This window comes from Fervidobacterium sp. 2310opik-2 (assembly GCF_011057735.1).
GTDB classification, from domain to species: Bacteria; Thermotogota; Thermotogae; order Thermotogales; family Fervidobacteriaceae; genus Fervidobacterium; species Fervidobacterium nodosum.
On sequence record NZ_LNGG01000026.1, the window covers coordinates 57672 to 115342 of the forward strand.

Below are 57671 nucleotides of genomic sequence, written 5' to 3' on the forward strand. Positions count from 1 at the left end.
CCCAAGCATCCTCACTAGCCAAAAAATTAAAAGAAAGTTATCCACATATACTCATAGAACTCTCCGGAGGAGTCAATCCAGAAAAAATCGAAGAATACATCTGTGAACACATAGATATTATATCCATAGGAAAACTAACCACAGAGATAAAATACATAGACTTCAGTATGGAAATTGTGAAATGATATTTTGATTAAATCTATAGAAAACACCCCCATATTATTTTAGGGGGTGTTTATTTTTATTGTTAATTTTCAATCTTTTTCATCATATATCCTTTTTTCTCCTGTTATTTTCTGAATGGGTGCGATATCTTGTGTAACTTCTAAAGTCCCAAGATATTTTCCATTTTCATCTCTAACCGCGAAATATTGTATAAAAACGTATTTTTCACCAAGTTTAATCCAAAAATCGGCTTTATCTCTCTTTCCTGATTTAAAATCGGAAAGAATCTTGTTTACTATTTCTATACTTTTTTCCGGATGACAATTCTGAACTTTCCTTCCGATTACAGCCCTACTTCTAACAAATATCCTATCTTTTGTCTCACTGAAGTACTTCACTTCGTCATTCTCATCCACAAATGTTATATCAACCGGCAAAGTGTTTAATATCGCAACAAGTTGTTTCTTGGTCAATACACCGCTTGGAAATTCAATTTTATCACTCGGTGATTTTTCAAGATATTTTTTTATCATAGAATTGATTTTATCGATTGTTATATCTTCCTCATTAACGCTAACACGTTCCTTTGGATATTCTTCTGGCTTATAACAACAATATCCAATTTTATCAAATTCTTCTCTAATCATTTTCCACTCCTCGTCTGTTATTATTTCAAGAGCAGAAGGAAATAAAACAGAGTGTTCTTTGTATATGTGGTTTAATATTAGATCTACCATTCCTGTACTAATCTTCCACAACTTTTCTTTTAGTTCTTCAAAATTTGATGTCCTTTTTTCATTCATTTCTTTAAGTTCCTTCCTCAAATTCCTAAAAATATCATGCTCTTTCCACATAACCATAGGTGGCTTTTCAACACCATGCTTTTCAATAACCGAAAATAAAACATTTTCTTCCTTTTGAAAATAATACTCAAAATTTTCGAATTCATCGATAAACCCTTGAATCTTCACAATTAACGGCATAACTTCCGCAAAACCACCTTTTTGATTTATTTGTTCAACTAGCTTTTTAAATTCAACAACTTTTTCTTGTATATGCTCATGCTCTTTAACTAGTATATATATTGGATGCCATTTTGGGACATCAAGACTTGGTCCACTTACTTTATCTTTAAGAACATCGATGTGAATATTGCAAACTTTTCTCACTTCATCAACACTTATTCCTTCTTCTCTCATAAGCTCTTGTTCAACAATTGCTATTTCAAGAGGTGAAAATTCAGCAAGAACTTGTTGAATTTCCTTTTTTAGTTTTTCACTATCTTCTGTTTTCGTTCTCTTAATCAGATTTTTTAAATATTCCCTTTTGTTGAATACTTCACTCATATCAACACCTCCAAATTTAATTATTCTTGACTAATTAAATTTTACCATTGATTAACTCTGTATAAGTGTAACATAGGTTACGGTTTTCAGAATCAAATCTAGAAATTCTTGGCCACATAGTAAAACAATTTTTTGTTTTATTCAATGCTTTGTACTCTTAGCCTTCTTTCCATTCAATTGAGAATTGAAATAAAAAAATCTGTTGGAATTACCAACAGACTTTTTATTTCTTATTTCTATCAATCTTTAAACATCCATACCTTTATACAACCGTTTGGTTATTTGCACTGCCTCATAGTGGTTTACAATAGTCTCATAATAATTGAGCTTATACTCCAGTGGATTATGAATTTTGTAATTTTCTTCATTCTTCAATTCAGGAATATACTTTTTGATATACTCACAATTTGGGTCGAATTTTTCCGATTGTATCATGGGATTAAATATCCTAAGGGGTTTTGGGTCTGGGCCAACGGAAGCACTCCATTGCCAATTGCCAACGTTTAAAACCTCATCGTAATCAAGTAAGTACTCTCTGAAGAACTTCTCGCCAATACGCCAATCAATAAGTAAATCTTTCACTAAAAAATTAGCCACGATTAGCCTGACCCTGTTATGCATCCAATTTTCCTGTTTAAGTTGCCTAATTCCAGCATCGACAATTGGATATCCCGTCTGAGCGTTAATAAATTTCTCAAATAGCTTTTCGTCGTATCTCCATCTCACATTTCTTCTTTTTTCCAAAAATTCCAACTTATTAAACTCACTAAAATTATACTTTATATGATACCAAAACTCGCGCCATGCTAATTGCCTAACAAATTCTGGACTAACTTTACTTGCGATATTGTGTATCTTTCTTATCGATAAAACCCCAAAACGTATGTAAGGCGATAACCTAGAACTCATATCGAGCCCTGGAAAATCCCTTTGTTCTTGATACTTAGCAAAATCATAACTGCGCAACCTCTCAAATCCATAATCGTAAGTAAATACCTCATTCTTCTGATTTAGCTCTGGGAACTTAACCAGAATAGTATCTATTGTGTCCAAATCAAGGGCCACAACCTTTCTTTTTAATTCTTCGATATTTATCTCATATTCCTGACTCTCCACATACCCAAGCCACTTTTTGTAAAACGGGGTGAATACCTTGGTGTACGGTATCTTTCTAAAATCGGCAAGATAGTTATCGAACACAGCATGAAATTTCACATTATACTTCTGGCAAACTTTTTCAATATTCCTATCTCGCTCCTCACCTTGCCAAGAAAATGATTGCGCTGTATAAAGCGCATCTGGTTTATAATTTGAGAACAAAAATTCTAATATCTCATCATCTTCTCCATGAAAAACATACAAATTTATCTTCTTAGAAATATTCTTCAAAACATCGACAACAAAACCAACTTTCTGGTTGTAAGCGTTGAATTCTTTAAGGATGGTCTTATTGAATACAAAAATCGGAATGATTTTAGATGAATTTTTTAGCGCTTCAAATAATGCTTTGTTGTCATCTAACCTAAGGTCTCTTTTAAAAAGATACACAGAAAGCATATAATCACCCCACAAGGCAATTTTAGACAATTATTATTTTTAATTATACCCTATGCAAATCAAAAAAATTAAAAATAAAATTTGACAATCAAAATTAGATTTGGTATAATATAGTACAGAATATCACTTTAAACAAATGGAGGGAAAAATATGTTAGAATTAGGACAAAAAGCACCAAATTTTGAATTGGTTGACCATGAATTGAAACCTGTTAAATTATCAGAATTAAAAGGAAAAGTGGTTCTTGCGTTTTATCCGGGTGCATTCACAAGTGTATGTGAGAAAGAGCTTTGTACATTCAGAGATATGATGGCAAAATTCAACAACCTTAACGCAACGGTATTCGGAATAAGCATTGATACACCATTTGCGAACAAAGCATTCGCTGAAAAGAACAAATTAAACTTCAGATTGCTATCTGATTTTGGTGGAAACGTCGCAAAACAATACGGTGGTGTACATGAGAACTTCATCAATATTCCAAATTACACAGTGGCAAAAAGAGCTGTTTTCGTTCTTGACGATGGTGTGGTAATATATAAATGGGTAACGGACAATCCAGCAGTTGAACCACCTTACGAAGAAATACAAAAAGTTTTAGGTTAAGTTTTTAAAAAAGGAGGGAAAGAGACATGATAAGCGAAAGAGTACTTAAGGCATTAAACGAACAAGTTGGTAAAGAGATTTTCTCTTCATATCTGTATCTCTCAATGGCAACTTACTTTGACTCAATAGACCTCTTAGGTTTTGGCAAATGGATGAAAGTACAAGCCAGAGAAGAACTTGGTCATGCAATGAAGATATACGAATTTATATACGAACGTGGTGGAAGAGTTGAACTCCCAGCGATTGAAAAACCGCAATCGAATTGGGAAAGCCCACTTAAAGCATTTGAAGCAGCTTACAATCACGAAAGATTTATAACTGAAAGCATAAACAAAATCTATTCTCTTGCAAAAGAAGAAAACGATTACGCGACCCAAGAATTTTTGAATTGGTTTGTGAAAGAACAAGTTGAAGAAGAAGCTCAAACAGAACTTATACTTAAGAAACTCCAAAAATTACAAGATTCTCCTACTGCGCTTTACATGCTCGATAAAGAAGCTGGCTCAAGAGAATAATTTTAAAACACTTACAAAAAGCAAGAGCACGTTACGTGCTCTTGCTTTTGTTTTATACAATTTACACAATCTCTTTAAATCCATTCCCAAAAACCATGGGCGCTTCATTTACAACAAAGAACGCTTCCTTATCTATCTCCCTTATTTTAGCAACCAATTCATGTAGCTCTCTTCTTTTCAACGTCACGAAAAGAACTTTTCGCGGTTTTTGAGTATACCCACCTGTAGCATCGAATATAGTGACTCCTCTGTTAAGTCCATTTAATACGAATTCTTTAATCTCTTCGTATTTTTCCGAAACTATCCAAACATTTATAGACAACTCCAAACCCTTCAAAACAAAATCAATAGTTGTTCCATTCACGATAATTGCCAATATAGAATACATCCCAGTATTTATATCGTATGCGAAACCCGCGGACATACCTATGGAAAAATCAAGTACCAATATTCCAAGCCCCATTGGAAACCCAAAGAATTTGTTCATTATTTTCGCGAGTATATCTGTACCTCCAGTTGATGCATTTTGAGAAAAAGTCAAAGCCATCCCTATAGCTGTCAAAATATCGCCAAAAAACACTGCGATAATCATATCACCATTGTACTTGTAAATTGGGATTATTCTGTCGAAAAAATCGATGAAAAAGTTGAACATAAAGGTACAATAAATTGTCTTGAAGCTAAAATCGAAACCAACCAAAATAAACGCAATTAAAAATAACACTATATTTATCACATACATCCAAACACCAACCGATAGATGAATGAATCTATTTAAGACTATAGCCAACCCAGATGCCCCACCAGCTGCGATATTGTTTGGAATTAGAAAAATCACAACACCCAAAGCCGTTATCAACACACCAATTGTGGAAACAAAATACTCTTTTACAAGGCGAATGCGCTTTTCACTTCCCATGGAAATTTCACCACCCTAACACCGTATTCTCTCATCTTCTCCTCTTTGTACTTAATTTTCCCGTGCTCACCCTCGACTATCGCACCGGCATGCCCCATTCTTTTACCTTCCGGCGCATGTCTTCCCGCAAAAAAGCTCACAATATTACTTGGCTTAAACCCCATCTTAATCGCCTCAGCAACACCTATAATCTCATCTTCTCCACCAATTTCACCAATTAAAACAACCTTTTCAAAACCAAGTTTCGCGACTTCTTTAAAAGCCTCTGAGACATTCAAACCAATAACTGGATCTCCACCAAGTCCTATCCCTATAGAAACTCCATAACTTTCACCTATATACTTCGCAATCTCGTACATCAACGTCCCACTTCTCGAAATAATGGCTACCTCACCTTCTTTAAAATACTTTTCAGGCATAATACCAAGTTTTACTTTCTCTTTTGGATATATAACCCCAGGACAATTAGGACCAACCAGCGTCAGATTATTTTTCTTAACGATATCAACCATCTTTAAAGTATCATGGATAGGTACATGCTCTGTTATTACGACAAACTTCTTCACACCATTATTGAAAGCATCCAAAAATGCTTCCATTACATACGGAGCAGGCACAAAGAATATCGCCGTATCGACATTAAAACCTTTACTAACATAATCGGACAGTGTATTATAAACAGGCACATTGTGTACTTCCTTAATTTCATCATTTTTACTCACACCACAGACAACATTGGTACCGTATTCTATCATCTTCTTTGTATGGTAACTTCCATATCTACCAGTTATGCCATAAACGCAGACTTTTTCATTAGAAAAGAACATCTTTCATCAACTCCTTTTTCTTTGCCTCTTCATTTTGAATTAACATTATCAATTCGTTCATATCACTAACAGCGGTCATACCAATACTGCTAAGTAATTTTTTTGCCTCTTCTTCCTTATTCCCAGAAATCCTTAAAAACAGTTCGACATCCGGATGTCTTTCTTTAAACAAAACTATCGCCTCGGCGACTTGCAAGCAATCTGTTATGCCACCAAAAATATTAAGCACTATCTTTTTAGAAATTCTTGAAACCTTTTTCAGTGCTTCAAAAACATTCTCACGGGTCGCGCCACCACCAACGTCGTAAAAATTGGCAGGTTCAAAACCAAATTCTTTTAACATATCTATCGTTGCCATAACAATTCCTGCGCCACAACCTATAACCCCATACGAACCTCCAAGTAAAACCATCTCATTCTCTCTTCCATCCATTCGCTCTATCGCCCAATTTTGCCTAAACAAGGCATTATCATCAACGTGCATTACTGTATCAAGCATCACATATCCATTCTCGGTAACTCCGACAGGATTTATTTCTAAAAGTGTTAAATCAAGTTTTTTAAAGATATCCAACAACATTTCTGCAGTCTTCCTAAATTCAGCTGGCAAATCGCCAATTGAATACGTTTTCAAAACCTTATCTGGAAACATTCTTGACACTTCCTCTATATCAACACCACCAAACTCAGAATAAATCATCAATATATTTCTATTCGTCCTATCGATCGTAATACCAAAGTACAACTCTTTGTCGTGTTTCACAAATTCTTCAATCAATACTCCTTCCGGCATTTCACCTTTTATCTCTTTATTCACAAGCTCTCGCAACGCTCTCATACTTTCTTCCAAGTTCTTTGCGATGATTACCCCTCCAGCTTTCATCCTTCCTCCAACAAGAACCTGAGATTTCAAAACCTGTGGAAAGCCGAGCTCCAAAATCTTTTGAGTGAGTTCCTTCGAATCGATATCCTCTTCTTTGACAAATAAGCTCCTTGGTACATAAAAACCATGTTCGCTCAAAAGTCTTTTCCCCACATACTCTTGAATCTTCATAGAAATCCCCTCCTCACAACTTTTCTAGGATTTTCAAGAATTTTAAAACAGAAAATTTCCCAAAAATCTATGGTTTTTGGGAATGCCATCCTACGAAGGCAGGTCTCCCGACTTGTGGCTCATCCTACTCTGCTCGCCTTCCCAGCTAAAAAAGCCAGTGGCCAGTTGAGCATTTCGTCCCCACTCACGGTGGCCCGACCGTCCCGGATTCTCACCGGAGTTCCCTATTAAGCCTTTCGGCACCTTCGCAGTTTGGAATATTAACTTTTTCACAACTTTATTCTAAATCATTCACAAGATAATGTCTAGTCGAATAACGCCTTTGAAATCATTTTTTCTTACCAAATAAGGATTTTTAAATTATCCTATCTTTCTAATGCTTTTGTATGGACAACTTTCCAAATTCAAATTTGTAAATAACCTATTCAAAAATACTATCTAAATCCTCGATTTTTAAATCTTCAATGCTCTTATCCTCTGAGTACTTTATCTGAGCAAGCTTCACTTTATTTGAACCATCTAATATATACCTTGCCAAAGCTTTATCTATGGGCGAAAGATTTTCTTCAAAAATTTTATCTTTCTCCACCCAAACGAGTTCTCCTTCATCACTTTGGATAAATTTGTCACTATTCAATTCTGCCACGAATATAAAAAGTACCCAATTGTAATGCTCCGGTCCTTCTTCAGATGTTACCATTTTCAACCTAAGATTGTTGAGTTCAAGTCCTGTTTCTTCTCTAAATTCCCTTCTAATTGCTTCTTCTATCCCTTCTCCATCTTCAACCTTTCCACCAGGTGGAACAAGAAATCCAGAAAAAGGCTCTCTTGTTCTATTAATAAATAAAATCTTCCCATCGTATTGCGCATAGCATATAACTGCTAACCGTTGCTTTGGGCTCTTGATAAGCTTTTGGGCTATCTCCGTGTATTTCACATTATCCAACTCCAATCCTAGTGTATATTTTATATATTTTTACCACTCCAACAACAATTAAATTATACCAAAAACTCTAAGCAAATTCTCAGGAAAGCATAAGGATTTTCTCAGCTTGGATGAATATAATTGGGATGTAAATATGAGAAATGAGAAACAAGCAACAAAAAAACCACACCTTGCTCTTAGGAGGCGATAGTATGAAAAAGGTAAACAAGTTAACTCTCACACTGATTCTTGGAATTTTAACAGCTGGTATTATGTTACTCTTCTCTTCAACAACTTTAAGCGCAGCACAAACAACAAGACTGATTTCTTACACTCCAACAAGTACACTTACTCAAGATGATATTAAAAGTCTTCAAATGATGATTCAAGAAGAAAAACTTGCAAGAGACGTATACAAAACACTCTATGAAATTTACAAACTCCCCATATTCAACAACATAACACGCTCTGAACAAAACCACATGGATGCAGTTAAAGCTTTACTTGACAAGTACGATATAGAAAACCCACTTAAGACAGATGAAATAGGAAAGTTTGCGTACCCAGAGTTCGAAAGTCTATACAATCAATTAGTTTCAGAAGGTAAAAAATCATTAACCGATGCTCTCAGCGTTGGAGTGAAAATTGAAAAGCTTGATATCAAAGATTTAGAAGAAGCCATTTCCAAAACAAGCAATGAAGATATAAAGGTAGTTTACGGCTATCTGAAAAATGGGTCAGAAAATCACTTAAGAGCATTTTCAAAATAAGTATAAAGTAAAAAATTTAAGCAAATTCTAAGTTTTCAATAAGTACTTTTTAAGGTTAAATGGATATACTTAGATTGTCCTTCGTAAAGAGGGAAAAAAGAAAAAGAAAAAAACAAAAAACTACAGGGAAGGCAAAAGGAGGTTGGAAGTATGAAGAAGATATTAGTGGTATTAACGGCAGGAGTTCTTTTGGTTGGTAGCATATTCGCATTCGGTCCAGCAACGGCAAATCATGGTTACTGCTATGGAGTGACAACTCAGTCTCAAGCACAAGCTCAGACACAGGTTCAAACTCAACTTCAAACACAGCAAGTTACCGCAACAAGACTTTACAGAAATCTTCCCGCAGATGCAACTTTAAGCGCAACACAAGAATTCAAAGGTACAATCAAAGAAGTATCATGGGACGTACAAAACGGATTTGTTCTCAAAATACAAGTTGGAAATGATGTATACGATGTCCACGCAGGTCCGATATTCAGAGCAGTCTCACTTAAAGCAGGGCAATCGATTGAAATTAGCGGGCGATTAGTAACAACAAGCACATCAAAATACATAGTTGCGGAAAAAGTTGTAATAGATGGAAAAGAAGTAAACGTTGACGACGTAATGCCAGAAAGATGCAACAGACAAGCAGCACAAAAAACATCTCAAAGAATGCCAAACAGAGGTCCAAGGATATAACCGTAAAGACAGAGGTAAATACAGAAAATGCGTACCGAAAGGTACGCATTTTCTTTTATTATAAGTACTATAAATATCGTGGTATAATTTAAGGAAATAAAGGAGGTGGGATAAATGAGGTATATAAAACTTGGTGGCGAGATAGAAGTCCCAATTATCGGTTTAGGTTGCATGAGGATTTGGGATAAACCCATTGAAGATGTTGTAAAGCTAATAAACACATCTTTAGAACTTGGAATAAATTTCTTCGACCACGCTGATATTTACGGTGGCGGAAAATCAGAAGAGGTATTCGCAAAGGCTTTGGAACACGTAAAAATACCAAGAGAGAAAATCATCATACAAACTAAATGTGGAATTCGAAGTGGATTTTACGATTTTTCAAAAGAACACATAATATCTTCCGTTGAGAAAAGTTTAAAGCGTTTAAACACCGATTATATCGACATCCTCCTTCTCCACCGCCCGGACACATTGATGGAGCCAGAAGAAGTTGGCGAAGCATTCACATATCTTCACAGCAGAGGAATGGTTAGATACTTCGGTGTGAGTAACTTTAACCCAATGCAAATCGAATTGCTAAGTACTGGAATTAATTACAAAATATTAACCAATCAACTCCAGCTTAGCTTAACAAATACTGGGATGATAGATTTCGGTATATTCACAAACACTAAATTCCCCCAATCAATCAACAGAGATGGAAGTGTATTGGAATATTCAAGGATAAAAGGCATAACAATTCAAGCTTGGTCGCCATTCCAATGGGGTGATGAACAAGGAAATATAAGGGGTGTATTCTTAGACGACCCGAAATTTGCTAAACTCAACGATGAAATAAATAAACTTTCCCAGAAATACAACGTCTCCAAAGAAGCAATAGCTATCGCTTGGATATTAAGACACCCCGCAAAAATCCAAGCAATTGTGGGAACAACAAACCCTGAAAGACTAAAACGAATAGCCCAAGCAACGGAAGTATGGCTCACAAGAGAAGAATGGTATGGCTTGTATATCGCAGCTGGCAATATGATACCATAGCTAATCAAAACTCTCAAAACTCTATACCCTTGCGTGCCATTACGCCTTTTTGGTAATAATGCTTTATTTCTTTCATCTCCGTAACCAAATCGGCGATGTCTATGAACTCTTGAGGAGCATATCTTCCAGTGAGTATTATCTCCATATCTCGCTCTTTTGGAACTTTGCTAATCACATCAATAACATCTTTTGCGGTAAATAAATTATAGTACACTGCAACATTAACTTCATCGAGGATGACAATATCGTACGCTCCATCCTCGATGACTTTTTTTATTTTATTCAAGCCATTTCTTGCAAGCTCGATATCTTCCTGTGTTGGCTTGTTTTTGATAAAACAATTCCTCCCGTACTGTTCTATCACCAAATTTGGAAGATAATTAACAGCATCAAGTTCGCTGTATTTCATACCCTTTATAAACTGCCCTATGTAAACCTTCTTTCCAGCGCATATAGCCCTTAAAGCTAATCCAAACGCTGCTGTTGTTTTTCCTTTTCCATTTCCAGTGTAAACGTGTATATATCCCATCTTTTAATCCTCCCAAATCATATATCCAAAACCAGATAAGCATTTTTCTCTGTTACATGCTTCCCAACTATTTTGAAATTTATCGGTTCTTTAAATATCGGACCATCGTACACAAACGTATGGTACTCCCCATTTTCACCGGATAAATCTACACCAAGTTTTTCAATACGCCTGATGGTTTCACGATTGTGTAAATCCAGTCCTAGCAAATCTTCTAAACCATTTTTGACTGCCACGATAATAGCTTTAAAACCAAAGTTTAAAAATTCCTCCAAGAGCTTTTCTCTTTTTTCCAACCATAATGGTTCCAAAACCTTAACGTTATACGTACCGCATACTTTCTCAACCCAATCTCTATGTTCCTGTAAATCAATATCACCAAATATTCCTATCCCGCCTTTTGCGTACTCTTTTAAAAACTTCAAAAACTCACTTTCGTAACTCTCCCACGAAGCGCACCTAATTACTGATTTCGCCCCTATACTCTCAGCTTGAGCTTTAATAAGTGATTTGGGCAAGCCGTGCGCGCGAGTTCTTTCACAATTTTCATCGAACATAGTAAATAAGATATCGACTTTCTCAACTTCCTTGAAATCCTTAAGCGCCCTGTACAAAGCTAACGCGCTGTCTTTTCCTCCACTCCACGATGAAAATACCATTCTTCAACCAACCTCCTAAGCTTTTCGTTCGCACCTCTATCCTTTAACCCCACCCTTACAAACCCATCCATCCCAAAGTCTTCCATCGTTCTCACATGTAACCCGTTTCTATGCATAAACTTTTGAAATTCCTCAGAATCACCAACATCAATCACTAAATAGTTCGTCTTTGAATTGAAAAAGGAAAAATTCTTGAATCTCTCTCGCTCTTTTTTAAAATACTCAGAAGACTCTGATAAAAAAGCTTTGTAATCATCAAAATTCTCTATTAAACTCTTCAAAACGGCGTAACCGCTCCCGCCTATACCCCAAGGCATACGGTATTTTTCGAATACTTCTCTAAAACTCCGACTCTTAACATACCCAATGCGCACACCAGGCACACCTAAAATCTTCGTAAAAGTTCTCACAATAATCAAATTGTCCAAATTATCCAATTCACACAACTCAAATTGCTCACCTTTAGGTACAAAATCTATAAACGCTTCATCTAAAATTATCATCACTTCTTTACCGTATTTTTTGTAAATATCTTTTACAAAATCGCTGAAGTTCGTATATTCTCCCGTTGGATTATTCGGATTTCCCGTTATTAAAACACACCTACTGGAATTTTTTCGCTCTTCAAAGATAACTTTCTCTATCCTTTCAAAATAATCTTCTTCACTTTGAAAAACTCTAATTTTAACAATCTTACTCGCTGAAAATCTCGCAACCCGCTCGTATTCTGTATAATTCGGTTCTGGGATTATAACCACTGCATCTTTCACAAAAGTCCATCCGATTATATGAAACGCCTCGGTGGCACCAGCAACTATTACCGAATCAACCCCAAACTTTTTCCTGAACTCATCTTCTAACCATTCAACGTAAGTGTACATCCTTTCATACTTTACACTCTCTTTCAGTGCTTCTTTCACAAAATCTGGTATGAAAGGATTGACTGAGATAGAAAAATCTATTAACGTCCCGTCATTTATACCACCATGCATGAAAAAACCACCACCAAAATTATCAGAAAAACAACCTTTTTGTACAATCTAAGGGCTTTTCCCAAATCTTCCATATCTGGTAATTTCCCATCGAATTTGTAATAACCAATCTTTTCAAAACCTAAACCGAGCACTCCAGCGAAAGCGCTCATCGGATAAGTAGCGTTAATCTTTATCCCACCATACTTTTTGATATACTCCCAAGAACGTTTAAAATTGAAGAAAGATATAAACAACGCGGTCAACCTAGACGGTACCAAATTAAGCAAATCGTCAAACCGCGCGGGAAACTTGCCAAACCATTCGTACCTTGCGTTTCTGTAGCCAAACAACGCATCGTATGTATTCACAACACGGTAAACAACCGCTCCAGGTAAACCAAACAGCACGTAATAAAACAAAGGTCCAGTAATACTATCGGATATATTCTCAGCGAGACTCTCAACAGCCGCAGAGTAAAGATGAGACTTATCAAGCTTTGAAGTATCACGCGAGACTATCATAGAAACATTCTTTCTCAATAACTCAACATCATTTGTATAACATCGTTTTACGTGCTCATAAAGTGACCTGATAGAAAATGTGGATTTGAGAATACAAACCTCAAAAATCATCGTTATTGTGAATCTTTTTGAAAAACTTTGGAGAAAGTATCCTAATCCTCCCCAAATAATCAACTCTACGATTAGCGAAATCATTCCAAGAACAAAAGAAACAGCTTTTGAACTTCTCGATTTGTAAATATTATCGAAAAACTTTCCCACACGTCCCATGTAAACAACTGGGTGGATAACACTAGGAAACTCCCCGAAAAATAAATCAATTATCAAAGCAAGTAAAAACACTAAAACCTTTTCGTTTATTCCCATCATAACCCTAAAATACGCTCCAGTTTTTGAATTTGTATATTCGAAATAACGTGCTCAGTTATCCTTTCAATCTCAGCATCTATAGCTGAAATATCTTCTAATGTATTCAATTCACCAAACTTAGACACTTTTAAATCTTCGTCTGGTAATTTATTCTCCAAATAAGGAATTGTGCCGAAATATTCAATTGAATACCTTTGAGCTAATTGATTTGGAAAATCACCAAGCAACGTTTTATCACCGTGAAACTTATTAAAAATAAATCCCTTCACAAGACTTCTTTCATTGCCTTCTAACAATTCCATAGTGCCTGCAACTTGCGCGAACGCGCCACCAAGAGAAATATCCGCAACTAACACAACAGAACTTTGAACAGACATAGCTATACGCATATTGACTATCTCTCTATCTCTTAAATTCGGTTCAGCACAAGAGCCCGCGCCTTCTATTATTACCAAATCATTCTCCCTTTCCAAATCTTTGAGTATGTCGACGATCTTTTCCAATATACGTTTTTTCTCATCGTACATATACTCACGTGAATCGAAAGAATCTACATACTCTCCCAAAAAATACGCTTCCAACTTCCCCCTTGGAACAATTAGAAGTGGATTCATATACACATGTGGCTCTTTCTTACACGCTATCGCTTGGAAATACTGAGCAATAGCTATCTTCACACCGCCAATATCTACAAATTTACTTGAAATATTCTGAGCTTTAAAAGGGAAGACATTCAAACCCTTGTTTGTAAAATACCTGCACAGAGCAAGTGTAATTGTCGATTTCCCAACATTTGACATAGTGCCTTGCACCATCAAAAACACAAAATTCACCCTCTCAAAATAGCTTAAACTTAAATTAAATAATTTAAAATCAGTAAAACAACTATCTGACCAATCAAACAACTTCCACCCAACACGTCACCCGTTACACCTCCGATTTGCTTTTCCGAAACCTTTGAAATCAAAAAACCTACCAACCAAGAAGAAAAGATAGAAACTAAAAATAGTTTCACGTCGATTAATAAGAGTGGTAACGTAAATAACGTCGCAGGTACAAGAAGAAATCTATTAAACGGAAATAACATAGCGCCAAGTCCTTCATTCTTTGCTGGTTTTGAAAATACTAAAACAACATCCATGGTGTAACGCCCAAAGACACTGCCAAAAACAAAAGCGACAGGTTCAATAGACGTAATCAGTTCCCAAAAGACAATTACATACAAAACACCATAGAAAACAGCAAATGGCCCAACGTTGCCCTTACTCATTATCTCAAGTCGTCTACTCTTAGAAGACTGATTCAAAAACCCATCAAGTGTATCTAAAAGGCCATCGAAATGGAATAAATCAAAAAGATAAAATCCCAAGACAATAGATAACAAAGGTGCAATTATCCCAAAATTCAAAGAAAGAAAACTCCCTGTAAAATAAATCAAACCCGGAATATAGCCAACTATTGTGAAATAAGCTGGTATTCGTTTCATCCTGACTTCCCAATCAGACAACTCCCCTAATTTCACTGGCAATCTTGATATGAAAGAAAAAGTTAGCAAGATATCCTTTAAACTATCTTGCATACAACTTCACCTTCTTAAAAGCCTTCCAAAGCTTTAAAGAGTCAATTAAATCATTCAAATCGAATATCTCAAAACACACGTATTCAATTTCGTACATCCTATCACCCAATATAGAATACATCTGCTCAAGCGTTTCTAAATTAAGCTTTCTATGGTCTTTACCATTCTCAATACCCATAACATGAAGCTCAACAACATTACTCAGAAAAGCATCATCAACCTTCACACCCAGCAAATGATGCCCTATATCAAAAACCGTCCTTTTGAAATTTACAACTTTTTCTTTTAAATTCTCAACAGATATCCGCCCGCCAAAATCACCGTTGAGCAAATCGTAAAATTCTTCACCATCGTAAGGATGAAGGACATAATTAACAACAGGCAACTTTCCATCAAAATAATTCAAAACACTCCCAACATTCTTCAAACTATCGGTTGGTAAATGTATGGAATACTTAAGGCCATAATTTTCACTGAGAGTTCTGAGCTTACCGATTTCCCTTTCGAACAAATCAAACGTATCCGAATCCCACGTATAGACTAATAATTCAACGAAATCGACAAGTTGGGCAACTAAACGAGCGTTTTCGTAATAAGTACCAGGTACAAGCCACGAAGTAGTACCAATCAATTGCCTCTCTGCTCTCTTCATTTTATCCGTACCCCTATTCCACTCACAACTAAATAAACTTGGTCAGATATATTAGCAATTTTTGAATTCAACTTCCCTAGAGTTTCAACATATTTTCTTGCAAGCTCATTTTCTGGAATAACGCCCCAACCAACCTCGTTAGTAACAATTATCAACTCGCATTTCACATTCTTAAACGATTCCAACAGCTTATCTAAATAATTATCTATGTTAACCGCATAATAATACAAATTCCCAAGATATGTTGTAACACACTCAAAGACTATAACATCGTACTTATCGGCGATACTATTAAGAGTATCTGGAACGTTAATTGGTTCCTCGTACGTATCGAAATCATTTCCCCTCTCCGCTTTGTGCTTTTCGATACGTTTCTTCATCTCTTCATCGAAAGGTACGCCCGTTGCCAAAAATGCCTTTTTATTGTACTTTTCAGAAAGTTTCAAAGCGAAAGAACTCTTCCCACTCTTCACACCGCCAGTTACAAGAATCATCACTGATCAGTCCCTTTCGAAACACCCGCACTATCGAATGTAGCCATTTCCCTAATCATCTTTATTGCGGCTTCGATTATCGACATAGAAAGCACTGCACCAGTACCTTCACCAAGGCGCATGTCAAGGTCAAGGATAGGCCTCAAGCCTAAAGTATCTAAAATCACCTTGTGACCTTTCACCTTCGATTTGTGACCCGCGAAGACATATTCCCTTACTTCTGAATTAATCTCCCAAGCCAATAACAAACCAGCGGTTGTTGGGAAACCATCGATGATAATCGGCACACCCATCTCAGCAGCTTGAAGAATAAAACCTGCCATCTCGCCTATACAAAAGCTTCCAACTTTCTGGAGTACATCGATTGGATCGGACGGATTTGGCTTATTTACCTCAATTGCCTTTAAAACCGCCCTTTTCTTGTTCTTCAATTCCTCTGTACTTATCGGTGTCCCAATATCGATTATCTCGGTTATATCGTATCCAAAAGCAACCGCAATTGCCGTGGCGGTTGTTGTATTACCAATCCCCATATCGCCAACTGCGAGCAAATCGGCACCATCTTCTATCGCCTCACGCGCTATTTTCCTCCCGTACTCTATACACAACAACGCTTGTTCCCTTGTCATCGCAGGGCCTTCCGTAAAATCATTCGTCCCAAAACCAACCTTTGCTCTGATAAGATAAGGAGATTCAATCGGAAAATCACCATCAACACCTGCATCGACAACATAAACAGTTGCTCCAACGTGTCGTGAAAAAACATTAATAGCGGCTCCACCGTTGAGAAAATTGTACACCATCTGCTTTGTAACTTCTTTTGGATAAGCTGAAACCCCTTGCTTAACAACCCCGTGGTCTCCCGCAAATACATAAACCCTCTTATCTTCAGGAAGATCTGGAATAACCTTACCCTGGATAAGCCCCATTCTAAGAGCTAAGTACTCAAGATATCCCAAACTTCCAACCGGTTTTGTAAGATTATTGAGCCTTCTCAAAATATCGTTACGTAAAGTTTCTTTGTTAATCTTCCTCCCTGTTTCCATACACCTCTCCCCCTTACTTTCTAATCCACGTTATAATAATTTAAAAACAAATTTTCCTGAAAAGCCCAAGCTTTCAGGAAAGAAATCTACCTAATGTCGGTCTCCCGGCTCGTGGTTCATCCTACTCCCTACGCCTTCCCAGCTCATCGAAATGAGCCAGTGGCATCAATGTAGGTTTCGTCCCCACTCACGGTTGCTGGGCAGCCCCGGATTTCCACCGGTGTTCCCGGCACACTAGGTAGTCAAACTTATTCGGTTTGTTTTTATTCTACCATACAAATATTCAAATTCAAATTATTATTTGATATAATTAAATCGCAAAACCATACTAAGGAGGGAGAGAACGATGATGAAAAAGTTTGGATTGCCTTTTTTATTAATTTTGCTTTCCTCTTTTCTTATTTTCAATTTAGTCTCTAGCTGTAACCGTTCAAATACGCTGCATATTTACAACTGGGCAGATTATATCCCCGAAGAGGTTATACAAGAATTCGAAAAAGAATACAATTGCAAAGTCGTGTACGATACGTACTCTTCAAACGAAGAAATGTACTCAAAACTTAAACAAGGCGGGACTGGTTACGACATCGTCTTCCCATCTGGAGACCATGTCAGAATGATGATAAAAGATGGGATGTTGGAAAAATTGGATCTTTCTAAGATACCGAACATAAAAAATATTGACCCTATCGTCCTTTCGAAAACAACATTCGACCCAGACCATGAATATTCCATTCCATACATGATGGGAACAACGGGAATTATTGTAAATAAAAAATTCTTGAAAAACTTTGAGAAATCCTGGAGCATATACGAACGCGCGGATTTAAAGAACAAGCTCACATTACTTGACGACATGCGCGAAGTGTTTGGAGCCGCGCTCAAATATTTAGGATACTCTGTCAATTCAACCAACCCAGATGAAATCGAACAGGCAAAGCAAGTAATATTAAAATGGAAGGAAAATATCATCAAATTTGACGCCACAACTTACGCACAAGGAGTGGTTAATGGCGAATTTTGGGCAGTCCATGGTTATCCAGAAAACGTCTTCCAATTAATTCCAGAAGATGAACGCGATAACTTCGAATTTTTCGTTCCAAAAGAAGGAGGTACACTCTGGATAGATAGCATGGTAATTCTCAAAACATCGAAAAACAAAGACTTGGCTTACAAGTTCATAAACTTCATCCTTAGACCGGAAATCTCAGCAAAGATTTCAGATTTTCTCATGATTCCATCACCCGTTACGGATGCGGTAAATTACAAAGAAGTGGCAAATATATATGAAATCTCAGACCTTGAGAACTGCGAAATAATCGATTACCTTGGTGATAAAATCGACCTTTACAACAAAGCCTGGGAGGAAATTATAAAATAAACATTCTGCCTTAAAATTAAAAAATGGCTTCGGTAATAAACCGAAGCCATTTTCATTTATCAAAAATATCTTCTCACCAAATCACTGTACTTCTTCTTTCCAATATTCTCAATATTCATTAAATCTCTAAATCTTGACACCTCTTTTATCTCACTTATACCAAAAAGTGAAGCATTACTTATTTCTTTCAAAGCCTCTTTCAAAGCAAATTCTTCCAATGGACCTTTTTTGTAATCTAAAGTCACGATTATACGGCAATCGAGAGAGTATAAATGCTCAACGATTATACTCTCAACAGACTCCCAATCTAGCTTTCCAAGCCCTGCACCCAATTTTGGTATCGCTATCGATTTAACATTCGAGTTAACAATCTTTTCTCTTAGCTTTATCACACCACTTTCTATCCATTCTATTTTCGAAGGGAATTTAAAATCATCTTTCGTTGCCACGTTATAAATTCTTATTTTCTTTTTGCCTCTTTCTAAAGGGTTGATTGATTTATAATAACTAGCCTCGGATTCGTATTCCCACACATCGCCTGGCTTAATCTTCCCTTGCTGGCACAATTTCTTGTACTCACTTTCCATTTCTGGAAATCTTAAGGCAAATTCTAGCGCCAATCCTTTCCCCATATAACCTTTCGTATTAATCGTATTTACAACCGCCTCAACTTCCCCCAAATGCTCAAAAACAGAATATGGGGACAAAATTATCATTCAAATTCCTCCTCAAAGAACAAATCCTTTATATGCGTGCTCGATGTATACACCTCAATCTTATACTTATATTTCCCTAATATTTTCTTTACTAATTCAAAATTTTCCTTTTTAACAAATACCCTTGAAATAAAATCAGCTGGCACATACCCCAGTACTAAAACCTCAGACTGCATAATTTGCTTTAAATCATCATTATTCCCCCAAGAATAACTCATTATATCATTGTAATTTTGAAGGATTTTATCTGGCTTCTTACTTATTATAGCTTTATCAGTAGAAGCATTTCTAAAAGAATATTGTATATTCCAATCTTTTGATAAAATTCTGTTAGAAATCTGAAGAACCGCTATCTTCCTTTTTTCTTTGAGATATCTGTACAACATAGCGTTTCTGGGATTTATATATAGATTCACATAATCATGAAGACTGTGACCGTCAACAACCTTTTTAGCCCTTCTGCTTTGAACATCTTGGTCAGAAAAATCCACAAATTTGTAATTCCTCTTTTGTAGTTCATTCCTTGAGAATATCCTCCCATACCTTAATATACTATCGAGATTTTCTATGGGCGTAATATAATACAAATATTTTATTCTATACCTCGGATCCCTTTGATCCCAGATAGAACCTCTACGATTTCGACGTAAATTCATGGTAAAATTTAACACTGCGTTGAGTTCCTTATCGTTTAATGAATTCAACAAGTATTCATCTACACTGTAACCAAGATTTTCCATGAAGAAAATTATTGTTTTATTAATTATTTCCTTGTTCACTTTTTTATCATCACCTTTCTCGCTAGAAAAAGAGCATGCATTTAGTTTGAGCAAAGTAAAAGTTTGTTAAGATAATTATTCTTCTTTTAGTCAAAATTAGTAATATTCTTCTCTACGTTTCTTTGCCTCATAAGCACCAATTAGGAATTTCACAACGGCAAACAATTCATCTTTATCAAAATCCATAAGAGAAGTAAAGGCTAATCCAAAAATTTCGGAAGATAAATATATTATTTCCTTTAAAAGATCTTCTACTGGAATTTCGCTTACATCTTTTTTCGATTTGTCAATATACATACCCTTATCCTCCCTTAATCTTAAATTTTTGAGTGATTAATTATACTTAATTATTTTCTAATCTACGTTTTTTATTTTATCAGAAAAATACCCAAAAACCAACAACCAAATTCATATTGATTTATTTTCATAAAATAATTGCGCAAAGTTTTGCTTTTTTATACTTCAGCTTAGCCTCCCTTATTAACAAGTTTTCATACCATACAAAGAAACTTTCCTTCCTTGAAAAAAAATAATCATCCAAAACTGTTTCAAAGAAAATTTACCTAAAAAATGCCAATTTAAATTTTAGAAAGCCGCTTGAGCATCCACGTCAAGCGGCCTCCGACTAATAACACTTCTAGCCTCTTTACAATGACTAATTACCAACTTTCATTCATTAAAATGGTGGCCACAATTTAAAAACCAGCGGGTCAGAAAAATACATGCAGCTGAATAAACCAAAAATAATAATACCAACCAACAACGGCCATTTCAAAACCCAAAACATACCTTCATCTGTTTTCTTGTAAAGCCAATCACACAAAACATATCCAACAATACAGGCTAAAAACTCAATAAAATACATTCTTTCACCTCCATATTATAGTTTTCTGATTTTAGTATGATAGGTTTTTATACAACACAAGAATCAATATTTTCCCCACAATAATGCTTTGAATAGAAACCCATGTGAGTTTACACATATAATATTTCTTTAATTGTCAATCTCCTTCAAAAAATAGTTCCACTTTGAGCAAAGTAAATAAAAAAACAGTGCCATAAGCACTGTTTTTTTCTATATCTTTCATGGAATATTCACTTGCTAAATGAAGAAAAATAACACTAAACATGAAACATAATATCATTTTAGTTTCCATCTCTTTCAGAGAGTAGTTCCTTCCTAAGAAACGCTTTTAGTTTGAATATGTTGACAGGGGGTTTCCCTGTGTTTCCATCTCTTTCAGAGAGTAGTTCCTTCCTAAGGATAGTATGGTAAGAAACATTATACAAGAACTGGAAAAAAGTTTCCATCTCTTTCAGAGAGTAGTTCCTTCCTAAGGAAATTATCTATGGAAAAACGATTATATATGGATCCTCGATGTTTCCATCTCTTTCAGAGAGTAGTTCCTTCCTAAGTCGTCGCCCAGATAATGACAAGACTGCCGGAAGGAGTGAATTTCCATCTCTTTCAGAGAGTAGTTCCTTCCTAAGAGTGGTACTAGTAATTCTCAATGAATGCGGGAAAAGGAAAGTTTCCATCTCTTTCAGAGAGTAGTTCCTTCCTAAGTGGAGAAATTGCTCCGACTCCTGATACAGCTGGAAACCACCGTTTCCATCTCTTTCAGAGAGTAGTTCCTTCCTAAGAACAATTCCAACAAGGGGGCGTAAAGCTCCCATTTTTTTTTGTTTCCATCTCTTTCAGAGAGTAGTTCCTTCCTAAGAGCCTCACCGATCAGGAGTTTAGCTCCTGGTCGGATCAGGAGTTTCCATCTCTTTCAGAGAGTAGTTCCTTCCTAAGTATGGCGAAATTAAGCAAGGGACAACTAGTTGGCATAATAGTTTCCATCTCTTTCAGAGAGTAGTTCCTTCCTAAGCAATAGTAACAAGTAGTGGGTGGGGGCGAAAGCCCCCATTTGTTTCCATCTCTTTCAGAGAGTAGTTCCTTCCTAAGAGCCTCTCGGACCAGTCCTTTTCGGACTGGTCCGACCAAAGTTTCCATCTCTTTCAGAGAGTAGTTCCTTCCTAAGGGTTCAACTCATTATCGGCTAAAGAACAGCAATTAATATTGTTTCCATCTCTTTCAGAGAGTAGTTCCTTCCTAAGATCGGTCATTTTTGATCGATCTCGTCAGGACCGCCATCAAGTTTCCATCTCTTTCAGAGAGTAGTTCCTTCCTAAGCCATCAAGAGGCTGACTTACGTCAGCCTCACCGACCAGGATGTTTCCATCTCTTTCAGAGAGTAGTTCCTTCCTAAGCAAAATTGAAAGGAGGTGGGTCCCAAAAAGTAACAACAAAGTTTCCATCTCTTTCAGAGAGTAGTTCCTTCCTAAGTCCGGCGGGAAGAAGTAGTGGGGCGAAAGCCCCATTTTTTTGTTTCCATCTCTTTCAGAGAGTAGTTCCTTCCTAAGGAAAGGACTTTGTTGCTAGATACCATCAGGATCGCCCTTCAGTTTCCATCTCTTTCAGAGAGTAGTTCCTTCCTAAGTAAGATGTGGCGATGATTTCCACACAACATACCTGTTTTACAGTTTCCATCTCTTTCAGAGAGTAGTTCCTTCCTAAGACAATAGTAACAGCAAGTAGTGGGGCGAAAGCCCCATTTTTGTTTCCATCTCTTTCAGAGAGTAGTTCCTTCCTAAGTTTTTAATCGATCTCGTCAGGACCGCCTTAAGGAGGCTGACTGTTTCCATCTCTTTCAGAGAGTAGTTCCTTCCTAAGATAGGTCGTTTTTAATCGATCTCGTAAGGACCGCCTTAAGGGTTTCCATCTCTTTCAGAGAGTAGTTCCTTCCTAAGTATTGATAAAATCACAAGGTCACAAATTTTGGTTTGCTGACGTTTCCATCTCTTTCAGAGAGTAGTTCCTTCCTAAGTGCCTGAGAATGAGGTTGTAACATTAGAAGTAGAAAGCTTGTTTCCATCTCTTTCAGAGAGTAGTTCCTTCCTAAGGAATTCCAACAAGAAGTAGTGGGGCACGTAAGCCCCCATTTGTTTCCATCTCTTTCAGAGAGTAGTTCCTTCCTAAGATAGGTCGTTTTTAATCGATCTCGTCAGGACCGCCTTAAGGTTTCCATCTCTTTCAGAGAGTAGTTCCTTCCTAAGAAGAGACAGTATTCCTTTTGAAAGCATGTCGTGTGGATTAAGTTTCCATCTCTTTCAGAGAGTAGTTCCTTCCTAAGTTGAAAATTGAATAGCTTCTGCCGAAATCCTGAGACACCAGTTTCCATCTCTTTCAGAGAGTAGTTCCTTCCTAAGTGAATTTCTTCAACCTTTATCAGCTCATCTCTCAACTTCTGTTTCCATCTCTTTCAGAGAGTAGTTCCTTCCTAAGAGTGAATAGCTTCTGCCGAAATCCTGAGACACCACCAAAAGGTTTCCATCTCTTTCAGAGAGTAGTTCCTTCCTAAGAGAAATAACCGTTGGTTCGGACAGTTATTGGGCAATCAAAGTTTCCATCTCTTTCAGAGAGTAGTTCCTTCCTAAGAGTTACCTTCCAAAATATGCATAAATTCTATTATCTTGGAACGCGATTTTCCCTACCTCAAAAGTTTGATTGTCTAAAAAATTTTTAGTTTGACTAATTTTGCTTTTATCTTCTTTATTCATGCCGATTCCCAACCTATTTTTTAGCTTGTTACCACTTAAATTACCATGAATACTTGCTTGGTTCAATCTCTTCACAATCGAAATATGGTTGTAACAATAGGTAGGGAAACGGTATTTCGTAATGCTAACATTCTAAGATATTTCTTTATTTATGCGCTTTTCTGAATTTTAGTCAAGCTAAAAAGTTGAGAGGATCAATTATTCATGCTGATTTTGGATTGATTGAGTTTTTAGTGCTGTTAAAAAATGATTTTATTTAAATGCAATTAAGATTATTGCGAATGATTATCAACACTTTATGGGAGTTTTTGATATTTTGGTGTTCTTTGATTAAATTATACCACATTTCTTTATTTTTTTGTCAATGAAATATCTTTACATTAATAAAAAAGGCCAAAGCTTGAGCGTATTCAAGCTTTGGCCAAATTCATTCGAGTATATGTTCATATGGAATATAGAATTTCCATTCTTCCAACATAAATCTTCAAACTAGTTTTTCACTTGCTTTACTTGTTGATTTTTGGATATACAAGTTCTACGGGAATATAAGCATACTTGTCGTCTTCCGTTTTCTTTATATAATTGCGTAAAACCATCTCTTGAATTAGTCCTTCTATTTCTTTCGCAAAGTATACTTTCCCTGGTGTGTAAGGAGCTTCTATTGTTAATGCTTTTATTTCTTCCATACTCATTGGTTTGCCAGCCATTCTCAAATTCTTTATTATGAATCTCATATAATTGTATTGATATTCAGTAAACATACTTGTGCTTACCATGTAAGTAATTTTCTCTTCCTTTTGAAGTTTTTTTGAATTTTGCGATTTATTCAATAATATTTCGGCTGGTTTTTCTTTTAATATCTTTTTTATTAGTTCATCTAATTCACTGTGAAAGACACGAGAACGCAGGAATATCTTCAAATTAACTTCTTTATTTGCTGATTTTGGGTATACTAGTTCTACAGGAAGATAGTCATACTTGCCGTCTTTTGTTTTCTTTATATATCTGTGAAAAACCATCTCGTTAACCAGCCCCTCTATTTCTTTCGCAAAGCGTACTTTTCCTGGTGTGTAAGGGGCATAAATTGTTAATTCTCTTATTTCGTCCATACTCATTGGTCTACCAGCTATTCTCAAATTCTTTATTATGAATCTCATATAATTGTATTGGCATTCAGTGAACATACTTGCGCTTACTACACGAGTAAATTTCTTTTCTTGCTTAAGTTTTTTAGACTTTATTACTTTATTAAATAATTTCTTAGCTGCTTTTTTCTTTAATATTTTCTTTATTGTTTCGTCCAATTCATTGTGAAAAACGTGAGAATGGCTGATAACTTTTTCAAATGATACCTTGCAACCCATTTCTTCAAATTTGCTTTTTAGCTGCAAGAATTTAATCCCACTTTCGGTGAAAAATTCTTCTTTCACCATTTTTTTGGCAGGTTTTTTTTCATCAAATTCAAAATCATTATCTTCCTTATTTTCTTCCAATAGTTCTTTTTTGCCATATCTAGTTAGAAGATTTTCTATATTCATTTGGTCAGTAGCCAAAACTATGTGTTCATTTTCAAAAGTTATTCCAGATTTTAATAATGTTTCCATTCCAAATATCAAAGCTCTTACTTCGGCTTCAACGTTTTCAAGGCGAGTCTTTGGTTTGCTAAATCCAATCGTAATTTTCTTTTCACCGTTTGCATGTATCAAGCAACCATATCCAATAAGACCCGAAACGTAGCTTCCGTCCGTGTAAATTTTTATCAACCCCTTCACCCCCATATATCTTGAGAAAATTTAAAAAATCATCTTTTTTGTAAATAAATTATTGAACTAATTTAATTATGTGGCTATTAATTTCTTAGAAATACATTTCAATATTTTAGCTTCGAACGTTTTAAAAATATTTCCCTGTAAATTTTTACGCAAATAAAATTTTTAAAAGAAAAAATGAAAGCAAAAACGAAAAAATTACTTTGCCTAATAGAATATCTAAAAAATAAATATATCCATTAAAAAATTGCAAGCTTTTCCTTTTTCTTTTACTTCTAACATAATAAATATATAAATGCTCACAATTTTTAGAAAGCCATACTTTATACCATTCTCCATGTCTTCCATTTCTTTTCAATGCCCTAAAACAAACACCTGAATCGTATATTTTTCACTACTCGGTGGTTACCATTATATTATACCTTTAAAAAAATTGCTTGAACAATTGGTGGAAGTACAATTAGAATAAGTAATAACAAATATGTGTTTTGATTTAAGCGAAGTGGTTCAGATAAAATAAGTATAGAAAGTACTGTTGAAATATTAATTATAAGAACGAACCATGGTTTTATTTTAATATTTTTTCTTTTTGTAAAAGCAATTACACTTAAGCTGTTGCTAATAATTAATCCAAGAATAAGACCTACAATACCAAACGCAAGTTCAACCATTCCACCAAAAGTATAGCCAAATAAAATTCCTAAAGCATAACCAAGTGTAGCAAATAGAATTTCCACAATCAGGGAAATTAAAAGAATTTTGAATCGGAATTTAAGTCTGCTAATCATAAATTTTCCTCCATAAAGATTGTAAAATTTAACTAGTTAATATTATTGTATCATAGTGATATAATATTAATTAACTATAATTCTGTAATTATGTTACGGGATTAGGAGGTTGACTCTATGCCATATGGATGGAAAGCATGTCCAAGATGTGGTACTGAATGCAGAGATGATGAGGAACACTGCTATGAATGTGGTTGGGTTTTTTACAAAAAGTGTTGTCCAAGATGCGGAGAATATTTAAGTGATAATGTAAAAGTTTGCCCAGAGTGTGGATGGTACTTTTATTGGGATGAGTATATTGGTGAAGACGATGATGAATATGATGATTATTATTAATTATTAAAAAAAGGAGGTTTTTTGTGTGACTTTTAAAAAGACTCCTTTCGAATATGAAGAAATACAACCAATGTGGGGGTCCCTTCCGGAAAGATTTATGCCTGTTTGGAATATCTATACCAGAAATTTCTATATCTCTTCATATGTTTGTCCAGAATGTGGAAGACTTATGGCGAAAACTGTTTTCCCTTCAGATTATTCATTTCAAACAACAGATGGTGCGAAAAAAGTACCGAGGATATTTGTTTGTGGAAATTGCCAAACCTTCCACATTCCCTCGCCTGGTTACAAGCTTTCAAGTAATAACGGTTATTATTACAAAGCAAAAGACTATGATGAATTTGAAAAATTGGTCAAAGAGTTGGATAACGCTGGTTCAACAACTGGAAGAAGAAATACTCTGTATAACGAAGGCTGAGAAGCTGTATTAGATAAGTTTAGATATATAAATTCACCAATGTGAAGCTTTATCACCCCACTTTCCTTGGTTTTTGTTTTTATATTAATTACATAGAAGAAAAATAAGCAAAAAGTGCTATTAAAAACAATATCGTAGTTAAAAATAGTGGGAAAATCAAGAAAATTTTCTGAAGTTTAAGGCTTCTTTTAATTTCTTCATTTTGCCAGATTATTTTTTTCAATTCATCCAATAACTTTTGATTTTCTTCATGAATCGTCTTTTCAAGATTTTTAGCGATATTTTTTATCTCTTGATTTGTTTTCTCTATACTTTTATCTATTCTTCTGGCTACATCTTCTTCCAAAACGTCTACTAAATTGATATGATTTTCTTTTATTTCCTCACTTAATTTATTGAGTTTAGAATTTAATTTTTCTTCGAGGGTTTTGTAATTATTTGTCAAAATGTTCATTAACTCACTGCTGAAATTTCTTGTATGTTTGCTTATTTCATCCAATTTTTCTGCATTAACTTTTTGAAAATTCCCAACTTCTTGCCTTACTTCGTTCAGCAACTTATGATTAATCTCTATAGCTCCACTTATTTTATTGTTTATTCCCATCAAATCATTTGCAATTTGATTGTATTCCTCTTTGTTAGCTTTCACTTCTTTGCTTATTCTTTCAATTTCGCTTACTATTTTTGAAATTTTCTTGATATTTTCCACTTCATTTTCCAAATCGTCTATAGTACTTTTCAGCTTTTCAACGTCAATCATAAAAAACCTCCTTCAACTTCATTCTTTTCAATCTGTTTAATTGCTCTTCGAGAATTATACTCAAGCTGTAATAATCACCTAGTTCTTTGTAAACTCTTTCTACTTCTGTTGGTAAGATTGAGAGTAGAATCTTACTGAGTTCGACTTTTGAATATTCGTCTTTGAACAAATCTTTTAGCTTCAAAATTCTTTGAAAGATAGCTCTTTGTACTTTTTCATCGTATGTCTTTATCTGTTCAAGCGCCGACTCCATTCTTGGGCGGCCATCTTGATTTTCAAAGTCATTGAGCATAAGCCTTATCATACCACTGATGAAATTCAAACCTGTGTTGTACCTATAACTTTCAAGTAACCTTGTCAAGCTACCCTTTATTTCTCCAGCATCGTTTTTGTTAATAAATTCACCGTTGGGTTTATAAAACACCTGGAACCATACTTCATAGTCAGTTGGGTTTTGGGCAATGTGGTCTAGAATGTAAGATGTTTCTGTAAATCTGAAGTATCTCTCAAGCTCTTCCCTAAAGCTATCACTATCCTTAAAGTTTTCACATAGCTCCATAACATTTTTAATAGCTTGTCTTCGATTGTAAACAATGTTATCGTATATCCATTCGAGAAGAATTTTAAATGCTTTATCATAGAAGTCTAGTGAGTTATCAACATATATACCAACGTATTTTCCATATTTACTGTTATTAATATACCTTTCATCTAAAGAGAACTCTTTGTCGTATTTATTAATGTAGTCAACTAATGCTTTGAAGACCTTCTCTTCGTTGTAATCGTAAAAATAAACTTTTATAACTTCCGAACCCTCTGTCCAATTTTCTATTGTCCAATCGTCGACAATTTTTAACAGGCTCAATCTATATATCACTTTTTGAAGCTCTGAAAAGCTAATATTAACAGCTCTACAGTCTATCAACCCAACTTTACGAGGCCTAGCAAATCCTAAAAATACAAATTTCATGAGCCTAAATTCTTCGTTTACTCCTTTATTGTTACCAAGCCATAGGAAAAATATCCTTAAAACATCGTTACCGGAAAAACCGTATTTTTTCTGAATTTCTCCTATTCTCTCAACAGATGTATTAGGATTAAATAATTCATCCAACTCGTGTTTAGGTATATTTTCTTTGCTGTATATCACATAACACTCGGCGGGCTCTTTGTCTCTTCCGGCTCTACCTGCTTCTTGATAAAGAGCTTCTAAAGATGCTGGTAGGCCAAAATGAATCGTGTACCTTATGTTTGGCTTATCAATTCCCATACCGAATGCTTTCGTTGCAACTAACAGAGGAAATCTGTTTTCTTTGTAATCCACCTGAACTTTACGTTTGTATTCTTCAAATTCTTTTTCGTCCATAACTTTTGTTTTTCTTCTAAAAGATTTAACCTCTGGTATATCGCCAGAGTACCACCTTATATCTTTACCAAATATTCCTCTAAGTTCTTTTGATAGACTATAGCATCCATATTGACCATTTTTGAATAGGGTGAATACAAGACCTGATTGGGTCTGTTCACCTTTTAATTCGAATATATTTCTTTCTCTATTAAGTTTATCTATTAGGTTTTTAAGAAGTTCTTTCTTCAATTCGTAATTTCCAACTTCATCTTTGTGAACAAAAAACTTCAACTCAGGCCTTGTAAATTTAGCCAAAGTTCTTATGTTTCCCGAACCAATTCCAAATTCGGCTTTGAGGTCTTCTAAAACAAACGATGAAGCTGTAGCGGTTAACCCCAAAAGAGAAGCTGATGGACAGTATTTTCTTATCGTTCTTATCAAATTTAAATACGATGTTCTGAAATCGTGCCCCCATTCGGAAAGACAGTGAACCTCATCGATAACCGCTAAAGCAATGTGCTGTTCACGATTTAATTTGCTTAAATATTCTCTAAATTCCTGTATTTGGAATCTTTCTGGAGAAATCCATATGAAAAGATATTTCCCATCGGAAAATTCCTTACCTATCTTTGCTTTCTCCTCATAAGTTAAATCACTTGTTATATAATTTGTTCTTGTTATGTAAAATTTATCTAAGTTATACTTTTGGTCATACATTAACGATTTTAGAGGTGACACAACAAAACTTATAGCAGGTTGCAGCAAAGCGGATAATTGATAGCATAATGACTTTCCGCTACCAGTTGGGAGCAAGCCAATAATGTCTTTCCTTGCCAATGCGTCAATTATTATGGGTACCTGGCCAGGATAGAATTCTTTAAATCCGAAAATATTTCTCAAAAAGAACCTTAGAGCGTTAACGTCATTTTCATCCTTTTCATTCAAATTGTATTTAATAGGTTCGGTGGTACAAACCTTGAAATAATCCTCTTCTTCAAAGTAATCAGTCCTGACGTATATAACTTCTGGATAGTCTAAATATTCATCTGTCCATCTTTTCATTACACTGAAGTCTATGTTTACGTAACCTTCATCAAAAACGAATTCAGAATAATCTTTGCAGTATCTTACATTCACCCTCGGCCTTTTGAATTTTATCTTATTAAGCTTAAACAAATTCTCTAACCATATGAAAGTGTCTTCGATCGCCATCTCGGCAAAGTTTTCTGCATCATGACTTAAGATATTGAAATTCCAAACCTCAGAATCGATATCAAGAACTTCTCTTTGGAGCAATTCAATTAAAAGTATTTGAAAACGTATAACTGCCGTCGCTAGAATTGCTTTTTTGAAATAGCTTCCTTTGTAAAATTCAGTGTCATAAATCAACAAAAGGTAATTGTATAATTTTTTATCAATTATAATTCTGTTTAAAAGCTTTAAGAGCGTAAGCATTTTGTAATTTAAATATCCCTTATTTTCCTTCAATTCAGACAATTTTATAAATAGATTTATTTCCTTATCTTCAATATCATAAACTTTATTCACTTGATAATATCTACCGAAAAGACTACTTAAACTATGCTTAAGTTTGGATTTTTTGTCGTAAACATAAATAAAATCTTCTGAGTATTTATCACTAAAATACCTATTATTTTCTTGTGTTCTATTATCTTCGTGAATTATATGTATATTCAAGTTCAATGGTGGCAAACGAAAAGTTACCGTTCCATCTTCGTACAGCTCAGGCAAGATTAATTTCTGAGCAAAAGAAATGTCGAATAACAAAGGTTCTGAGTTATATCTAAAATATTCATTTACTTCTTTGTTTGGTTTAAAATACTCAAGTATGTCTTTTTCATAGAATTTTCTAATTGCTTTATCTTTAAATACTCTTTTCCATTTAGGAATATCGTTATCGATGAGTAAGATTTTTTTGTTAAATTCTCCCATCAAATGAAGTTTCCCTATACGTTCCTGGAGATATTCGGACATAACTGTGGGACAGCCTCTTTGAAGGATATTTTTCAAAACGCAATATATGGGATAGTACTTTCCATTTTCATTTCTATGCTTTTTTAAATTTGCTATCACAAAGTTATTACTGGTATTTACATAACCAGCCGTAAACTTTTCCATATATCACACTTGCGCCCCTTTTACTAATTTTTATTCTTTCTCCTCAATTCTACTCGCTTGTCCAAGTCCCATTGTTGTTTTGTAACCAACACCTGAGTAAAATGCGAATCGCGATAAAATATTCATTGCTTCTGTTATCTTTTCATCTTCTGGTGCCTCAAAAGTTACAGTGCCAACAAAACCTTGCATATAATAACCTGGGAGGTAAACTCTCTTTTGTACCGTATCGTTGTATACAACCTTTATTTGATCAAATCTATCTTTCAAGCCGTCATCAAGCTTTATTTTGCTGTAAGTATTAAATTTGAGCAACAAGCTTGTGAAAACCTTGCTTGGATCTGGCTCTCTCAGATGGATGTCTCCGATTTTAAAAAGTGTGGGAGTGTAGAATTTCATAGTTACTTGTTTATCAGTATTATCATATTCAAACAACTCTTCTTCAGAGATATATCCAGACCATCTATTTAAATTACCTATCGAAAAAGAATCAACAACAAACTCAGCTTGTTCTATACTAACACCTTCGTTAAGCAATTTTGTCTCAAAAAATCTGCTCGAAAATATTTCAAACAATCTATCTTCAAGAAAAGTAACACGAATATGATACGGTTTACCTTTCTCAACAGTAAGGGGCTTACTAACGTTTTGACCAATAAACGAAGAAACTGTGAATGATTTATTTGAAATATTGGAGTGAAGAACCGTGCTAAGTTGCTCATCTGCTTCTTTTAGTAATTTAAAAAACCAACCGTGGATTTTTTTACCTATAAAATTGCTGATAACTGTATCATTCTGAGCTATTAAGGTTATAGTTGAGCTGTAAAACAAGATAATCACTCCCCTAAAGAATAAATTTCGATATCATTGTTAGAGCAACATCTATTTTCTCCAACACCTGAGTATCTAAGAAACTTTACAAGCGCAACAGTTTCCGAAGTCATTATATTGAACAAATAATAATACTTACCTTTTTTTCTTTTGAAATCAATTGGTATATATCTAGGCGACACATCCAAACCTATATATGCTTTAAAATCTTTAACCGCTTTCGTTAGATTAACAACCTCATCGGAGACGATATAATACTGACCTGGTTTTCCAAAAAGTTCATTGATTGAGATAACTTCAGTAAAGAAATCATCTTTCTCCACTTTGCTTTTAAAATACTTTGGCAATGTAAAAAGCAAATGTTTGAACAATGGTGGGAATGGTGAAGAAACAATTATTAAATTTCCCTTTTTTCTTTTTTTTGGTCCTATTACCCTCAAAGTCCCATCCGGAGAATTAATCAAAAATTGATAAACTTTATTATCAATTTCCTTAATAGCATTAAGTAAAACTTCCCAGGCAGCCTGGGAAGTTGTGATATCTTCCTTTATTATTAATGGAAATCTTCCGATTATTCCATTGTGAACTTTTAGAAAAGGCCTCAATCAAATCTCACCTCGCACCATCCCATTTGAACAGGTGTAAAGAAATCTTCTGAACCTTTTACAATATAATTCCTACTAAGTGGTGCGCGCATGTTACCAACGTATTTTATAATATTCCTAATTTTAATTCTATTTTCCTGACTTAACATTGGGAATAGGCTGGTAAACATCAATCCTCCGCCATCACCTATACGGATTTTGTGTTTGTTGTTTTCCAAATTTCGATAGAACATTATTAGTTCATTCAAATTCACATTTCTCAAAGAGCTGCTTCTGTACCCTTCAAACATGCTAAGTTCATCTTTTAGTGCAGTTGAGTAGTATTCGTTTAGTAAATTGAATATGCCATCTAATGTAAGGTTATCTAAGAGTTTTTTATCATAATTCAATCTCTCATACTTCTTAAGATTCTCTAATCTTTCGTGATCAATTTTTATATAAAACTCAAACTCTGTACCTTGTGGAATAGTTTCTACGAGGAAAGACCTTCCTCTTTTTCTAACTATGTTTCCGTTCGTAAAATTAATTATCTCTGCTCTCCATATCTCGGTCTTTGTATTTACGATATTTGTATCAGATACAATTACAAATCTGAATAAGTCATTGTGTATTTCTTTACTTTGAGCTCTAAATTCATTGTTTATGTAATCATTTGTGCTTTTAAAGCTCTTTTTACCATATTTAATATCGTTGTTTAGATTTTCTTCAAACTTCTTCTTATCTTTCGAATATATAAGTTGTGAAAAGGCAAGCCTCAAAACTCCCTTTATGGAACTCCCCGGAATATAAACACCTCCACTTGGATGGTGGAGCATTTCATGTACTTCATTAAAGCCACTTTTACTTTTATCAAGATTAAATTTTAAACTGACTTCGTACAGATATTCATCATCTTTAAGTTCCCTATTCAATCTTATTAGGTTATAATCCAATGCATTGGAAGAATTATTGTAAAATCCCTTCAATGATAATCTGTAATATCTATTTCCAGCATTTGCAAGTGTAAAGAATGGGTATTTTTCACCACTTCCTACTCTTAAAGGGGTTAATAATTTAAGTTTCACTTTACGCCATTTCTCGAATTCGCTTGACACGTTAAGCACCCCCACAAAATTACAACACCAAACATATTGGAGTTGTTTGAATAAAGAAATCGCTACCTTCGATAACTCCCCTTCCCTGCGGTTTGAAAGTGAATACCGAGCCAGCATCAACAAAATTTATTTCATATTTTCTCACCATCTTATCTTTCTTTACTCCTGCTTTTCTTTTCAATTTATAAAACCCTTCGTTTAGTTTTCCGTATTCATCTTCGTTAGGAACATAGTACCCAAGAGTTATGTAATAATTTCCAGTTTCATTTTCAAATTCTGGAGGTACTTTTTGGAATTCTGGTATAAATATACCAAATCCATATGTATTATCCGCCCCTATTCCTGAATCACCGAGCACTTTCAATATTGTAACAAGTTCTGTCTCAAACTCTTTTGTTAAATCAACAAGTATAACAGGTGTATAATTACTATTTATCCTAACTACCTCCATGGAATACATCAGGGAACTATTTGTGATTCTGTCTAAAGCATTACGTGTAACCAGTTGTTTTGTTAATATACTTTCAGATTTAACAAATCCCACCACATCAGAATTTTCTACTTTACCCTTTTTAATAATCTCTTTCAAAAAACTCAGTTTAACGTATTTGGACTTTTTAATAGGCTTAGGGTTGTCGAAGTCCATAGTGTCTATAATATACGGTTTTGGAATCAAATACTCGTTATCTTGTTTAAAAAACATATTTGAAACTTTCAAATTTAAGGCAAAGTCTTTTGCTTTTTCCGGAAAAAGTCTGTACGCCCAGTAAACCATTGCACCATGTAGCGTATCTGAAGAAATAACTTCATCTGTACTATCAGACTCAGCTATTGGAGCTGTCCTAAAACCCGTTTTAAAATTAAGGGAAATTAAGAATTTCATTTATTCCACCTCGGAATTATAAATTTGTCAAACATTTTTTTCTTTAAGTTTCTTTATGGCCTCGCTTAATGATGTTTTCTCTTTAATGATTACCTTAACTTTACTTTCATCATTTTTAATATAATATTCACTTGGTTTGTAGAACATTTCTGTTATTTCAAATTTAACGCGACCATATCCTCTACTCCCAGAACCACCTATATAATCTTCTTCGATAAGCTCGAGAACTTTCAAAATATTCAATATATCTTCATCACTAAAGTTTTGAACAGCACCTTCTCCTTTTAAATAGTCGATATCTGTATAAATTATTTCAAACTCAAATTCAACACCAGCGGGCACACGTTCAGTTTGCCTTGGGCTTGAAAATGAAGTAATTCTGTCAAGTGTATTTTCAGACTTAATTTCAGCATACGGTGTATCTGTATCCATCATTTCCAAAAGCCTAATGGATTCTTCTGTAAGGTGCGCATCTCTAACAATTATTCTTCCTGGAATATTCTTTGAATCATTACTATGATTTCTCTGGTCATCAGATGCCCCGTAAACTCTACACACAACGCATGTTGGATCGTCACACTCATGTCTTCTAACAGGTTTTCCACCAGAACGATGTTCTCTATTTAAAGGAAGTTTGTTAAGTTTTTCAGATAATGATCTCATCTTGCCTTTAAGTGAACTCCCCGGAATATATGGTTGACCATTAAGTGGGTTTCTTATTATTGGATTATCAACACCACCAATAGCAAAACCAGCTTCTGTACCACCTATTCTCATTCCAGTCAAAAGTCTAATAACCCCTCTTATAACAAACTTACCATTTAATCTTGCAACTGCAGTACTCATACAATCTGTCCCCCTTTATTATTTTCTATTTTCTTTACTCTTTTTCTCTTCAAGTTTTGAATAAGCAACAACTGCATCAATGTATTTTTTGAATTTATCAAATGTTTCTTCGTCATTGACTTCATCAACTAACGATGTAATTTTTGAATTTAAAGCTTCGTAACCTTTTACTCCCCTTCCTTCTTGATAAGCTAAGAAAGCTTTAATAAATTTCAGTTCTTCTATCGCCTCTTTCAATTTATTCTTACGAGTGTTTTCGTCACCTATCCTGTATGTGTTATACCTTGTCCATAATTTTGTAACATGGGAATGTAGTTTTCTAATCTGATTAGTGTTTATTCTTGCAACTTTACTGAAACTCTCTGCGTCTTTTAAAATTTCATCAACACTCTTTTTTAGTATCCCTGACTTAGATTGAGTCAAATTCAAACTACTCATAACCTCTCCCCCTTACAGATTGTGTTTTTTAAAAAATTACTTAATACTCAATACACTCGGTATACTTAGTTTAAAAATCCTTTAGAATTCTAAAAAAGAATAATTAAACCTCTTTAACACCTCCCATTAAAGCTGTAAAATGAATAATTTTCAAAAAATAGAATTATTTTCTGACCAATAAATCTAAAAATTGTGAAATGAGATTTATTTTTGCGTTTACCAAATCTAAATCTTTTTCTGTAACGTTTTCATAATTACTCATGAGCAGTGTCAACAAATTCTCATCTTTTTCCTTTGTCTCTCTTGCGTACAAATACGCATAGTAAGCATGTGCAAGAGGCGTATTTTCGTAAGAAATATTCAAAGCTTTACGAATCAAACTTCTATCAACATATGTGGCTAAGCTTTCTGCTTGAGAATAAAGCTTGTACAATTCATCAAATTCCGCCCACTTTAAAGTCAGATTTTTCTCTAACTTACCACTTACTTTTCTAACCGCATTTGTAAAAGCTATGCTATCTTTTCCATTACCTTTCGCAATACCTTCGGCTTCTTCTACCGCTTCTTTAACTGACTTAATTCCTTCCCTATCATTGAAAACTACACAACCTGCAGAAAATGATAAAACATTCGATGATATAAACTTGATAAACTCATCACGCAATAATTTAGAAAAATCTACTACATCTTTCCAATTTCCTAAAAGGAATAAATCGTCACCACCAGCGTAAACAAGCGTGATTTTCTTATCTTTTAGTATATGGACTATTTGCTGCTTGAAAAAGTACGTTAGCAAACTAGAAACCATGCTTGAAATAAAAATCGAAGATTTCTTAAGATTATTTCTAAAGAAATTACCAAGATTATCAACATCTGCTTGAAACGCTGCTAGTTTTTTACCTGGAGCGCTTCGAACAATTTCACTTAAATCTTGACTGTAAGAATAATACACAACATCAATCGGAGAAACATCAAACTCATTTACCAAAATCTCAGACAAATTTCTTATTTTAAAGCCTTTAAAATTACCTGATTTGCTAATTTCTTTTACGAATTTGTAATTCCTACCAAGTATTTCGAACCCTTCATGACCTTCTTCCTCGACTATATAAATATTTTCTGGATCCATAATTTCTCTTCCAAATATATATTGCATCCTACAAAAATCACACGCGATTTTTTCGCCTGAACCGCTTACAATTTCGTAAAGTTTATCAACTTTTCTTCCACATATTCTGCAAACTTCAAGGCCACGAAGGTTAAGCGGCTCAAAAACTTTTTTCATATTTTCGATTGAAACAGATTTGTATTTCTTGACTCTAAGCTTCTTTGATAAAGTTGAAAATACTTCTTGCAAGTTCTCCTTAGCGTCTTTCAGACTAAATTCAGTCCAATCTATAACCACAGAAATATCTAATCTTTTATCTATAAACCATTCGTTTATCTCTTTGATAGCATTCAAAATTTTTTGTTTGAAAGACTCAATATTGGGAACTATCAGATAGAAATGGCCCCCACCAATAAAATAGACATTCAACCTACTCAAATCACATGCTGACAATAATTTATCAACGATAATTTCTTGAACAAACTCAACAAAGAAACTCCGACCGCGATAAGACCTCAAAGCCCCACGGCTAGAAACATTAGAAATAAAACTTTGGATACCGGATATATCCCCACCAATTAACATCAAAACATTATCCGAAAAGGACAAATTATCTAAAGTTTTATTTTCCTCTTCACAGTATCTTCTGATTGAACCACTTAGGAGAGCAAACAACTTAGAGTATTGATACACGCTAACACTCTGATCGAGTGGCTCTGAAAAAGACACAAAACTAAAATATTTCTTTACCAATCTATCTGCCAAATTGAAACTTAGATTATCACCAAATTCTGAGACTTCTTTTCTAAATTCCCCAACAATTCTTTCTATGCTTTTACTAATGTTATCATCCAAATTTGTTGTACAGGAAACATAATCACCGTACTTGGAAGGCATAAACCAGACTGGATTTGAGGAAGATACATCTAGGTAATTAAAGATATTTCTCATGGGAGATATCTTAATTTCTTTGTCATTAATTTCAAAAAACTTAATTTTAATAAAATCAGAATATTCATCAGATTGTAAATCAGTATCTACCAAATTCGAAAGCTTAAGCAGATAAAAAAGAGCATTAACATCCCTATCCACACGTATTCCCCCTTTGAAAAAAATTCTTCTTGTTAGTTAACTATATCACAAAATACAGTAATTTCAATTGTTATATTTTAGTATTATTAAATTTTGAAAATTATGAATAAAGAAAAAATTTGAAAAAATCAAGTTTTAAAAGCCTTATTATTCTAAATTAATAACCTTGTTCAAAGATGTTCCGCCCTATTATATTGTCTCAGTTTTTTTACTTTCATTAAATGCGACAATAATTAATAAAAATAAACAATTACCTCTAGCGTTCATAACATTTGTGCTTTTTGCAGAGAAGCCCCTTCTAAATACCCTTGAGACATTTACTAGATTTCAAATGGAGGGATTAGTATTTACATACTTCCAACTTAATCTACTCATCAATATTATATTTATTTTGCGAATTAATTTAACAAACAAACGCAAGGTGGTTAAAAGCCACCAAAATCTTTTCAGGCAAATTTCTATCTTCTTAAGAAAAAATTTTTTATTAAAAAAATGAGCTTTATCCTTTATTCCTAAGAAATAGTTCAAACGAACTGTTTCAATAAATTATAATTCCAATTTCTTTCAGAAATTAATTCCTTACTGAGATAGGTGATATCACTTTATCATGGAAAACTTCGCTAGCGCGTTTCCATCTCTTTCAGAGAGAATTTCCTTCCTAAGTAAAGGTTTCTACGAAGAGATTTTTGAGATTCTTCAAGTATGTTTCCATCTCTTTCAGAGAGAATTTCCTTCCTAAGCGTAAGACGTGATCCAAAGAAACACCGCCAGCGCGGGGCGGGTTTCCATCTCTTTCAGAGAGAATTTCCTTCCTAAGTATGGTAAGCTTGATGATACAAATCCTCAGCCTAATGGGCTGTTTCCATCTCTTTCAGAGAGAATTTCCTTCCTAAGTTCAAACAAGGTGAGGAATCATGGGCAGCATCGTTGGACAGTTTCCATCTCTTTCAGAGAGAATTTCCTTCCTAAGTAATGTTCATATATATGATTGAAAGATCGTAACACAGAAAGTTTCCATCTCTTTCAGAGAGAATTTCCTTCCTAAGAAGTATTCTCAGCGTGGCAGCCATCATTATAGGCGTCACGGTGTTTCCATCTCTTTCAGAGAGAATTTCCTTCCTAAGGTGGCAGATACATATTCAATTAAATAAAGGAGGCGAAAGTAGTTTCCATCTCTTTCAGAGAGAATTTCCTTCCTAAGGAAGAGGCTGGCGAAAGCCAGCCTCACGGACCAGGATTTCGTTTCCATCTCTTTCAGAGAGAATTTCCTTCCTAAAACAACTCATAGCCGCAGAAAGAGCAGTTATCAAGCAACAGTTTCCATCTCTTTCAGAGAGAATTTCCTTCCTAAGTAGCGCGTAGAAGAGGGTTCCAGAGGATCTATTTCTCTTTTGTTTCCATCTCTTTCAGAGAGAATTTCCTTCCTAAGTGAGAAAAGTGTTCGAAAACTTTGAAAGGGTTCTTTACTTGTTTCCATCTCTTTCAGAGAGAATTTCCTTCCTAAGTGATTTTCCAAGAAAACGTAATAATAGTAACAACAAGAGGTTTCCATCTCTTTCAGAGAGAATTTCCTTCCTAAGTGGAAAGTATATTATCGGTCTGTAGAGGTTTGGGGCTGAGGTTTCCATCTCTTTCAGAGAGAATTTCCTTCCTAAGGAGGGCGGCCTGGTGGAAATGGAAACAAGTAAGTAGTTGGTGGGGGTTTCCATCTCTTTCAGAGAGAATTTCCTTCCTAAGCGAAAGAACAGCAATTAATATTGCTGTTCTTGAGCAAAATGTTTCCATCTCTTTCAGAGAGAATTTCCTTCCTAAGAAAAGGACATTTTTAATAGATCTCGTCAGGACCGCCTTAAGTTTCCATCTCTTTCAGAGAGAATTTCCTTCCTAAGTTAATATTGCTGTTCTTGAGCAAAATTGAAAGGAGGTGGGTTTCCATCTCTTTCAGAGAGAATTTCCTTCCTAAGCCTTAAGGAGGCTGACTTACGTCAGCCTCCCCGACCAGGAGTTTCGTTTCCATCTCTTTCAGAGAGAATTTCCTTCCTAAGTCGGTGGTCAGAGGCGGTCCTCCGGCGGGAAGAAGTAGTGGTTTCCATCTCTTTCAGAGAGAATTTCCTTCCTAAGACAAAAAGAAATAGGGGGCCCACCTCCCCCCTTTTTTGGTCGTTTCCATCTCTTTCAGAGAGAATTTCCTTCCTAAGGAAAGGACTTTGTTGCTAGATCTCGTCAGGACCGCCTTAAGTTTCCATCTCTTTCAGAGAGAATTTCCTTCCTAAGACTCACACACGTCCCACTCAAAATCACAGAAGAAGATTATGTTTCCATCTCTTTCAGAGAGAATTTCCTTCCTAAGAGCTCAAGTCTATAGAAGAGCGTAACTTCGTAATGTACAAGTTTCCATCTCTTTCAGAGAGAATTTCCTTCCTAAGCAAAAGGAATAACACAGAGTAACAGCGCGCACACCTTAGTGTTTCCATCTCTTTCAGAGAGAATTTCCTTCCTAAGTCATCATCACTTAGCAAGTCTTTTGAAAAGTCTTAGTTTCCATCTCTTTCAGAGAGAATTTCCTTCCTAAGTGTGTAATTGCACCAGCTTTGAGCCTGCGTTCGAGCTCACTTGTTTCCATCTCTTTCAGAGAGAATTTCCTTCCTAAGCCTTAAGGAGGCTGACTTACGTCAGCCTCCCCGACCAGGAGTTTCCATCTCTTTCAGAGAGAATTTCCTTCCTAAGGGTTACCTTCCAAAATAAGCATAAATTCTATTATCTTGGAACGCGATTTTCCCTACCTCAAAAGTTTGATTGTCTAAAAAATTTTTAGTTTGACTAATTTTGCTTTTATCTTCTTTATTCATGCCGATTCCCAACCTATTTTTTAGCTTGTTACCATTTAAATTAGCATGATTAATTGCTTGGTTTAATCTCTTCACAATCGAAATATGGTTGTAATAATAGGTAGGGAAACGGTATTTCGTAATGCTAACATTCTAAGATATTTCTTTATTTATGCGCTTTTCTGAATTTTAGTCAAGCTAAAAAGTTGAGAGGATCAATTATTTATGCCGATTTTGGATTGATTGAGTTTTTAGTGCTGTTCAAAAATGATTTTATTTAAATGCAATTAAGATTATTGCGAATGATTATCAACACTTTATGGGAGTTTTTGATTTTTTGGTATTCTTTGATTAAATTATACCATATTTTCTTCTTTTTTTGTCAATGAAATTTTTAAGTCAGGGAGGATTGTCGTGTGAACTAGAAAAAAAGATTCCCCCTCTTTTTGGCAAAGAGGGAGAATCTTTTAGAAAGGAAGGAAATAAAATAAAAATGCAGAATGGTTTTTGATACTTATCGTTTAGTTTAGTTAAATCTTCCGTATCCATAGTTTGTTTTTGCACCTATTCCATATTTTCTAAGCATATCAAATAACGCGTTTTCAATTTTCTTTCTTAGGTTTTCGTCTATTTCTTCTTCCGCGAGTACTGTAAATCTAAAGGTGCCTTTCCCAACGGTTATATATGTTACTGGAATGGGGTTGTACCAATCGTTTGGTGTTTCTCCTTCCATGTAGTATTTCTGGAAATGGTTGTTTACTATGTCTATACTGAATTTTACTTCGCCAACAGGGTAAGCATCTAGGAATATTACGTCTCCTTTTTGGTCTTGGCTGCCAAAAATTATTGTATATTCTTTTTCAGAAAGTATTTTCTCAGTTTCGCAATAGTAAGCTAACGCGCCTTTTATCGAACTTGCTGGTATTACTGGTATTCCGTAATTTCTCGAAAGTGTTATGCCTACTTCCGTTATAGATGGTAAGCCACTTCCAATTAGTAATCGTGTTTTTAAGGTTAAATTTTTATCGAATATCACCATATTTCTTTCTTTGAATTCGTTGACTATTTTGTTTCTTCTTTCATCGATAAATGAGAAAGAAAGTTTTGACATTTGATTTAAGTTATTTAGTATTTCACCTAGTTTGTTTTTGGCCTTTTCAATGCTTTTGTATTTGAGATATAAGTATTTGTCCCAATATAGGCTTTTGTTTTCACTGTTAAAATCCACGCGATTCACCTCCTTATGATCGGATTGACAAGTTACGCGTTTATTGTGTTTCTTCTTCAGATAATAGTATATCGGCGTATCTTCTTAACCACTTGACTCCTTCAAGCGCTGTCATTTGAATTTGTAGATATTTTGATTGCATAATTTCTTCAGTATTATCAGGATTGGTTATTTTTTCAACAAAGTCTTTCTCGCCTGTTTTTTCTTCGATAATCTTGTTGAGATGATCTAAAATTGCTTTTCCAGCTTGACCTTTTTCTTTAGCTTTTATAAACACTATCGCACCAGCTAATCCATTTTGCACTATTAAGCTTCCCAAACCTTTAATTCTTGAAACATATTTCTTTCTTTCAGAACTATCTTGAACGTTTTTTTCAAAGTCTTTAACACACTCAGCAGCAAGTTTAGCTATTTTAGTCATTATTTCACCTCCACAGATTTGAGAGAAACTAAGCCTTTTCCAACACTTTCTTTTCCACCAATTGTCATTGTTTTGTTATCAATTTCTTTTTTGAGTTCTTCTATTAAACCATTTTTTGCATATATTGTTTCTCTAACGACAAAGAATAGAACGGTATCTTGTGGAAGATATTCTTCGTACCATAGAGCACCTTCTTGGACTGTTCCTTTAGTTTTATCTATCCTTATTCTCGGCATTATTTCTGTGAAAGCTTCTAAGATTTGTGAGAACGTTTTATCACTGACAATATATATATCTTTCTTCATTTTATCTTTTATGTATTCAACCGAAGCGATATTTGTAGCAATGCATTCTGAAACTTCTTCTACCCAATCAAGTTCTTCATGCGCAAAGCTTAATTCTTCTACCCAAACTTTTCCTTCTGGAACGTTATTTGCAGAGTATATTTTTCCGTCTTCGAATACCTTGTTTTGAATTTTTTCGACGATATCTGTTTTGTCTAAAGCTTTGAAAAATCTAATGAGCGCAAGAGGAGATGTTACCCAAATAAATAGTTTGTCAGGATTTCTTACTGGGAAGAGTAGTATTTTGGCTTCTGAGAAACTTAATTTGCCTGGTGAAGTTTCTTCTTGATCTTTTGGATCACTTCCGAATATTTCTTTTTCTAGATTATTTTCAAATTTGAAGTTTGCTCTTATGCTTCCTTTAATACCTTGAATTATCGGAAATCCTGTTGTTCTTTCTCTTTGAATAGGTAAATCAACAACACCGACATCCATACCCTTACCTGCGTGAATCTGAGACTCAGCATACATAGTGAAAACTAATTTTTTCCCTTCCATTTGTCTTACCTCCTTCTCTGAGAGTTTTTATAGGTAAATAAATCTTCCAAACCCGAATTGATTCAGTTTGCTTTGTGATAAAACTGTTATTCTGTTTTTTGGCATGCCACTGAGATAATAAACAGTACCTGGAGTGACAGCGTGGTACAAAGTCTTTGGTATTCCAATTTCATAGTCCCAACCAGAGATTGGTATTTTCTTTCCAGCTGCTATGGCTTTTATTTTCACTTCTCCAAAGTTAAGGTCTTTTGGTGCTATACCATCTTCGTATATTGCCGGAGTTATTAACATTATTTCGACTATATCGGAGTTCTTTCTTTCTGGCTCTTTGAATATGTCATCTGGAAATTGTTCAATACTTATCTTTGCCCATCTTTGCTTAGCACCTAGGAAGACACCTTCTAACTTTTTCACTAATTCAACTGTTTCTTCACAGTCAGTTATCATGAAAAATCCACCGTTTTTGAATCTGTATAAATTCATTGTGTAGATTAATCCTTCTTCTGTTGATTTTTCATTCCTTTTCAATCCTACCCCGTATTTTGCCTCTATTGTAAAGTTATCAGGGTTAGAAAGTTTGAATGGTTCATTTTTCTGTAACTTTGCTAGCTCTTCTAATTCGATGAAGTATTCGTCTGGCTCAGTGTTGTCGGTAGTTGGTATCCATGCAAGCTGTAAGTCTAGTTCTTCGATACCTGCTTTACCATCTAAATAGACCATCTTTTTGTATTCATCGCCTTTCTTGTATATATTTTTCGGAGCTGGAAAGTAATGTTTCTTAACGCCATTTACTTCAGAATATATATATGGTCCGTAAAGTTTTATTTTTCCTGGGTCATCTTTTGTACCGATTAAATCTTCTATTTCCTTTGTTATCGCTGGCTTTTTGTGATACTCCAAATTTATTCCAAGTTCTTTCAAAAGCGCACTCCTAATAGCACCGTAAAATGGTAAAGGCGAAGGAAACACAGTTTTTACGATATCACTTGGACCGAATCTTCTTACTTCTCTAAAGCTTACCCAGTCTTCTGGTTCAAAGTAGATTGCGTACAAACTCATCTGTTCTCACCTCGATTCAGAAATTCGATTGTTAGTATAAGCTTTATGGCTGAATTGATGTCAGTTCCATCTTGATTTGCAACTATTTTGAAATAAGCTTTTGTAACTTCAAACAGGTCTTTAAATTCGTGTTTATTTTTGCTTGGAGAACCTGATTTCTCAAATACGTATTCTACGATATCTTCAATATAGTCTTTACCAAGTACTTCTAAATCCTCGTCCAGAATCTTTCGAAACGCTCTTAATGAGAATTTCAGTTTTTCTGTTTCGTTGTATATTTTGTATACTCTTTCTATAACGTCTAGTCCTTCGTATTCCCATTTGCTATCGACGAATTCCATCTGACCCGATCTTCTTACAGTGGCTATACTAAAAGCGTTCCTTTTAATTTCTTCTTTTGCTCTTTCAATGGCTATTTTAGAATATTCGATTCCTATTCTTAGTGGTGATTTGTGGTTTATTACAGTTATTCCAGCGCTCATTGTGGCATTTTTACCCATCATTGTCGCGTATGGTTTTCCGTTCTTCCAGACTAATTCGTTATCGAATAAGTATTCATCGCCATCGATTATTACTTTCTCTCCACCAACTCCAGAGTATATTTTTCTTAGCTTATTAGCACAAAGCAATACTTTATCAGCGGGTAACACTGCTAAAAGGTCATCGCCGCCTGAATATATAAGCATTCCGTCAAATTCATCTTCAACAACGTATTTTACAAAAGATGAGAATAAACCCATTGTCCTTGAGATGGTTCTTTGGTAAGATGGTGCAAGATATCTTAAATCCATTTTTTCAAGAATTTCTGAACTTTTTAGCCTTTCTCTTACTTCGTCATGAAGTATTTCTGATAACTTTGGTGCAAATGTACCAGATAACAATTTTCCTGCATTGTCACCATCCATCATTAAGAAAGCTATATATGAGTTTTTCAATCGATCTGAAGTATTTTTCTCGTTGACTTTATTTTTTCTCGCAATTTCTTCCGTTGACTCATACCTTATGTTCTTCTGGAGTATTTTTCTTAGTACCCTTTTTGTCGCATTCAACGCACCTAAGTAATCTGTAACTTCTTCTTCATCTTTCTTATCTTTCAATACAACACATGCTCTAACTCCACCACCGAAATCATCTGGGACTCTTTTGTTATCAACTTTTTCATCGCTTGAATAACCTTTGAAGTACCTTATAGCTTTTGATGAGCTCATTTTTGATGAGATTATTTTGAAAACGAATTTATAAAAGTTGCCGGCGTTTTCATTGTAACCTTTATTTTCTTTAATCTTTTCTAATAATTCCTTGTATTGAGTGATTTCTTTTTTAAGTGTTTCATCTTCGCCAAATAATTCGTGAATTCTTCTTTCCACTTCTTTTGCATTGTCTGGCAAATCTATATATGTTGAGTATATTGTTGGGAATAATTCGATTTGCTTTTTGAATTCTTCTTCGTTAATAAAGTCTGGATTATCAATTTCGTTTTTCAAAATGCTCAAAGCTTCACTTGCAATACGTTCCCACTCTTCAATAACTCTTTTACGACACTCTTTAATTACCTCGTCTACCTCATCGCGTGGAACGATTGCTAAAAATGTATTTGGAAGCGATGCAACTTTCTCATCGGCTCTTGGTTGGGTATTTAGTTTAATATCTTTTTCTAAGAGGGTTTTATAAACAAACGGATTACCTCTAAGATACGGATAGATTATATTGTCAAAACCATATCTAAGTCCGATGTATTCTATGGCTTTGTAAATAAGGTGTGAAACTAAATAACTTCCTGCCCAAAGGTCAATAGTCTTTCTTGCTTGTGAAATAACTTCCTGGACACTTGGAATAGAAAATGCAATTAACGCTGGATCAATTTTTCCTTCTTTTTCGGTAGACTTAACAGCAGCAGCTATATCAAGATGGTCTATTATGGAATGATTTGGGACTCTTGTATCAGCAGGGATAAGATACGTAATATTAACTATTTCAGGTAATTCCCACCAAAGTGCATGATAAAACTTTTGGAAATCTTTGCTATTTTCTGAAAAAAGATTTTTCTCTTTAAGTTCTTTTATTTTCTCCATTAAAGTCTTAAGAGCAACTTCTTTATTGAAATTTTCGTAAATCTTTTCTTTTTTCTCTAAACTAATTGGATGTATAAAATAATCTGCTTTTCTAACTTTTATTTGACTTGACTTATCTAATTCAAATGGCAATGGAATTCTATCAAATGCACTTGCTATAATATCTTCTTCTCCTCTTTCTTTTGGAACTTCCGCAATATCACATAATTCTTGAGCAATGCTTTCGTGACCAAATATATCAAAAGCTTTGACTATTGGATCGTGCAATAAAACACTTATCTTGTCTTGCCAATATTTACCGGTAATCAAGTGAATCACCTCCAATTAGCTCTTATTTTCTGTTTTTATTAGTTCTTTTATCTTTTCTAAAATCTTAGCTTGATCTATTTTGACCACCGTCTTTTGGTTAGTATAGTCAGACTCTACAATAACCTCGTCATTTTCTGTAATCTTACTCTTTAAGAAGAGAGCATAAGCAGAGTATTTGTTGTTCGATTTAGATATCAAAATTCTTACAACCGATGTTTTTCTCCCATCTTCGTCTTTCCACGGAAGTTTCGGGAAAATTTTCATATTTTTCTTATCCTTCATATCTCTATACTGCACTGGTAAGCCTGTGATTCCCAAATTTAGTATACTTATCTTCTTATTTGGATTTTGCGCAATGAATTTCAATTCTTTGTATCCATCTTTACCATTTATGTACCTTATACTTTTCTTAAGTCTCTTGTACCAACCTAAATTTTTCGGGTTTGTACTGTATAGCTTTGAAAGTAAAAAAGAAAAATCATTTACTTCATTAATTACTTTTTTCAAAACATAGTTTTCTTTAAGGAGATTTGGATAATCAACTTCACTTTTGGTTTCGCCAAGAACGAGTAAACTATATTTATCTTTTTTGCCTATAAACTCTTCCAATGCTTTTTTGACTTCAAGTATTAACTTTTCAATATTTTGCTCGTTTAAATATAAATTTCTGTTAAAAGTTTCCCCTTGCTTTTGACCTGTAAACTTTACAATCTCAAATTCTCCAAAACCTTTTGTTGTTTTTGCACCAAAACCAGATAATACACTTACAAGTTTTAGTAACGATAATATAGCGTTCCATGTTTCTTCGTCTTGGACTAAAAACTCAAGATTAATTTTATTTCCGGGTTTCAAGTGCTCTACTAAATACTCTTCTCTGTCTTGTTTATTCAATTTGTAAGTTAAACCGTACAGAGCATATTTGTGCGCATAATTTCCTAAATTCAAATCGTTATTTGGATTCACTGGTAATCTCTGTAAATTTTGTGAGTTTTTATCGTAACTAACAGAAATACTGAACGGTGCTTTTTGCTTTTGTGAGCCAAATAACAATTCTTCAAAGTACATTAATCCTGGGTACTTGGACTTTCCGTATGTTTTTTCAATTTCTTCTCTTTGGCTTTTTGGAGCGTTTTGCAAATTTAGTTTTGTAATATCGATAACTCTTGGTGCAACTGCTCGGAACCAGTAATGCAATACACCTTTCACACTTTGAGGTCGTAGCTCAAAGGAAGTTCCGGAAGAAATTGAACCATCTTTGTTAGTTGAAATTTCTTTTGAAAACATATGAGTTACGACTGTACATTCCACCATTTTTTCTATCATTTCTTAATCACCTCCACAGTTTTATATGTCATTAACATTGTAATTACTAAATAAAGTCAATTGTCCAGGATTTTCAAAAGAAATGAAAAAGAAAGTGCTCATTTCTCACCTCCCCATGTCTTTTAAATTTTTCCGTGTTACTATTAGACATTTAAACAATACAGTTTTTCAATTCGCTTTTCTAATTATTAAACCTATTTCTCTTGTTATTATTATCTTATCGCCATCGTGCAATTCGTATACTTCATTTGGCATCATGCATTTGGAATTTAGATAAACAGGTGTTTTCTTTGTAATACGACTTGCATAGTATCTTTCTTTGAGTTTAAATATTTTCAAGTGTTTCCTGCTAACTAACTTTTCGGTATCAAAATCTCTCAAGTTTATATCAACTTCCCTGTCTATGGCACTTCTTCCAACAACAATTTCATCAAAGGAAAATTCTTTGTCGATTATTTTTTTCTTCAATTTGTAAACTTCTATACGTACTTTTTCGTCTATTGGTTCATAAGTAAATTGTACATTTTCCGTATTTCCTTCCGATGCTTTTTCATCTTCTTGCGAGGAATCTTTAAATTCTATGGATAAAAGCACAGAACTAATTATGTCATCATCTTCGTTATTTTCATTATCTTCTTCTACAACTATTTTTGAAAAATCATTGTTAGAAAATTCATCATCCTCAATAAATTCTGGAACAATATTTAATGTCCTTATGTCTTCCAAAACATTCTCTGGAAATACATTCTTTTCTTGAGTTGTTTCTTCTTTTTCATCATTTAGACTTTCTTCGTCTTGTAAGAGATTTAATGCGTCTAAATCATTTGTAACATCATCGCCTTCTTCAATTTTTAACTTTTCTAGATTGTCTAAGAAGTTTACATCTTCTTCGGTTGTTTCGGCATCTTCACTATCTTGAATTTCTTGAAAAACGTCGACTTGGTTGACTTCATTACTTTTGCTATCTGTTGAATCGTCTTGAGAAACGTTTAATTCAGCAGGAATTACTATTGGTTCATTTTTTTCTTCGACAGTTACTAAAAAACCACCACAGTCACAAAATTCAAGCGTATCATCTTGAATCTCCGCACCACAATTTAAACACTTTTTCATTTTTTATTTCACCCCTTTCTAGTTTTTTCTTTAATTTTCAACACCGCAAAAATCAAAACGGTTTAATTACCTCTTGGAGTACTTGACGTATTGTATTAAAATCTTTGATGTTAGTTCTAAATTCGTCATCTATAAGTTGGAGTATAGATTCTCTTATTTTTTGCCCAACCAAATAGCTTCTTGAGTATATTTTGGCGCTCATAATTTTATCTTTCTTAATTTCGTTTCTTAAGAATAAACCAAGAGTGGCAAGATCAAAAAGTAGTACTCCTAGTTGATATGAAATAACTCCAAATACCGATACTTTTATTTTCCCACCGCTTTCTATGTATTCCACTAATTCAGGAGGTGTATATCTTGAAATGATTAAATTACCAAATTTACTTGGGTCAACATATAAAGGATCATCAATATACCCATCTTTATGTTTCAAAATATAACTTTCACCACAAAACTTTATAATAGAATCTATCCCTAAAATGAAATGAGAAGGATGTATACCTACATAAGTTAGATTTTTAGAATAAAGGTATTCTTCAAAATCAATTATCTTATCTAAAATTTGGTCAATTACTCTTCGAGATCTTAGGTATTTACTGTTTCCAAAATCATCGTAAATTACATCGACTTGATTAGTAATACACTCAAGGAAATTAACAGTACCATAAATTCCTTTGACATATTCTTTGACTATATAAATTTTTTGCTTATCAGATTTTTTCTTGTAATAAATATCTACTATCTCTGGCAAGAACTCTGTTGATAAGTAATTATTTATCTTAACTATTCTTTCTGCTTTCATCAGTTTATACATAATTTGTTCATCGTTATCCTTATCGTAGTTTTTGAATGAAAATCTGATATACTTAACGTTTTTTATTGAAGTGTTTTCAACGTAGCTTTTATTAAAAGTTTTTGAATAATTATTTATCTTCAACATTTTCTCTTTATCTTCGTAATCCGAATTATATTTTTTCCATTTTAAGCTTACAGATTCTTTCAAATTAATATCTGAAACCATATCTCACACCTCCAAAATTTAATCTATTAAGTTGATATTATTCAAAACATCCATTACATCATCAAGCATTTCAGATGTGTTCTGATATCTATCCTTCGGGTTAGGTTGTGTTGCTTTTACAATAATATCTTTTAACTCCTCGTAGCAATTCAATTCCGAATAATCAACCTTAGCAGTAAACTTGTCTTTTGTAAGAAATTTTGATGGTGAGATACCCGTGAGCATTTCATACATTAACATACCAAGAGTATATATATCTGCTCTTTCGTTAAACTCGCTCTTAAGTGAGGGATTGGCAACTTCTGGAGGCATGTAACCTGGTGTACCAACTCCGTAATTCAAAACCCTGCCGTCTTTAGTTATTGTTGCGACACCGCCAAAATCTATAAGTGCTATGTTTTTACTCGGTGTCACTATTATGTTTTCTGGTTTCAAATCTTGGTAAACAAAACTGCTGATTTTTTCATCCTTAACAGCGACACGAGACATCTTTCTGAAAAACTTCAACAATTGCTTCGCCAAATTCAAAGTAAACATTTGCCAATCTCTAGAATTCTTGTTCTCTTCTTCTATGATTAACTTATCTAGTGTAAAGCCTTGTATGTATTGTAAGACTATGTACGGTTCATTGTACGCATACTCTTCCAGTAATGGTGCGCCGGAATCGACTTTACCATCTGGCCATTGAATTGTTGGGTTATAGTCTTCTATATAGTCACGAATCACAGGAGTGTTTGGAATATTCAAAATTCTCATATACCTCAAAACATTGAGCTCATATTTTATACTCCACCTTCTTTTCTTTATAATTTCCTCATTTTCTAAGTTTTGCCTTCTAATGCGATTTTTGTAATTTGTAGCTTTTATCAAAACCTTCCGGCCAAAAACATTTTTATCAGAAGCAATTAATATGAATCCAAAGCCTGATGAAGCACTTAAAACGTCATTTATAACATACCTGTTGCCAATTATTTTTGGGACAAGGTATGTATTGTTTCCTTTTTTAATTTGTAAAATGTTATCTACTTTTTCTGATGTAAAAGAATCTTTTGGATTGCTTAAATTAGTTGAATTATCTTCTTCTTTTCTAGAATTTATCCTCAAAATTTTTAATGTATTGAACAAAGTCATTTCAATCCCTCCTCTCACATTTTAATTTTCACAACTATTCCAAATTAATATTAGACATTTAGTAAATCAAACAGCGGTTTTAAGGTTAAATAAAAAGTTTTCTTCGTAATTTTTGATTTTTTCATAAATATCTTTGGCTTGAGAAAACAATATTTTCAATTTTTCTTCATCTTCAAATTTTTTAATTAAAGAAGAACCTTTGCCATTACTTTTTTCAGGGCCGTGCACTATCGCATTTCTTAATCTCCAAAGTGTTATAAAAACCTGTGAATCTGGTTTATCCAGAATTTTATTAACAAATCTTTTTGCTTTTTCTTTGTAACTTTGGCTAAAATTCTTTTTACCAAAAAACTTTCTGATAGTAACAACTAAAATGGCTTCGAATACAAGAGGAATGGCTTTAAAGTACTGTTCTCTCTCAAAATAGAATTCAGCTTTTTCCATATAAATTTCGTCTAAATAATTACATTTGGCAACTTTGTATAATTCATTCCGTATAGGTCTAAAGAAGTACAAATCTTGACCTATTTGTGATATTTCCTTGAACAGATCTATATCAACATTGTTTAATTCAAAGCTGACATACGCTTTTCTAATTTTATCTGCTTTTTGCTTGAAAATCTTCGAAGCAGGTTTGTAAAAATCGCCGCTGAACTTAAAAATAGCCATATTCTCATCGAAAGATATCATTTCTTCTAGTCCATTAAGCTCTAAAGCTGGTTTCAAATCATTATGGGATTCTCTATAACCATAAAAAATAGAGATTTTTTCTATTTCCACATACCTTGCTGGAAGAAGTATTCCTAAAGCCAAAAAGGGAATAAAGCGAATACCATGAGTAATATCTAAATAAACACGATTTATACCGTGAGCGACACTTTTCATAACGGCTTTTCCTATTTCCTTTTGCAATCGTGAGAAATTGTCTGTGCTATCGATAATTATTAGTTCAACGTCGTAATTAAGAAATTCTTTGAGTTTTGCGACCAACTTTTCCATAATTCTCTTCTTTTCTTTAATGTCGTAATCTCTTACCTTATCGAGAAATTTTAAATAATTTTCTCTATATTCCTCTGGAAAAATATCTACAAGCATTTCGAAATTTGAATTAGCCATTCCAAGTAAAACCATTTTCGTTATTTCTATATTTTTTGAAGAAAGATAATCATACAAAACCTTTCCGAAAAGTTGGCCGCAAAGCACTGAATCATCTGAAAATTTGTATTTAAAGCATTGTGTTTTAAAACTTTCATCTTCCAAAAAAGTTATAATTGCTGTTCCCATCCTTATCCCTCCTTTGGAAATCTTCCCAAATAATCATTAGACATTTACAAATTCCAAAGGAGATGAATAAGTTTGAACAAAGAAAAAAGGAGGAGTAAAGCTTCCTCCTCCTAAAGTAAAATGCCATTTTTAAATTTAAAAAATAAGTACGCTCCAACACTATGGTTTTAATCTCACTTCACAATCGTTAAACACAAATTGGATATTTTTGTCTTTTTCAGCAAAAATTTTTCCCTAAGTGCTTCAAAAACTAAAGAAAGATTCTATTAAACATGTTTTCAATTATCATCTTTTTCAGAGAGTATTTCCTTCCTAAAGGCTCCATTAATGTCTGTTAATAAATTGGAAACATCTCAGTTTGCATCTCTTTCAGAAAATAGCTCCTTCCTCTAAGCAGTTCTGAGTTTCCACAAAATTGAAAATACAACTATGTTGAATATTTCCAAGAGTAATAAACACATAACGAATTCCTCCAAAGTAGTTTATTTATTTCATTCCAGAACAAGCATTTTCAATATTTATTCTTATCAAACAATTTTCGCTATTAATTTTTAACAGGCAAATAAACAGTTCCAGCTTGGACTGTGTCAGGACAACTATTATCAGTTGGATAAGTTATAATTATCACTCAAGGAGGGGGTTTTCTTTTATGGGACTATCACTTAAACGTGTACTCCATAAAACACTACCATATCACTCATCGCTTATCGAATTCAAAGAAAAACACTTCAACACTTTTGTCAAGCAACTGCCTAATATCATTTCATGGGTTCAACACAGCAACGACTTCATCTACGACGTTATGATAGAACATATACCAGAGATAATACAAGAATCTAAAGAAAAACAAAAGGTAGGATTCATTTTGGCATATAGCTCACACTGGCGTCAGTTCGATGTAACTATCACTAGAATACGAAACACAGTATTCACCACCATAGCCAGGTCACTTGATAACTATGAAGAAGAAGACTTTAAAGAAGAAGGATACACACTAGTCAGCAAAGACAGAGATGTAGAAATCTACTTACACATACCTGACGCAACAGAACTTTTATACATTGGTATGGTATATACACTATTCAAATTAGACGAAAAAGACGTAAAAAACATAGAAGTAATATACTAAACACAGCACTGCAAAGGGTTTTTATTTTTTCTAAAGGCAAGTATAGTTACATAATTTAAAACGCCAATTTGATGATTTACAAAATGCCAAGTTAATACAACTTGGCATTTTTCATTTTTTTTAACACACAAACTATCCCCACCCAGATTTTGTCAAGATACTCTGCGTCAGTTGGAAAATTATAAGTCAAACAGAAGGAGTGCAGTAGCGTGTTTTCACAGGAAGTTGTGAAAGCTGAACAATGTTTCCATTTCTTTCAGAAAGCAATTCCTTCCTAAACCTATGGTTGTTTACAAAAAAGCTTGTCTTGCAATAGATTAATTCCTCCCTAAAAAAACAAATCATCAGCAACCTTATCAAGACTAGCATTGCTACTGTTTTCATCCGCTTCCAGAGGAAATTTCCTTCCTAGGATACCTCTCAAAAATGCCTCTCTAAATGCTACCTAGGCTTACTTTTCCATCTTTTTTCAAAGAGTAACTCATTCCTAAAGCTTACCAATCAGTGTTTTAGCCATCATTTTAGAAGATTTGTTTCCATCTCTTTCAGAGAGTAATTCCTTCCTGAGAGAACTGGCGGATACACTTACTGAAGTATTATATAGGTACTGTTTCCATCTCTTTCAGAGAGTAATTCCTTCCTGAGTATGGGAATTATGAGTATGGTTATAATTTAGGACAAAAGTTAGTTTCCATCTCTTTCAGAGAGTAATTCCTTCCTGAGTTGTTCGGACATGAATTTTATGAAGACTATGAGCTCACGAGTTTCCATCTCTTTCAGAGAGTAATTCCTTCCTGAGATAGGTCGTTTTTAATCGATCTCGTCAGGACCGCCTTAAGGTTTCCATCTCTTTCAGAGAGTAATTCCTTCCTGAGATAGGTCGTTTTTAATCGATCTCGTCAGGACCGCCTTAAGGGTTTCCATCTCTTTCAGAGAGTAATTCCTTCCTGAGAGTTACCTTTCAAAATGAGCATAAATTCTATTATCTTGAAACGCGATTTTCCCTACCTCAAAAGTTTGATTGTCTAAAAAATTTTTAGTTTGACTAATTTTGCTTTTATCTTCTTTATTCATGCCGATTCCCAACCTATTTTTTAGCTTGTTACCACTTAAATTAGTATGAATACTTGCTTGGTTCAATCTCTTCACAATCGAAATATGGTTGTAACAATAGGTAGGGAAACGGTATTTCGTAATGCTAACATTCTAAGATATTTGTCTATTTATGCGCTTCTTTGAATTTTAGCCAAGCTAAAAAGTTGAGAGGATCAATTATTCATGCCGATTTTGGATTGATTGAGTTTTTAGTTCTGTTCAAAAATGATTTTATTTAAATGCAATTAAGATTATTGCGAATGATTATCAACACTTTATGGGAGTTTTTGATTTTTTGGTGTTCTTTGATTAAATTATACCACATTTCTTTATTTTTTTGTCAATGAAATATCTTTACATTAATAAAAAAGGCCAAAGCTTGAGCGTATTCAAGCTTTGGCCAAATTCATTCGAGTATGTAATTGTAAGGTATGTATTCGTCTTCTTCTCCAAGTACGACTCGCGCGTAATGTCTTGCTTGTTTTTCAAATATCGTCCTTATGTAATTTTCCTCACCATCTAAGTGGTATATTAGTTTTTGTGACATCATTTCTTCGTATGCGCTTATGTATTTTTTTATTCCATCTTTACTGAAATAATAAATATCGTTCTCTTTTTTTTCAAAGTCTTCTTTGGTTACTGTCTTTAAATTTACTAGTTTTAATACGAAGTTGTCGATTATTATGCATCTGAATTCTTCAACTAAGTCAAATAGTAATGATTGTTTTGATACGTCTATTGTGTGTAGGTTACCTAGATATGGATCTAAGCCTACTGAGTTCAAGGCTAAGAGCATTTCAGTGTAAAGGAAGTAATATCCTAGAGATAGCATAGCGTTTATTTCATCTTTTGGTGGATGGGATGTTCGCCCTTTGAATTCAAATTCATCGCTTTTTAGGCATTTTTTGAAGCCTGAAAAGTATATTTTTGAACCAATTCCCTCAAATCCCATAACTTCGTTCACTGTTTTCGCTTTCTCGACTTTTTCGATTGTAACTCTTAACCCTGCTCTTTCTTCTGATAATGTACCCTTAGGTAGTCTTTTCGCTTTTTGTGATAGGTATTCATAGTAATTTTTTAGTTTTCCTCTTACTATTGATTTTGCTATTCTAAGTCTGAATTTTTCGTCACTCGCTCTTTCGTATTGTTTTAAGCGCAGTATTACGTTCCTGTATTCGTCTGTGTATAGTTTGCCTCTATAACGTCCATGCTGGGTCATGAATATTACTTCTATTTTGTTGTCTAAACAGTAGTTAATCATTTGAGTTGTTAAGGTTATATTCCCAAGAAGGTTTATTCTCTCTATTTTCTTTAGCGGAAATTCTCCTATTATTTCTTTAGCTTTTGTTACTATCATTTTCCCATCTTTTTTAGAGAGCACAGCGCCTTGTTCAATAATGTATACTGTAATATACATCACCACCTATATGAAGTATGGGATGTAAAATTTCCATTCACCACCCATAATTCCTATTTTGTCGTTGATGTAAAGTGTGTATGGGAGTTTTAGTCGCATGTATGGTGTTGGGCTGTACAAAGATGTCGATTTGTGGATTGTCTCTGCTATTTTTTCGTTTGTATAGTCTGTTTTGTTTAGTACTATCCTCATTAATATTGAACTTTGGTTATGATATGTCACAGGAAAGTATGTATACATTTCGTTTGAGAGCTTTATTAATTTTCCTTGTAAGTTCTGCGCGGAGTTTATTGTTGAGTCTTTTATTATTTCAGCAAATGCATATTTTAATTTCTGGCTTTCGAATGTTTCTTCTATATCATTGATATTTTCTCTGAACGAACCATCTCTGATAAATATAATTCTTTTGGGGTTGTCTTTGTAATTTATCCTGTAACGATTTAGTATTTTTAAAAGTTCATCTGAAAATATATCTGGATCGATTTTCTCATCTAAAGTCAATTTTTTCCTCACACCGATGTATATGACTTTTCCGATGAAATCTACTGCAGAAATTATCATCTTACTGGTTTTGTTTATTGTGTCGTTACTAAAGTCTATTCCTATTATTAATGTACCCGGTTCTATGTCTACATAGTATGGTATTGTTTCTGGAGTAAAATTGAGTGCTTTGTATGCAAAGCTGTTTATTACGAATATTTGTTTGTTTATAATGTTTTCTTTTAGTACTGGAAGGAGTATAAAGTTTTGAGGGAAATTTTTGATTAATGGCGTTATGTTGCCATGGTATTCGTCGAGTATAATTATTGCATATATCCTATCTTTAATGTTGTTAATTATTTCTTTATCAAGTGGTTCCAGAGATTCTTTTTCGTAATAGAACACTGAGCTGTTTGTTTTTGGATTTTTTATAAACTCTATTTTGCTAAACCCAAGATTTTTAAGCGCTTTTATAAACATACCTGTTGTTGGGTTGAGTATTTCTTTTAAAACTGGTAATAACTCTTTTAGTTGGCCTTCCGAAGAAAAGAAAAAAGTGAATTTTATGTCTCTCCCGTTTTTTATAGGCCCTAATTTGAATATTTCACTCGGCTTTTCAGAGGTTCCTTGATTAAATTTGTAAGTTATTTTCTCTGATATAATCTCTTCTTTAGTTACCCGATATTGACTTGAGAAATCGATTACGTCTTTTAAAAAAGATAGTTGAAATGGTATATTTTTGATTAGTTCAAA

52 protein-coding genes, 3 CRISPR repeat arrays and 2 riboswitches (2 of these 57 cut by a window edge) are annotated in these 57671 nt (G+C 34.1%); of the genes, 10 read left to right on the plus strand and 42 right to left on the minus strand.

The window, feature by feature from the left end; all coding sequences use genetic code 11:
* Window positions 1–185, plus strand: partial view of a carboxylating nicotinate-nucleotide diphosphorylase gene (gene nadC / locus AS161_RS08225; protein ID WP_206518805.1) — the final stretch only. The gene continues 649 nt to the left of window position 1, outside the view; the window shows 185 of its 834 coding nt (coding positions 650–834); its start codon lies beyond the left edge, outside the window; its stop codon occupies window positions 183–185.
* Window positions 186–254: 69 nt separating this feature from the next.
* Here nadC and AS161_RS08230 read toward each other — a convergent pair whose 3' ends face one another.
* Both AS161_RS08230 and AS161_RS08235 read right to left on the minus strand, forming a co-directional pair.
* Window positions 255–1511 carry a DUF438 domain-containing protein gene (locus tag AS161_RS08230; protein WP_164542427.1) on the minus strand — a complete coding sequence of 419 codons (1257 nt, stop codon included), beginning with the start codon at window positions 1509–1511 and terminating at the stop codon, window positions 255–257.
* A 246-nt stretch (window positions 1512–1757) separates the two neighbouring features.
* Window positions 1758–3068: a deoxyribodipyrimidine photo-lyase gene (locus AS161_RS08235; RefSeq protein ID WP_164542428.1), complete on the minus strand. Its 1311-nt coding sequence runs from the start codon at window positions 3066–3068 to the stop codon at window positions 1758–1760.
* A 150-nt stretch (window positions 3069–3218) separates the two neighbouring features.
* Here AS161_RS08235 and AS161_RS08240 point away from each other — a divergent pair, with 150 nt between their 5' ends.
* Together AS161_RS08240 and AS161_RS08245 are read left to right on the plus strand one after the other, a co-directional pair.
* Window positions 3219–3674, plus strand: coding sequence for a peroxiredoxin (locus AS161_RS08240; RefSeq protein ID WP_164542429.1), 456 nt, complete (start codon window positions 3219–3221; stop codon window positions 3672–3674).
* A gap of 26 nt (window positions 3675–3700) precedes the next feature.
* Window positions 3701–4189: a ferritin gene (locus AS161_RS08245; RefSeq protein ID WP_164542430.1), complete on the plus strand. Its 489-nt coding sequence runs from the start codon at window positions 3701–3703 to the stop codon at window positions 4187–4189.
* A 61-nt stretch (window positions 4190–4250) separates the two neighbouring features.
* Here AS161_RS08245 and AS161_RS08250 read toward each other — a convergent pair whose 3' ends face one another.
* From AS161_RS08250 to AS161_RS08265, 4 genes are all read right to left on the minus strand, one after another.
* Window positions 4251–5108 (minus strand): YitT family protein, encoded by an 858-nt coding sequence (locus AS161_RS08250; RefSeq protein ID WP_164542431.1) that lies wholly within the window; start codon window positions 5106–5108, stop codon window positions 4251–4253.
* The gene (locus tag AS161_RS08255; protein WP_164542432.1) at window positions 5078–5935 is read right to left on the minus strand and encodes a CoA-binding protein; all 858 of its coding nucleotides are present in this window, start codon (window positions 5933–5935) and stop codon (window positions 5078–5080) included. Before AS161_RS08255 ends, AS161_RS08250 begins: the two co-directional genes overlap by 31 nt.
* Window positions 5922–6989 (minus strand): ATP-grasp domain-containing protein, encoded by a 1068-nt coding sequence (locus AS161_RS08260; RefSeq protein WP_164542433.1) that lies wholly within the window; start codon window positions 6987–6989, stop codon window positions 5922–5924. The genes AS161_RS08255 and AS161_RS08260 overlap by 14 nt, the downstream gene beginning before the upstream one ends.
* Window positions 6990–7068: 79 nt before the next feature.
* Window positions 7069–7251, minus strand: a riboswitch (cobalamin riboswitch).
* A 159-nt stretch (window positions 7252–7410) separates the two neighbouring features.
* Entirely contained in the window at window positions 7411–7926 is a 516-nt protein-coding gene (locus AS161_RS08265) for an NUDIX domain-containing protein (protein ID WP_011994531.1), read from the minus strand.
* 200 nt (window positions 7927–8126) lie between these two features.
* On the opposite strand from AS161_RS08265, the gene AS161_RS08270 reads away from it, so the two are divergent.
* From AS161_RS08270 to AS161_RS08280, 3 genes are all read left to right on the plus strand, one after another.
* Entirely contained in the window at window positions 8127–8684 is a 558-nt protein-coding gene (locus AS161_RS08270; protein ID WP_164542434.1) for a DUF2202 domain-containing protein, read from the plus strand.
* Between the two features lie 150 nt (window positions 8685–8834).
* Window positions 8835–9368 carry a hypothetical protein gene (locus AS161_RS08275; RefSeq protein ID WP_164542435.1) on the plus strand — a complete coding sequence of 178 codons (534 nt, stop codon included), beginning with the start codon at window positions 8835–8837 and terminating at the stop codon, window positions 9366–9368.
* Window positions 9369–9482: 114 nt separating this feature from the next.
* Window positions 9483–10409, plus strand: a complete 927-nt coding sequence (locus AS161_RS08280; RefSeq protein ID WP_164542436.1) for an aldo/keto reductase — start codon at window positions 9483–9485, stop codon at window positions 10407–10409.
* A 13-nt stretch (window positions 10410–10422) separates the two neighbouring features.
* Here AS161_RS08280 and cobO read toward each other — a convergent pair whose 3' ends face one another.
* The 9 genes from cobO to cobT are packed head-to-tail and all read right to left on the minus strand — an operon-like array spanning window position 10423 to window position 17232.
* The gene (gene cobO / locus AS161_RS08285; protein WP_164542437.1) at window positions 10423–10938 is read right to left on the minus strand and encodes a cob(I)yrinic acid a,c-diamide adenosyltransferase; all 516 of its coding nucleotides are present in this window, start codon (window positions 10936–10938) and stop codon (window positions 10423–10425) included.
* 17 nt (window positions 10939–10955) lie between these two features.
* Window positions 10956–11597, minus strand: a complete 642-nt coding sequence (locus AS161_RS08290) for a diphthine--ammonia ligase (protein ID WP_164542438.1) — start codon at window positions 11595–11597, stop codon at window positions 10956–10958.
* On the minus strand, window positions 11555–12589 hold the full coding sequence (locus AS161_RS08295) for an aminotransferase class I/II-fold pyridoxal phosphate-dependent enzyme (protein ID WP_164542439.1): 1035 nt from the start codon (window positions 12587–12589) through the stop codon (window positions 11555–11557). The genes AS161_RS08290 and AS161_RS08295 overlap by 43 nt, the downstream gene beginning before the upstream one ends.
* Window positions 12574–13458, minus strand: coding sequence for an adenosylcobinamide-phosphate synthase CbiB (gene cbiB, locus AS161_RS08300; protein ID WP_164542482.1), 885 nt, complete (start codon window positions 13456–13458; stop codon window positions 12574–12576). Before cbiB ends, AS161_RS08295 begins: the two co-directional genes overlap by 16 nt.
* Window positions 13458–14276, minus strand: coding sequence for an AAA family ATPase (locus AS161_RS08305; RefSeq protein WP_241241370.1), 819 nt, complete (start codon window positions 14274–14276; stop codon window positions 13458–13460). The genes cbiB and AS161_RS08305 overlap by 1 nt, the downstream gene beginning before the upstream one ends.
* A 38-nt stretch (window positions 14277–14314) precedes the next feature.
* The gene (locus AS161_RS08310) at window positions 14315–15040 is read right to left on the minus strand and encodes an adenosylcobinamide-GDP ribazoletransferase (RefSeq protein WP_011994522.1); all 726 of its coding nucleotides are present in this window, start codon (window positions 15038–15040) and stop codon (window positions 14315–14317) included.
* Window positions 15030–15692: a cobamide remodeling phosphodiesterase CbiR gene (cbiR, locus tag AS161_RS08315; protein ID WP_011994521.1), complete on the minus strand. Its 663-nt coding sequence runs from the start codon at window positions 15690–15692 to the stop codon at window positions 15030–15032. The genes AS161_RS08310 and cbiR overlap by 11 nt, the downstream gene beginning before the upstream one ends.
* Window positions 15689–16186: a bifunctional adenosylcobinamide kinase/adenosylcobinamide-phosphate guanylyltransferase gene (gene cobU / locus AS161_RS08320; protein ID WP_164542483.1), complete on the minus strand. Its 498-nt coding sequence runs from the start codon at window positions 16184–16186 to the stop codon at window positions 15689–15691. The genes cbiR and cobU overlap by 4 nt, the downstream gene beginning before the upstream one ends.
* Window positions 16186–17232 (minus strand): nicotinate-nucleotide--dimethylbenzimidazole phosphoribosyltransferase, encoded by a 1047-nt coding sequence (cobT, locus tag AS161_RS08325; RefSeq protein WP_164542441.1) that lies wholly within the window; start codon window positions 17230–17232, stop codon window positions 16186–16188. Before cobT ends, cobU begins: the two co-directional genes overlap by 1 nt.
* A 76-nt stretch (window positions 17233–17308) precedes the next feature.
* Window positions 17309–17484, minus strand: a riboswitch (cobalamin riboswitch).
* A gap of 94 nt (window positions 17485–17578) precedes the next feature.
* Here cobT and AS161_RS08330 point away from each other — a divergent pair.
* The gene (locus AS161_RS08330; protein WP_206518806.1) at window positions 17579–18613 is read left to right on the plus strand and encodes an extracellular solute-binding protein; all 1035 of its coding nucleotides are present in this window, start codon (window positions 17579–17581) and stop codon (window positions 18611–18613) included.
* Window positions 18614–18672: 59 nt separating this feature from the next.
* Here the strand turns inward: AS161_RS08330 and AS161_RS08335 are convergent, their stop codons facing one another.
* The 6 genes from AS161_RS08335 to AS161_RS08360 form a co-directional block, all read right to left on the minus strand.
* Window positions 18673–19329: a macro domain-containing protein gene (locus tag AS161_RS08335; RefSeq protein ID WP_164542442.1), complete on the minus strand. Its 657-nt coding sequence runs from the start codon at window positions 19327–19329 to the stop codon at window positions 18673–18675.
* Window positions 19326–20108, minus strand: coding sequence for a DUF4433 domain-containing protein (locus AS161_RS08340; RefSeq protein WP_164542443.1), 783 nt, complete (start codon window positions 20106–20108; stop codon window positions 19326–19328). The genes AS161_RS08335 and AS161_RS08340 overlap by 4 nt, the downstream gene beginning before the upstream one ends.
* A gap of 96 nt (window positions 20109–20204) precedes the next feature.
* Complete coding sequence (locus AS161_RS08345) at window positions 20205–20405, minus strand: hypothetical protein (protein WP_164542444.1); 201 nt, start codon at window positions 20403–20405, stop codon at window positions 20205–20207.
* A 379-nt stretch (window positions 20406–20784) separates the two neighbouring features.
* Window positions 20785–20973 (minus strand): hypothetical protein, encoded by a 189-nt coding sequence (locus tag AS161_RS08350; RefSeq protein WP_164542445.1) that lies wholly within the window; start codon window positions 20971–20973, stop codon window positions 20785–20787.
* 206 nt (window positions 20974–21179) lie between these two features.
* Window positions 21180–23592: direct repeats of the CRISPR family, unit length 36 nt; unit sequence GTTTCCATCTCTTTCAGAGAGTAGTTCCTTCCTAAG.
* Window positions 23593–24220: 628 nt separating this feature from the next.
* Window positions 24221–25477, minus strand: coding sequence for a hypothetical protein (locus tag AS161_RS08355; RefSeq protein WP_164542446.1), 1257 nt, complete (start codon window positions 25475–25477; stop codon window positions 24221–24223).
* Window positions 25478–25899: 422 nt separating this feature from the next.
* Window positions 25900–26271, minus strand: coding sequence for a hypothetical protein (locus AS161_RS08360; protein WP_164542447.1), 372 nt, complete (start codon window positions 26269–26271; stop codon window positions 25900–25902).
* A gap of 117 nt (window positions 26272–26388) precedes the next feature.
* Here AS161_RS08360 and AS161_RS08365 point away from each other — a divergent pair, with 117 nt between their 5' ends.
* Together AS161_RS08365 and AS161_RS08370 are read left to right on the plus strand one after the other, a co-directional pair.
* Window positions 26389–26607 (plus strand): zinc-ribbon domain-containing protein, encoded by a 219-nt coding sequence (locus AS161_RS08365; RefSeq protein WP_164542448.1) that lies wholly within the window; start codon window positions 26389–26391, stop codon window positions 26605–26607.
* Window positions 26608–26632: 25 nt separating this feature from the next.
* Window positions 26633–27025, plus strand: a complete 393-nt coding sequence (locus AS161_RS08370) for a hypothetical protein (RefSeq protein ID WP_164542449.1) — start codon at window positions 26633–26635, stop codon at window positions 27023–27025.
* Window positions 27026–27113: 88 nt separating this feature from the next.
* On the opposite strand, the gene AS161_RS08375 is transcribed toward AS161_RS08370, so the two are convergent.
* From AS161_RS08375 to AS161_RS08465, 19 genes are all read right to left on the minus strand, one after another.
* Window positions 27114–27785 carry a hypothetical protein gene (locus AS161_RS08375; RefSeq protein ID WP_164542450.1) on the minus strand — a complete coding sequence of 224 codons (672 nt, stop codon included), beginning with the start codon at window positions 27783–27785 and terminating at the stop codon, window positions 27114–27116.
* Window positions 27778–31272 carry a DEAD/DEAH box helicase gene (locus AS161_RS08380; RefSeq protein WP_164542451.1) on the minus strand — a complete coding sequence of 1165 codons (3495 nt, stop codon included), beginning with the start codon at window positions 31270–31272 and terminating at the stop codon, window positions 27778–27780. The genes AS161_RS08375 and AS161_RS08380 overlap by 8 nt, the downstream gene beginning before the upstream one ends.
* A gap of 30 nt (window positions 31273–31302) precedes the next feature.
* Complete coding sequence (cas6, locus tag AS161_RS08385; RefSeq protein WP_164542452.1) at window positions 31303–32100, minus strand: CRISPR-associated endoribonuclease Cas6; 798 nt, start codon at window positions 32098–32100, stop codon at window positions 31303–31305.
* Window positions 32101–32105: 5 nt separating this feature from the next.
* Entirely contained in the window at window positions 32106–32705 is a 600-nt protein-coding gene (locus tag AS161_RS08390; protein WP_164542453.1) for a hypothetical protein, read from the minus strand.
* The gene (csm5, locus tag AS161_RS08395; RefSeq protein WP_164542454.1) at window positions 32702–33799 is read right to left on the minus strand and encodes a type III-A CRISPR-associated RAMP protein Csm5; all 1098 of its coding nucleotides are present in this window, start codon (window positions 33797–33799) and stop codon (window positions 32702–32704) included. The genes AS161_RS08390 and csm5 overlap by 4 nt, the downstream gene beginning before the upstream one ends.
* A 19-nt stretch (window positions 33800–33818) precedes the next feature.
* Complete coding sequence (gene csm4 / locus AS161_RS08400) at window positions 33819–34682, minus strand: type III-A CRISPR-associated RAMP protein Csm4 (RefSeq protein ID WP_164542455.1); 864 nt, start codon at window positions 34680–34682, stop codon at window positions 33819–33821.
* A 27-nt stretch (window positions 34683–34709) separates the two neighbouring features.
* Window positions 34710–35528: a type III-A CRISPR-associated RAMP protein Csm3 gene (csm3, locus tag AS161_RS08405; RefSeq protein WP_164542456.1), complete on the minus strand. Its 819-nt coding sequence runs from the start codon at window positions 35526–35528 to the stop codon at window positions 34710–34712.
* An 18-nt stretch (window positions 35529–35546) separates the two neighbouring features.
* Complete coding sequence (csm2, locus tag AS161_RS08410; RefSeq protein WP_164542457.1) at window positions 35547–35966, minus strand: type III-A CRISPR-associated protein Csm2; 420 nt, start codon at window positions 35964–35966, stop codon at window positions 35547–35549.
* Window positions 35967–36129: 163 nt separating this feature from the next.
* Window positions 36130–38166, minus strand: a complete 2037-nt coding sequence (gene cas10, locus AS161_RS08415) for a type III-A CRISPR-associated protein Cas10/Csm1 (RefSeq protein ID WP_164542458.1) — start codon at window positions 38164–38166, stop codon at window positions 36130–36132.
* A gap of 551 nt (window positions 38167–38717) precedes the next feature.
* A CRISPR array of direct repeats spans window positions 38718–40893; the repeat unit is 36 nt; unit sequence GTTTCCATCTCTTTCAGAGAGAATTTCCTTCCTAAG.
* 627 nt (window positions 40894–41520) lie between these two features.
* A complete protein-coding gene (gene cmr6, locus AS161_RS08420) occupies window positions 41521–42222 on the minus strand; it encodes a type III-B CRISPR module RAMP protein Cmr6 (protein WP_164542459.1) in 702 nt (233 codons plus the stop codon).
* A gap of 40 nt (window positions 42223–42262) precedes the next feature.
* Window positions 42263–42643 (minus strand): type III-B CRISPR module-associated protein Cmr5, encoded by a 381-nt coding sequence (gene cmr5 / locus AS161_RS08425; protein WP_164542460.1) that lies wholly within the window; start codon window positions 42641–42643, stop codon window positions 42263–42265.
* Entirely contained in the window at window positions 42643–43485 is an 843-nt protein-coding gene (cmr4, locus tag AS161_RS08430) for a type III-B CRISPR module RAMP protein Cmr4 (protein ID WP_164542461.1), read from the minus strand. The genes cmr5 and cmr4 overlap by 1 nt, the downstream gene beginning before the upstream one ends.
* 27 nt (window positions 43486–43512) lie before the next feature.
* Entirely contained in the window at window positions 43513–44544 is a 1032-nt protein-coding gene (gene cmr3, locus AS161_RS08435; RefSeq protein ID WP_164542462.1) for a type III-B CRISPR module-associated protein Cmr3, read from the minus strand.
* The gene (gene cas10 / locus AS161_RS08440; protein ID WP_164542463.1) at window positions 44541–46925 is read right to left on the minus strand and encodes a type III-B CRISPR-associated protein Cas10/Cmr2; all 2385 of its coding nucleotides are present in this window, start codon (window positions 46923–46925) and stop codon (window positions 44541–44543) included. The genes cmr3 and cas10 (AS161_RS08440) overlap by 4 nt, the downstream gene beginning before the upstream one ends.
* 15 nt (window positions 46926–46940) lie before the next feature.
* Window positions 46941–48248: a type III-B CRISPR module RAMP protein Cmr1 gene (cmr1, locus tag AS161_RS08445; RefSeq protein WP_164542464.1), complete on the minus strand. Its 1308-nt coding sequence runs from the start codon at window positions 48246–48248 to the stop codon at window positions 46941–46943.
* A 168-nt stretch (window positions 48249–48416) separates the two neighbouring features.
* The gene (locus AS161_RS08450) at window positions 48417–49361 is read right to left on the minus strand and encodes an FHA domain-containing protein (RefSeq protein WP_164542465.1); all 945 of its coding nucleotides are present in this window, start codon (window positions 49359–49361) and stop codon (window positions 48417–48419) included.
* A 52-nt stretch (window positions 49362–49413) separates the two neighbouring features.
* Entirely contained in the window at window positions 49414–50382 is a 969-nt protein-coding gene (locus tag AS161_RS08455) for a hypothetical protein (protein ID WP_164542466.1), read from the minus strand.
* 18 nt (window positions 50383–50400) lie between these two features.
* A complete protein-coding gene (locus AS161_RS08460) occupies window positions 50401–51513 on the minus strand; it encodes a protein kinase (protein WP_164542467.1) in 1113 nt (370 codons plus the stop codon).
* 66 nt (window positions 51514–51579) lie between these two features.
* A complete protein-coding gene (locus tag AS161_RS08465) occupies window positions 51580–52797 on the minus strand; it encodes a TM1812 family CRISPR-associated protein (RefSeq protein WP_164542468.1) in 1218 nt (405 codons plus the stop codon).
* A gap of 649 nt (window positions 52798–53446) precedes the next feature.
* Here AS161_RS08465 and AS161_RS08470 point away from each other — a divergent pair.
* Window positions 53447–53926, plus strand: coding sequence for a hypothetical protein (locus tag AS161_RS08470; RefSeq protein ID WP_164542469.1), 480 nt, complete (start codon window positions 53447–53449; stop codon window positions 53924–53926).
* Window positions 53927–54458: 532 nt separating this feature from the next.
* Window positions 54459–54878: direct repeats of the CRISPR family, unit length 36 nt; unit sequence GTTTCCATCTCTTTCAGAGAGTAATTCCTTCCTGAG.
* A 549-nt stretch (window positions 54879–55427) separates the two neighbouring features.
* Here AS161_RS08470 and cas1 read toward each other — a convergent pair.
* Window positions 55428–56438: a CRISPR-associated endonuclease Cas1 gene (cas1, locus tag AS161_RS08475; RefSeq protein WP_241241368.1), complete on the minus strand. Its 1011-nt coding sequence runs from the start codon at window positions 56436–56438 to the stop codon at window positions 55428–55430.
* A 6-nt stretch (window positions 56439–56444) separates the two neighbouring features.
* Window positions 56445–57671, minus strand: the 3' portion of a protein-coding gene (locus AS161_RS08480; protein WP_164542470.1) for a hypothetical protein. Its footprint extends 690 nt past the window's final position; 1227 of the gene's 1917 nt are visible here — the last part of the coding sequence; its start codon lies beyond the right edge, outside the window — the gene reads right to left on this strand; the stop codon is at window positions 56445–56447.

Bases quoted from the DNA above. Each gene is read 5' to 3' on its own strand.
- AS161_RS08230 (WP_164542427.1), bottom strand. From the start codon at position 1,511: ATGAGTGAAGTATTCAACAAAAGGGAATATTTAAAAAATCTGATTAAG.
- AS161_RS08235 (WP_164542428.1), bottom strand. From the start codon at position 3,068: ATGCTTTCTGTGTATCTTTTTAAAAGAGACCTTAGGTTAGATGACAAC.
- AS161_RS08240 (WP_164542429.1), top strand. From the start codon at position 3,219: ATGTTAGAATTAGGACAAAAAGCACCAAATTTTGAATTGGTTGACCAT.
- AS161_RS08245 (WP_164542430.1), top strand. From the start codon at position 3,701: ATGATAAGCGAAAGAGTACTTAAGGCATTAAACGAACAAGTTGGTAAA.
- AS161_RS08250 (WP_164542431.1), bottom strand. From the start codon at position 5,108: ATGGGAAGTGAAAAGCGCATTCGCCTTGTAAAAGAGTATTTTGTTTCC.
- AS161_RS08255 (WP_164542432.1), bottom strand. From the start codon at position 5,935: ATGTTCTTTTCTAATGAAAAAGTCTGCGTTTATGGCATAACTGGTAGA.
- AS161_RS08260 (WP_164542433.1), bottom strand. From the start codon at position 6,989: ATGAAGATTCAAGAGTATGTGGGGAAAAGACTTTTGAGCGAACATGGT.
- AS161_RS08270 (WP_164542434.1), top strand. From the start codon at position 8,127: ATGAAAAAGGTAAACAAGTTAACTCTCACACTGATTCTTGGAATTTTA.
- AS161_RS08275 (WP_164542435.1), top strand. From the start codon at position 8,835: ATGAAGAAGATATTAGTGGTATTAACGGCAGGAGTTCTTTTGGTTGGT.
- AS161_RS08280 (WP_164542436.1), top strand. From the start codon at position 9,483: ATGAGGTATATAAAACTTGGTGGCGAGATAGAAGTCCCAATTATCGGT.
- cobO (WP_164542437.1), bottom strand. From the start codon at position 10,938: ATGGGATATATACACGTTTACACTGGAAATGGAAAAGGAAAAACAACA.
- AS161_RS08290 (WP_164542438.1), bottom strand. From the start codon at position 11,597: ATGGTATTTTCATCGTGGAGTGGAGGAAAAGACAGCGCGTTAGCTTTG.
- AS161_RS08295 (WP_164542439.1), bottom strand. From the start codon at position 12,589: ATGCATGGTGGTATAAATGACGGGACGTTAATAGATTTTTCTATCTCA.
- cbiB (WP_164542482.1), bottom strand. From the start codon at position 13,458: ATGGGAATAAACGAAAAGGTTTTAGTGTTTTTACTTGCTTTGATAATT.
- AS161_RS08305 (WP_241241370.1), bottom strand. From the start codon at position 14,276: ATGGTGCAAGGCACTATGTCAAATGTTGGGAAATCGACAATTACACTT.
- AS161_RS08310 (WP_011994522.1), bottom strand. From the start codon at position 15,040: ATGCAAGATAGTTTAAAGGATATCTTGCTAACTTTTTCTTTCATATCA.
- cbiR (WP_011994521.1), bottom strand. From the start codon at position 15,692: ATGAAGAGAGCAGAGAGGCAATTGATTGGTACTACTTCGTGGCTTGTA.
- cobU (WP_164542483.1), bottom strand. From the start codon at position 16,186: ATGATTCTTGTAACTGGCGGTGTGAAGAGTGGGAAGAGTTCTTTCGCT.
- cobT (WP_164542441.1), bottom strand. From the start codon at position 17,232: ATGGAAACAGGGAGGAAGATTAACAAAGAAACTTTACGTAACGATATT.
- AS161_RS08330 (WP_206518806.1), top strand. From the start codon at position 17,579: ATGATGAAAAAGTTTGGATTGCCTTTTTTATTAATTTTGCTTTCCTCT.
- AS161_RS08335 (WP_164542442.1), bottom strand. From the start codon at position 19,329: ATGATAATTTTGTCCCCATATTCTGTTTTTGAGCATTTGGGGGAAGTT.
- AS161_RS08345 (WP_164542444.1), bottom strand. From the start codon at position 20,405: ATGTATATTGACAAATCGAAAAAAGATGTAAGCGAAATTCCAGTAGAA.
- AS161_RS08350 (WP_164542445.1), bottom strand. From the start codon at position 20,973: ATGTATTTTATTGAGTTTTTAGCCTGTATTGTTGGATATGTTTTGTGT.
- AS161_RS08360 (WP_164542447.1), bottom strand. From the start codon at position 26,271: ATGATTAGCAGACTTAAATTCCGATTCAAAATTCTTTTAATTTCCCTG.
- AS161_RS08365 (WP_164542448.1), top strand. From the start codon at position 26,389: ATGCCATATGGATGGAAAGCATGTCCAAGATGTGGTACTGAATGCAGA.
- AS161_RS08375 (WP_164542450.1), bottom strand. From the start codon at position 27,785: ATGATTGACGTTGAAAAGCTGAAAAGTACTATAGACGATTTGGAAAAT.
- AS161_RS08380 (WP_164542451.1), bottom strand. From the start codon at position 31,272: ATGGAAAAGTTTACGGCTGGTTATGTAAATACCAGTAATAACTTTGTG.
- csm4 (WP_164542455.1), bottom strand. From the start codon at position 34,682: ATGAAATTCTTAATTTCCCTTAATTTTAAAACGGGTTTTAGGACAGCT.
- csm3 (WP_164542456.1), bottom strand. From the start codon at position 35,528: ATGAGTACTGCAGTTGCAAGATTAAATGGTAAGTTTGTTATAAGAGGG.
- csm2 (WP_164542457.1), bottom strand. From the start codon at position 35,966: ATGAGTAGTTTGAATTTGACTCAATCTAAGTCAGGGATACTAAAAAAG.
- cmr5 (WP_164542460.1), bottom strand. From the start codon at position 42,643: ATGACTAAAATAGCTAAACTTGCTGCTGAGTGTGTTAAAGACTTTGAA.
- cmr4 (WP_164542461.1), bottom strand. From the start codon at position 43,485: ATGGAAGGGAAAAAATTAGTTTTCACTATGTATGCTGAGTCTCAGATT.
- cmr3 (WP_164542462.1), bottom strand. From the start codon at position 44,544: ATGAGTTTGTACGCAATCTACTTTGAACCAGAAGACTGGGTAAGCTTT.
- cmr1 (WP_164542464.1), bottom strand. From the start codon at position 48,248: ATGATAGAAAAAATGGTGGAATGTACAGTCGTAACTCATATGTTTTCA.
- AS161_RS08450 (WP_164542465.1), bottom strand. From the start codon at position 49,361: ATGAAAAAGTGTTTAAATTGTGGTGCGGAGATTCAAGATGATACGCTT.
- AS161_RS08455 (WP_164542466.1), bottom strand. From the start codon at position 50,382: ATGGTTTCAGATATTAATTTGAAAGAATCTGTAAGCTTAAAATGGAAA.
- AS161_RS08460 (WP_164542467.1), bottom strand. From the start codon at position 51,513: ATGACTTTGTTCAATACATTAAAAATTTTGAGGATAAATTCTAGAAAA.
- AS161_RS08465 (WP_164542468.1), bottom strand. From the start codon at position 52,797: ATGGGAACAGCAATTATAACTTTTTTGGAAGATGAAAGTTTTAAAACA.
- AS161_RS08470 (WP_164542469.1), top strand. From the start codon at position 53,447: ATGGGACTATCACTTAAACGTGTACTCCATAAAACACTACCATATCAC.
- cas1 (WP_241241368.1), bottom strand. From the start codon at position 56,438: ATGTATATTACAGTATACATTATTGAACAAGGCGCTGTGCTCTCTAAA.